Source organism: Clostridioides sp. LIBA-7602, assembly GCF_056688945.1.
The window spans coordinates 1-57,671 of the sequence record NZ_CP196991.1 but is presented as its reverse complement, the minus strand read 5'-3'; the positions used below and the strand labels follow the sequence as shown (position 1 = coordinate 57,671).

Sequence of the window (57,671 nt, the reverse complement as noted above, 5' to 3'; positions counted from 1 at the left end):
ATAAATTTTTATATGTGACTGATTCATCTATTGGATATTTTCCAAGCATACTTATAATTTCTTTCTGCTTTATTACAGGAGGGATACTTTTTTGCTTATTTCTTGTTCGACCACTTTACTTGATAATTTGTTCAATAAGTAATTTATCTAAAGGAGATTATGCAATAGTCAAAAAAGCCTTTACCAATAATGGGAAATTAAAATGGTACTATTTTATGTATAAAGAAGTCATTGTAAATATAAAATCTTTAGGTAATAAGCTTCAAGAAACTGAAATGGAACGAGAAAAACTTGAAGTTGCAAAAACTGATTGGCTTGCTGGTGTATCACATGATTTGAAAACGCCATTATCATACATCACAGGATATTCATCTCTAATGCTTAACAAAAACCACAGTTTTAGTGAAGAAGAGAGAACGATATTTTTAGATAACATATATAAAAAAGGAGTATATATTGAAAAATTAATAGACAATTTAAGTCTGACATTTTTTATAGATTCGTCTGGAAAAATACTGCTTAAACACACACAGGTTGAAATGGTTGCATTTCTTCAAAACCTTATTGCTGATGTAGCTAATAATCCAAAATCTGAAAAACAGATATTTGGATTTTATACAGATTTAGAATGTTTGTATTTAGCCATAGATGAGACATTAATGTATAGAGCTCTTTATAACCTTTTAATGAATTGTGTTGAACATAATCCTGATGGTACAGAAATAGAAATTTGCTTAAAACAGAGTTCTGAACAAATTTACATTAATACTACTGACAATGGTATTGGGATAAATGCGGAAAAATCAGATGATATTTTTGACAAATATTATAGTAGCAAAAATCATAATACACAAAACAAAGGATTAGGATTGTTTATTGTTAAGCAGATTATTGATGCACATGGAGGGAATATTTCTGTTTCAAGCATTTTAGGAAAAAGTACATCCTTTCAAATTATATTGAAACAGGATAAAATTTAAATTATTATATAAAAATCCCAAGTTAAAATAAACTTGGGATTTTTATATAATAACTAATTTTTATAAAATTTCTTCTTTAAATTTATTTTGACAAAATAAATTTAAATTAACATATCAATATTTATATATAGCCTCTATGCAACTTATTCTTTTAATGCTACCAGATTTATACTTAATATAATCATAGGTACAATTACATAAATAAAAGCTGTAGCTGATGACACAATTCCAGAATCATTTACTAAAAGAGTTACAAAACATCCTGCTATTGATGCGATAAAGCCTTTAAATACAATTGGATATTCATCAATCAATTGTTTGAAATACCTAATCTGATTAATCATAAGAACCAAGATTACTCCTATTCCAGTTAATAGTATATTTACCCATGCACTAGTTTGAGCTAGTTTTAAGTTCATCTCTATCTTTCTACTAAATGTTTGTATTATTTCTCCTGGTCCATTAAAGTAAACTTCTTTTACAAACATACCTAGATGTGAGTTACTTCCTGAAATCATATCTATAGCTACAAAAACTCCTAAAACAAGTAATACTGATATACCTAATAAAACAACTTTTTTGAAGTCTATTTTTACATTATATATTAATAGTATAAATAGTAAAAATGCAACACATTCAGAAATAGCAGTTCCAACATTTGCCCCCATAGCTGGAGATGCACTCGTAATTAAGATAACTAAAGAAAATACTATTACAGACCACTTTGGTATCTTTTTATATGTAAGTAAAATTGCAAACGTAAATATTGCACTACCTATTGCTACTCCTTGATATTCATTGCCTACTCCATAGTATCTAGCGCCAATTATACAATCGTAACTCATTACATTGCTTTTCATTAGATATGAACCAAATCCAGAATCAATAACCATAATCAATATAGTTAATCCAGTAAAAAATAACATATTTTTTAAATCATTCTTTATTAAAACTTTGCTTATCAAGTATATAGTAAGTGTTATTATAATTATTCCTAAAGATATTGCTACTGGTGTTTTAAAATTCATTATTGGAGTTATCATAAATGACAAAGGCATGACTATTCCTATTTTTAAAAGTTCTTTTAATATAAAAAATGTTGTTTCTTTATGATTTTTTGATATATGCTTTCTAAATAAAATTAGAATCATAGCAACTATCCATGACAAGAATACTATACTTACAAATCCATTGAGTATTGTAGACCTTATGCTTGAAACAGATACTATCTTTTGGTATTCATCCAGCAGATATTCTTTATTATCATCTCTGTTAATAAGTTCATACTTCTTTCCAACCATATTTTGATTTTTTATATCGAAGTTATTTAATATTTCAGCTCCAACATCTAGATTAGTCACAATCCCTTCTCTTCTCGTGGTTGAAGATGATAATAGCCCTTTTCCATTACCACTTAATTTTATTATTGGAGAAAGCCTTCTTTTGTTTTTATAATCTAAGTCACTTGGAAATGCACTTGATATATAAACAGTGTCATTTTCTCCAACCATAGAAAATACATTTTTTAAGTATACATCTATATTTTTTTCTATGATATTTTTCATGTTACCATATGTTTTTTCGGTTAGGTTTGGTTTATATAAATCTAATCTATATGTATCTCCAAGCTCTACAAAAACTACATCATTATTTTTGTAAGCTTCTTTAGTCTCTTTAATCAATTTATTATAATCAGTTGATATTCCATAAGGCATAGATAAATCTTTCTTATTTATATTATCTACGTTTCCATTAGGAATTCTTCCATACTCATCCATTGCAGCTAGACATAAGTTTCTATTTTTTATAAGCTGACCATTTTCAATTATATCTGCATTTCCCAACACAGATGTTCTTAACCCATTATCAGATAAACTTTGACCTAATGACCCTAATACAGAACCATACTCCCCAAAGTTTAAATTTTCATTTATAGACTTATTTATGGTTAAATTATTTATACCTTTTGCGCTTTTTCCTGTAGCTGATTTAAAAACTATATCCCTATCTTTACTTGAGCTCTCAAAATTAATATCTTCTTCATTAGCTACATTAGCTCTTCCACCAGCACCCATACTAGCATATGACCTTCTGTCATCACTACCTTTATCGCCTCTTATGTTCATTAGACCGATATATCCTCTACTATCTAGTTCTTTTTTCAATGATTTTATTCTTAACATATTGCTCATACTAGTTCTATTCATATCTATAAATATTACTTTTCCATATGTCGGTATATCATCTGCAAAACTATATTGACTAATCGATGTTAATATTATGATAAATGTTGCTAAGAAAGATATAATCTTTTTTCTCATAAATTCTCCCTGCTTTCTGATTTAAATCCTCATCTTTAAGAATACATTAAACATTGTCGTTATAAATAAATAAATTTGGACCATCTATTTAAAATAAACAGCCCAAACTATAGGTTTCTTTGAATATATTAATTTTTAGGTTTTGCGAATATCATTCTACCTGCAGGAGTTTGAAGAACAGAAGTCACAAGTACTTTTATAGTCTCATTCATATGTTTTCTTCCTCCATCAACAACTATCATAGTTCCATCATCTAGATATGCAACACCTTGTTGAGCCTCTTTTCCTTCTTTCACCACTTGAACAACCATATCTTCACCTGGTATTGCAACTGGTTTTATAGCATTAGCTAACTCATTTATATTTAATACTTCAACACCTTGGAATTGAGCAACTTTATTTAAATTATAATCATTAGTAACAACTTTTCCATTTAAAACCTGAGCAAGCTTTAATAATTTACTATCAACTTCAGCTATTTCATCAAAGTCTCTCTCACTTATTTCAACTTCTATATTTAATTCTTTCTGAATTATATTTAATATATCCAGACCTCTTCTACCTCTCACTCTTTTTAAATCATCTGAAGAATCTGCAATATGTCTCAGTTCTTCTAAAACAAAAGCAGGAATAATAAGTTTTCCCTCTATAAATCCTGTTTTACAAATATCTGCTATCCTTCCATCAATTATTACACTCGTATCTAATACTTTTGGAGGAATTGCTTTTATATCTTTTTTGTTCTCTTTGTCCTTATCTTTATCTTTAATAGGATTTGCTAATCTTCCTAATTTTCCAATATTAAATAAATCATTTTTACTTTTAAGCGCAACTTTCATTCCAAGATATCCTAGGAATAAATATAATAGTAAAGATAGTATTCCACCTACTATTGGTATTCTATTTACTAAGCCACTTAATAAATATGCAATCACAAATCCTACTATAAGACCCATAGACCCTAACAATATATCAGTCTGAGGATATTTTGATAACTCTTTATCCACTATTTTAGCAATTTCTTTTACTCTATTTACAACCCATGGCTCTATAAGATATCCTAAAATGGCTATTATTATACCCGCTACTACAGCTGCGATATAACCATATGTTTCTTTCCCAAATGTTAATATTTCAAAATCTTTCATTAATGTTAAATAGGTCGTTATACCTATCGTAAATCCAAGTAAAATAAACAATATCCTTGTTACTTTCCTTATCAATGCTTCACCCCCTAGTTATACTTATCTATTATAGACCAAAGTGTATATTATATTCAAGAAAAAAGTAGTAAAATTCATTTAAAATTCATCATATGTGTCTATCTAATAATACTAATTGTTTCATTTTTATGAGTCCATTTTTTATATATGTTGCTCTTATTTCACCTATTCCTTCAACTTCATCTAATTCTTCAATAGACGCATCTAATATTTGTTGGAAGTTTTCAAAATAATTTACTAAGTTTTCTATTATTGCTGTTGGTAGTCTATGTATTTTACTAAGAATTCTATAGCCTCTTGTTTTTATAGGCATATCCATACTTTCTGAAAAACCACTATACCCTAATAGTTTTGCCATATTAACCAATTCTATTAGTTCTTCTGAATTTAAATTTTTAACTTTTTTCATAAGTTCTTTTATTTCTGTATTTTCTTTATTATAATCTTTGAATATTAATTTCTGATCTATTCTAGTTGTACCCATTAACTCTTCTAATTGCATGCTTACTAAAGTTCCTTCATCACCCAATTCTATTACATATTTTTCAATTATACTGGTAACTCTCATTACCATTTCCATCTTCTGCATGACTAATGCAACATCATAAATAGTTACTAAATCATTAAACTCTAAAGCATTTAAATTTGTTATAGCTTGGTCTAATACTGTCTTATATTTTTCTAGAGTTTGTATTGCCTGATTTGCCTTAGTAAATATCTTAGATATATCTTCGACCACATACTTCTCATTTCCTCTATAAACTGTTATAACATTTCTTCTTTGTGAAATTCCTATGACTATAGCACCCGTCTGTTTTGCCACTCTTTCTGCTGTTCTATGTCTTGTTCCTGTTTCTGATGTTTCTATAAAATAATCTGGTATAAGTTGCGCATTAGCAAATAGTATTTTTTTTATATCGCTACTTAAAACTATAGCTCCGTCCATTTTAGCTAATTCATATAGATATGATGGTGAATATTCTGCATTTATAGCAAATCCACCATCTACTATTTTCATTACATCTTCGTTAGTTGCAATTACAATCAATCCACCTGTCTTAGCTCTTAGTACATTGTTTAGACCTAATCTAAGCGGAGTTCCAGGAGATATCATTTTTAATGCATATAGCATATTTTTATTATCTAGAAAATTCTCCATATTTATTGATTCCTCCCAAGTACTATATTTATAGCTTGTCTTAAGTTATCTACTGGCCATATTTCTATACCTTTGGTGTCTTTTACAACATCATAATTACTTCTAGGAACTACTATCTTTTTAAATCCAAGTTTTTTACATTCAGCTATTCTCTTTTCTATAAAGCTTACTGCCCTAACTTCTCCTGTAAGACCCACTTCTCCTGTAACAGCTATATCTTCATCTATAGGTATATTTCTAAAACTAGATGCTACAGAAATAGCTATGCCTAAATCAATTGAAGGTTCATTTATCTTTATTCCTCCAACTATGTTTATATAGACATCTTGATTTTGTATTTGCAATCCAACACGTTTTTCTAATACTGCTAATAACATACCTACTCTATTATAGTCTACTCCTGTAGAGGTTCTTTTTGGTATACCAAAACTTGTAGGCGAAACTAGTGCCTGTAATTCAAGTAACATTGGTCTCGTACCTTCTACAGTAGATATTATTACTGAACCTGCTACATCTTTTGGTTTTTCAGATATCAAGATTTTAGATGGATTATCAAGCTCTACTAATCCTAAATCTCTCATTTCAAATACTCCAAGTTCATTTGTTGAGCCAAATCTATTTTTAACAGCTCTTACTAATCTATAAGTATTATATCTTTCACCTTCAAAATATAGAACAGTATCAACCATATGCTCTAATAATTTTGGTCCTGCTAGTGAACCTTCTTTTGTCACATGACCAACTATGAATGTTGAAATACCCATTTTCTTAGAAATTTTCATGAATTTTGAAGTACCTTCTTTAATTTGGCTGACAGTTCCTGGTGCCGAGGATATTTCTGGACTAAAGACAGTTTGAATTGAGTCTAGAATTATTAATTCTGGATTTACACTTTCTAAATAAGATTCAATTATACTTAAATTGTTTTCAGCAAATATATATAAATTTTCTGAGTTAATTCCTAATCTTTTAGCTCTCATTTTTATTTGAGATTCTGATTCTTCCCCAGTTATATATAAAACAGTTTTTCCTAAATTCGCAACATTACTAGAAACTTGTATTAAAAGTGTTGACTTACCTATACCAGGGTCTCCACCAACAAGTACTAAAGAGCCTTTAACTATACCGCCTCCTAGTACTCTATCTAATTCATTTATATCTGTTGTAAATCTCTCTTCTTCTTTGCTTTCTATTGAATTTATGCTAACTGGTTTAGATGAAGATTTATCTATTATAAAGACCTCTTTTTTGGTGCTTTTTTGGTCTACTTCTTCTACAAATGTGTTCCACTTTGTACACTCAGGACATTTTCCCAGCCATTTAGCTGTTTCATATCCACAAGATTGACATACATATTTTGTTTTTATTTTTGCCATACTTTTATCATCCTTAATTTATTATTCTATACTATAATTTTAGCATATGTGAAAGACAATATGTAAAGATTAAATAAAATAATTAAGGGCAATGAATTATTATAGATTCATTGCCCTTAAAATTCTGTTTAATCTCTAAAACTTGTATATGCAAGATTTTAAAATGCAACTCTATTAAATTATTTAGTTTCAAAAACTATTTTGTCATCTTTTACCTTTGCTACTACAGTGCTTCCCTTTTTAACATCACCCTTTAAGATTGCTTCAGATAATTCATCTTCTAAATCTTTTTGTAAAGCTCTTTTAAGAGGTCTTGCTCCATATTCTAAATCAAATCCAGATTTAGAAATTAATTTAACAGCTTCGTCACTCATTTCTAATTTTATATCCATTTCTTTTAGTCTTTCTTGTAACTTAGCCACCATTAAAAGTATTATTTTTGATATGTGATTTTCATTTAATGAATGGAAAACAATTATATCATCTATTCTGTTCAAAAACTCGGGTCTGAATCTCTGTTTTAATTCACCCATTATATTTTCTTTCATTTTTTCATATTGAGACTTTTCTTCTTCGTCTCCTTTAGCAATACTAAAACCTAAAGTTTTTTGTCTGCCAATCGTAGATGCTCCGACATTTGATGTCATTATTATGATAGTATTCTTAAAATCTACAGTTCTTCCTTTTGAGTCAGTCAATCTACCATCATCTAAAATTTGTAACAAAATATTAAATACATCTGGGTGAGCTTTTTCTATCTCATCAAATAAAATAACTGAATATGGATTTCTTCTTACTTTCTCAGTTAATTGACCACCTTCATCATGACCAACATAACCTGGAGGCGAACCTATCATTCTTGATACAGCATGTTTTTCCATATATTCAGACATATCTATTCTTATTATTTGATTTTCATCTCCAAACTGTACTTCTGCCAATGCCTTAGATAATTCTGTTTTACCGACTCCTGTAGGACCTAAAAATAAAAATGAACCAATTGGTCTATTAGGGTCTTTAAGACCTGCTCTTGACCTTCTTATTGCCTTTGAGATAGATTTTACTGCTTGTTCTTGCCCTATTACTCTATTGTGTAATATTTCTTCAAGTCTTAGAAGTCTATCAGCTTCTTCTTCAAGAATTTTATTAACAGGTATCCCTGTCCATAAGCCAACTACTTCAGCAATAACTTCTCCATCAACTAAATCAGAATGTTTAGATGATTTATTCCATCTTTCTCTTACGTCTTCTAATTGTTTTTTAAGTAGACCTTGTTCATCTCTTATTTTTGCTGCTTTCTCAAAGTCTTGACATCTCACTGCTTCTTCTTTTTCTTTGTCTATGTTTTCTATTTCTAGTTCTAATTTCTTTATTTCTGAAGGAGGTGTATTTTCCTTTAATCTTACTTTTGATGCAGCTTCATCAATCAAGTCTATCGCTTTATCTGGTAGATATCTGTCTGATATATATCTAGTTGATAATTCTACAGCTGATTTTATAGCATCGTCAGTTATTTTAACTTTGTGATGAGCTTCATATTTATCTCTTAATCCTTCTAATATTTTTATTGAGTCTTCTTTACTTGGTTCATCCACCATAACTGGTTGGAATCTTCTTTCTAATGCAGAATCTTTTTCAACATGCTTTCTATATTCATCAATTGTTGTTGCACCTATAACTTGTATTTCTCCTCTTGCTAAAGCTGGCTTTAATATATTTGATGCATCTATAGAACCTTCTCCTGTAGAGCCAGCTCCTATTATTGTATGCATTTCATCTATAAATAAAATTATATTTCCATTTTTAATAACTTCATCTACAACTTCTTTGATTCTCTCTTCAAATTCTCCTCTATACTTAGCACCAGCTAATAATGAACCCATCTCTAAAGAATATAAAGTTTTATTTTTTAACGTTTCTGGAACATTTCCTAGGGCTATATTTGTTGCTAAACCTTCAGCTATAGCTGTTTTACCTACTCCTGGGTCTCCTATTAATACTGGATTATTTTTTGTTCTTCTACTTAGTATTTGTATTACTCTTTGTATTTCTTTCTCTCTACCTATTACAGGGTCTATTTTATTCTGTTTTGCATATAGTGTAAGATTTCTTCCATACTTATCAAGCACCTTTGACTCTACTTGATTCTGGTTGCCCGTGTAACTATTTTCTGGTTTATATTGATTTTTATCACTAATACCCATCATATCAATTGTTAATTGGGCAAGAGTTCTATCATTTACTCCTGCATAATTTAAAATCTTATTAGCAATTCCTTCTCCTTCTTGAATAATAGATAATAGTATATGTTCAGTCCCAATATAATTTGTTTTTAATTTGTTTGCAAACATACCTGACAGTTCAAGTATCTGTTTACTTCTTGGGCTTAATACTATGTCTTCTGGAATTCCGTCTCCTTTACCTTCCATATCAATTATTTTACCTTCTAAATAAGCCTCTGTAAATCCAACTTTACTTAGAACTTTAGCAGCTATACCTTCTTCTTCTCTTAAAAGACCTAAAAGTATATGTTCACTCCCAACAATATTATGCCCTAAGGCTTTGGCAGATTCAAATGCTAAATCAATTGCCTTCTTAGCTCTTTGTGTAAATCTATTGAAGTTCATAATTCATCCCTCCTCTTAATTTCTCCAAAGTTTCTCTAATGTATGTTGCTCTATTTATATCTCTATTCTCAACATCATCACTCTTATACATTATTGACTGATGTGCTGGTTGTATACCTATCATAAGTTGTTCTATCGCCTTTAAATCTAGTTTATCTATATAGTTCATTTCTATCCCCATTTTTATATTTGATAGATGGCTCATAGCCTCTGAACTACTCATTACTCTTGAGTTTTCAAGTGTTCCTATTGACCTAAATATTTTATCTTCTAATTTTATACCTAATTTTTTTTGCAATATTTCTCTGGCTTTTATTTCTTTTGATATTGCATCTTTTGTAAGACCACTTACATTCTCTATAATATTAGACTCTGTTCTTCCAAGTGTAAGTTGATTGGATATTTGATATATGTTTCCTAATGCTTCTGTTCGTTCTCCATATATACCTCTTATAGCTATGCCTATTTGTGAGGATATTTTATAAAGTTCATCCATATATCCCAATTGACTTAATGCTGGTAAATGCATCATCACAGAAGCTCTCATTCCTGTTCCTGTATTAGTTGGACAAGATGTAAGATAACCTAACTTTGTGCTGAATGCATATTCTAAACTTGATTCTAACAAATCATCTATCTCATTTGCTATGTTATATACATATTCTAAATTTAAATCATCACACATAGTTTGTATTCTTATATGGTCTTCTTCATTTATCATTATGCTTACAGTTTTATCTTTTTTTACTATAACTGCACTTTTATCATTCTCTGCTAAATCTGGGCTTATTATATGTTCTTCAACCATAAGCATTTTCTTAGATTTATCTAAATCTTCAATTTTATAAAAATCAAATTCTTCTTTTTGCTCTAAACTAGAATTCATAAATACATTTTTTACTTTTTCTATTATTTCCATAGCACTTTCTTTATCTAATCTATTTGGAAAAGGATAATTATTTAAGTTTCTAGCTAGCCTAACTCTTGATTTCATGACTATGTTCTCTCTCATAATATCACTCCAATCTTAGTCAATAGAACCTTTTAAATATTTAATTTTATCTCTAAATTGAGCAGCCAATTCATACTCTTCATTTTTTATAGCTCTATCTAAATCTTCTTTTAATTCTTTAATCTCATTTTCTACACTTATCTTGTAAAAAGATTTTTTAGGTGCCTTACCTGTATGCTCTATGTGTCCATGTATATTTTGGAGCATTGGATTTACTTGGCTACTGAATGCATTGTAGCATTCACTGCATCCAAACCTTCCATTATTCTTAAATTCGCTATAAGTCATATTACAATTTGGACAAACTAACTTCTCTTCAAGTTCTTTTTTAGGTTGAAATCCTAAGTTAGAAAATATATCCATCATTGAAAAAGGCATATCTAAATTAAAATTCATTTCTGTGTTCTCTTTTGCACATTCACTACATAGGTACATTTCTGTCTTCTCTCCATTGACTATCTTATTATAATATACGGATGCTTTATTCTTATTACATTTTTGACATAGCATAAATTATCACTCCTCTATACTAAATAATCCTATTATTATATTCTTTAGAATATTAGACCTTACCTTCTCTTTTAATTCATATACTGGCATACATAATGATTTATCATCTATTGCATATAATATTAATTTTAGTTCTCTTTCACTAATTAAGCCTGACTCTCTCAAACTTTCCAATAATTCTTTTGCTTTTTTATATGATATTTGACTTCCTATTTTTTCATTTAATAATTCTCTAATATGTCCATCTTTACTTTTTCGTATTTTTTCTATTTGAACATATCCTCCGCCACCTTTTTTACTTTCAATATAATACCCTTTATCTATTGTAAATCTTGTTGTTAAGACATAATTTATTTGTGATGGTGCACAACTAAACAAGTTTGCTAGTTCATTTCTTTGAATTTGTATGCTATTATCCTCTTCCATCAAATCTTTAATAAATTTTTCAATTATATCTGTCATAGTTGCCATTAATATCACCACACGCCTTTTAATTTTTGACTTTCTTTGACTACTATTTTACACCTATTATTTAAATTTTTAAAGCCCTAAATTACATAATTTTATATTTTTTATAACAATTTAAACATGAATTTACCTCTTTATCAATTATAAAGTTTTATTAATTACATTTATGATAACCAAACATTAAAATTTTGATTTATTATTAAATGTTTTATATTTTAGATATACCTTCTCACCTTTATTATTAAACATTTCTAAAAAATAATAATAATAAAATACAAAAACTAGGTATATGCTTACATAAAATAAACTTATACCTAGTTCAAATCCTAAAAATATTTTTAATAGTATACTATTAATTATTTATTATTCTATTTTACCTATTATTTTGCAGTAGCTAACCCAATTATTTTTTCTGCAAATTGTGATGGTACCTCTCCATATTTTGCTAATTCCATTTCAAAGTATCCTCTACCTTGTGTCATTGCTCTTAAATCTATTGCATATTTAAATGTCTCTGCCTGTGGAGCTTCTGCAAATATTATTTGTTTCCCTTTATTATCTGGCTCCATTCCAAATATTTTTCCTCTTCTCTTATTTATATCACCCATAACATCTCCCATATATTCTTCTGGTACAGTTATCTTCAGCTTCATTATAGGTTCTAGTAGTATTGGATGTGCTTCTTCCATACCTTTTTTAAATGCGGCACTCGCTGCCATCTTAAAAGCCATTTCAGAAGAGTCTACATCATGATATGAACCATCATAAAGTGTAGCCTTTATATTTGTAACAGGATAACCAGCTAATACACCTTTTTGCATAGAGTCTTTTAGACCTTTTTCAACTGCAGGTATATATTGTTTTGGTACAGACCCACCAAATATTTCTTCTGTAAATTCAAAATCAGATTCACATCTTTCAAATCTTATTTTTACATCTCCATATTGACCATGACCACCTGATTGCTTTTTATGTTTTCCTTGTACATCTGCTGTTCCTTTTATAGTTTCTCTATAAGGAACTTTAAGGTCATTTAATTCAACATCAACACCAAATTTATCTTTCATTTTATTTTTAATTGTTTTTATATGAAGTTCTCCTTGTCCTCCTAAAAGGGCTTGTTTTGTCTCTGTATTTCTATAAGAATGTAATGTAGGGTCTTCTTCTACTAGTTTATTTAATACAGATGCTACTTTTTCTTCATCACCTTTATTCTTAGGTGTTACTGCATAGTATATCTGTGGTTTAGGGAAATCTATATTTTCTAAAGCTTCTGCATCTTTATCTGTAGATATAGTGTCTCCTGTTTTTAGAGAATTAATTTTAGTTACAACTACTATATCTCCAGCTTTAGCTTTTTCTACTTCCACTAATTCACTATTTTTTAATGTATATATATTAGCTATCTTTTCCTTTACACTTTTATTTATATTAAAGACATCTTTATCTTTAGAAAGTACACCTTCAGTAATTTTTATATATGACATTTTACCAACAAATGGGTCAACCATAGTCTTAAATACTAATCCTCTAAATGGTTTGCTTTCTTCTGTAAAAATAGGTTCTAGGTAATTTGATATAGTATCTAATATTTCTTTTGTTCCTATATTATTTATAGTTGAACCACATATTACAGGTATAATATCACCTCTTTGTATCCCTATAACAATACCTTTTTGTATTTCTTCTGTAGTTAACTCTTCACCATTAAAATATTTATCTAATATTTGGTCATCTGTTTCTGCTATAAGTTCCATTAATGCTTCTTTAACACTCATAGCTTGTTCCTTGAATTCACCTTCTAAGTCATCTATGTTTTCAAATACATTATGTAACTTTACAAAATTTTTATCTTTATATATAGGACTTATCATAGGAACTATCTTATTGTTGTACTTTTCTCTTAACATTGCTATTGCGTCTTTATATCTTGCTTTTTCATTATCTATTTTATTTATAAACATTATCTTAGGAATACTCTCAGTTAGTTCCAATGATTTCTCTGTACCAACTTGAATAGGTGCTGTTGCATCTATTACTATTATTGCTGCATCACTTGCTCTAAGAGATGATACAACGTCTCCGCTAAAGTCAAAATATCCTGGGGTATCCAATAAGTTAAACTTATAATCATTATACTCTATAGGTATTAATCCCATACTATAAGTCATATTTACCTTGTCTGTTAATTTAGGTATCTTATTAGTGTTTGCTGTGTAAGCTATAGTTTCGATTAGATTTGTTTTTCCACATCCGCTATGTCCTAATACCGCTACATTTCTCAACATTTTACTATCATAAACCTTCATATAAGCACCCACCTTTTAAATTTATGTATTTTCTCTTAGCTGTTATTTCCTAAGAAATAGTCCAGAAAATGTTTATTATTTTTAGAATTTTTAGATAACATTTTCCTTACTAGCTTTATTTCTACATATGGATGTAATTTTCCTCTTTTTTTTAACAAAAATTTAATTTAAATAAATAAAAACACTCTAAAACATTTTTTATTAAATGTTTTAGAGTGTTTTTTTAATTATCTTAATTCAATTATTTCATTATCATTAATAATTGTTTATCTTCAACCATATCATCTTCTTTTACTTTGATTGACTTAATTACTCCATCAGTCTTGGCAACTATTATAGTCTCCATTTTCATAGCTTCTATAACTATTAGTGGTTGATTGGCTTTTACTTCATCTTCTTCTTTAACCATTATTTTTATAACTTTTCCTGGTATACTTGCTCCAATTTGAAGAGGGTCATTCATATCAGCTTTCTCAACATTATTAATTTTTCCAGAGAAATTTCTATCTTTTATTTCTACTTCTCTAACCATTCCATTCAATTCAAATCCTATAGTTCTAAATCCATTTTCCTTAACTTCACCGATTTCAACTAATCTTATTGTTAATACTTTACCTTCTTCTATCTCTACTTCACATTCTTCATTTTTATTTAAACCATAGAAGAATACATCACTTTCAAGTTTAGATATATCATTATAGTGTTGTAAATGTTTGATATAATCCTCATAAACTTTTGGATATAAAGCATAACTTATAACATTTCTTATATTAGCATTTATGTCATATTTTTCATCTAGATATTTAGCTATTTCATCAAAATCTTCTGCTGGTAATAATGAACCAGGTCTTATTGTAATAGCTTCTTCGCCTTTTAAAACTACTTCTTGTAAATCTTTTGGTATTCCACCTTCTGGTTGACCAATCATACCTTTACAGTAGTCCACAACAGAATCTGGGAATGATAAGTTTTTACCTTCTTCAATTATATTGTCTTTATCTAATTTATTTTTAGTCATAAAGATAGCTAAGTCTCCTACAACCTTTGAAGATGGAGTTACTTTTATTATATCCCCTACAACTTCATTAGCTTCTTTATATTTTTCTTTAACTTCGTCAAATCTATTAACTAATCCTAAACTATCAGCTTGAGGTTTTAAGTTTGTATATTGACCACCTGGTATTTCAAAATTATATATTTCTGCACAAGAGTTAGTTAAGTCACTTTCAAATTTGCTATAAACTTTTCTTAAGTCCTTATAATATTTTCCTAACTCATCATATCCAAATAAATCTATACCTGTATCTCTTTCTGTATTTTTAAGAGCCTCTACTATAGCATTAAGTGATGGTTGACTTGTAAGTCCTGCCATAGATTCTAATGCAGCATCAATTATATCTACTCCAGCTTCTGATGCCATTAAACAAGTTGCTACACCATTTCCACTTGTATCATGAGTGTGTAAATGTATTGGTGCTTTTATATTTTTCTTTAACTCTTTAACTAGAGTGTAAGCTGAATATGGTTTAAGAAGTCCTGACATATCTTTTATTGCTATTATATCTGCTCCTAAACTTTCTAATTCTTGTGCCATCTTAATATAATATTCTAGATTATATTTAGTTTTAGTTTTATCTAGTATATCACCTGTATAACACATAGTTGCTTCAACAATTTTTCCAGTTTCTAAAGCTGTATTTATAGATGGCTTCATATTTTCAACCCAGTTTAATGAGTCAAATATTCTAAATACATCTATACCTTGTTTAGCAGATTCTTTTGTAAATTCTTCTATTACATTATCTGGATAATTTTTATATCCAACTCCATTTGATGCTCTAAGCAACATTTGGAACATTATACTTGGTATTTCTTCTCTTAGCTTTTGTAATCTACGCCAAGGTGATTCTTTTAAAAATCTATATGCAACATCATAAGTAGCTCCACCCCACATTTCAAGTGAGAATAAATCTTTTTGATATTTTTCTGTTGGCTGAGCAGCTTTTAATAAATCATATGTTCTTATTCTTGTTGCTAATAATGATTGATGTGCATCTCTCATTGTTGTATCTGTTAGCAATAATTTCTTATCATTTTTTATCTTTTCTATATATGCAGATTTACCTAACTTATCAAAAAGTATTTTACTTCCTTCTGCCTTTGAGCCATCTTTATCCATTCTTGGGTCATGTAATGCATCAAATAATGGTTTTTCTTTACAAGCATTATCATTTACAATTACATCCCCTATGAATTGAAGTAATTTTGTTCCTCTGTCTTTACTTTCTGTTATTTCAAATAAATCTGGATTTTCATCTATAAACTTAGTGCTACATTTACCATTTGAGAATATAGGATTATTTAAAACATTAACTAAGAATCCTACATTAGTTTTAACTCCTCTAACTCTAAGCTCTTTTACTGATCTTATAGTTTTATTTATTGCTCCTTGGAATGTTCTATCCCAAGAAATTGTTTTAACTAGTAAACTATCATAGTGAGGACTTATATTTGCACCTGTAAATCCATTTCCACCATCTAGTCTTATACCAAATCCTGAACCAGTTCTATACACTTGAATTTTCCCTGTATCAGGCATGAATTTATTCTTAGGGTCTTCTGTAGTTATTCTACATTGAATAGAATACCCTCTTATTTCTACATCATCTTGTGATTTTATATTGATTTCTTCACTATCTAAACTATAACCTTGAGCTATTAGTATTTGACTTTGAACTATATCTATTCCTGTAACCATCTCTGTTACAGTATGTTCAACCTGTACTCTTGTGTTCATCTCTATAAAATAATGTCCGCCATTTGCATCTACTAAGAATTCTAATGTTCCTGCATTAGCATAGCCTACATGCTTTGATAATTTGACTGCATCTTCACATATTTCTTGTCTTACTTTATCATCTAATGAAAAAGCTGGTGCATATTCTATTATTTTTTGATGTCTTCTTTGAACTGAACAGTCTCTTTCGTACAAGTGAACTATATTTCCATAGTTATCTCCTAATATTTGAACTTCTATATGTTTTGGATCAGCTATATATTTTTCTATAAATATGATATCCTCTCCAAAAGCTTTTCTTGATTCGCTACAAGCAGTTTCATATTCAATCTCTAAGTCTTCTTCGCGGTGTACAATTCTCATCCCTCTACCGCCACCACCATTAGATGCTTTTATCATAACAGGATAACCTATTTTATTTGCAACTTCTTTTGCTTCTTCAGTACTCTTTATTGCTTTTTCTACACCTGGTATAGTTTGAACATTAACTTCTTTTGCGATTTTCTTAGAGTTTATCTTATCTCCCATCATATTCATTACTTTAGATGATGGCCCTATAAAAGTAATTCCATTCTCTTCACATTTACGAGCAAACTCTGCATTCTCTGCTAGAAAACCATATCCTGGATGTATCGCGTCAACTTTTTTTCTCTTCGCCAAGTCAATTATCCCATCCATGTCTAGATACGCATCTATTGGCCCTTTGCCTTCCCCTATCAAATATGATTCGTCTGCTTTTGTTCTAAATAATCCATATTTATCTTCTTTACTATATATACCAACACTTTTTATCCCCAATTCTGAACAGGCTCTAAATATTCTTATAGCTATTTCGCCTCTATTAGCTACTAGTATTTTATTAAACTTTTTAAGCATACTCTATTCTTCTCCTTTATTGTTTGTGTAATATTAAAGATTATAGACTAAAATACTTTATTTTTGAAGATGTTTAAGCAAGTTCCTTAATTAATAAGATAAATTTATAAATATAAGTAATTTTTAGACTGTGTAAACTCAATTTACCTCACTAAAATTAAGGCATTTTTTATGGAATTTCAGGCAAATTTATGTGAAAATTTCTACAATTGACTTGATTTTATACTGTTTTTTCTTATGTTTACATAATTATTTTCATCTTTACGTAAGATTTTATATATTTTTTTAATATCGTTCATACCCTAATCTATTTGTCTAGATACCCTCTTCACTACATCTGAAAGTTTTAAATGACCTAAATCCGCATAAGCTATAGCCAAGATTATTTTTACGACTCCATCTACCTCATCTAATTTATATGCTCTAGCATTTATTATTGTGTATTTTGGCATAAATTCTTCTAAATCTAGTGCAAGTTCATCAGATAAAGTCATATATTCATCAAATTTTTCTTCATCAGATAAGTTAACAGAATCATATTGTTCGCTTATAATAGTATCTAAGTAATTCAAATCTATACTCAACTGATATGCAATTACATCTTCCCTTTTTGTACTTTTACTTAAATCTTTTTCAACTTTAAATTTGCTATTTTTATCTATAGTTAATTTTAGTTCTTCGCTATCAACTATTTCATTTCCTATTATTATATACAAGTTTCTTACCTCCTAAATATAAAAACTTTTTTAATCAAAAATAAAACCTCTAGTAAAATTACTAGAGGTTTGCACTGGTGGGATTAACAGGGCTCGAACCTGTGACCCCCTGCTTGTAAGGCAGGTGCTCTCCCAGCTGAGCTATAATCCCTCGATGTTTATATGGTGCGCCCAAAGGGACTCGAACCCCTAACCTTCTGATTCGTAGTCAGACACTCTATCCAGTTGAGCTATGAGCGCATGTTTTATTGGAGGCGACACCCAGATTCGAACTGGGGATCAAGGAGTTGCAGTCCACTGCCTTACCACTTGGCTATGTCGCCACCTTTTTGGTGATCTATCCGCGACTCGAACGCGGGACACCCTGATTAAAAGTCAGGTGCTCTACCGACTGAGCTAATAGACCATATTAGTTGGGGTGGATAATGAGAGTCGAACTCACGACCTCCAGAGCCACAATCTGGCGCTCTAACCAACTGAGCTATACCCACCATGTATTCATAATTTAATGTGGTGGGCCATCAGGGACTCGAACCCCAGACCTACCGGTTATGAGCCGGGCGCTCTAACCAACTGAGCTAATGGCCCACATTAAATTTTAGTAGCGGTAATAGGAGTCGAACCTATGACCTTTCGGGTATGAACCGAACGCTCTAGCCAACTAAGCTATACCGCCATACTTTGGTGCCCAGAGGCGGAATCGAACCACCGACACGGGGATTTTCAGTCCCCTGCTCTACCGACTGAGCTATCTGGGCATCTGGCGGAGAGGGTGGGATTCGAACCCACGGCCCCTTTCGAAGTCACTGGTTTTCAAGACCAGCTCCTTAAACCACTCGGACACCTCTCCATTGGTGATCTATCCGCGACTCGAACGCGGGACACCCTGATTAAAAGTCAGGTGCTCTACCGACTGAGCTAATAGACCATGTTATTTGGCTGGGGATGCAGGACTCGAACCTACGCATACATGAGTCAAAGTCATGTGCCTTACCGACTTGGCTAATCCCCAATATATATGTGGTGAGCGCACAGGGATTCGAACCCCGGACACACGCCTTAGAAGGGCGTTGCTCTATCCAGCTGAGCTATGCACCCACATTACAATATAAACACAAAATTTGGAGCGGGAAACGAGATTCGAACTCGCGACTTCAACCTTGGCAAGGTTGCGCTCTACCACTGAACTATTCCCGCTCGTTTATTAAATTGAATAAAAAATGGTGCGGATGAAGGGAGTCGAACCCCCACGCCAATGGCGCTAGATCCTAAGTCTAGTGCGTCTGCCAATTCCGCCACATCCGCGCATTTTTTTGGTGGAGGATGGTGGATTCGAACCACCGAAGTCGATGACAACAGATTTACAGTCTGCCCCCTTTGGCCGCTCGGGAAATCCTCCGTATTAATTTTACATGGAGCTGGTGATAGGAATCGAACCTACAACCTGCTGATTACAAGTCAGCTGCTCTACCGTTGAGCCACACCAGCATTTTTTGTTTTGGCGACCTGGAAGGGGTTCGAACCCTCGACCTCCAGCGTGACAGGCTGGCATTCTAACCAACTGAACTACCAGGCCGCAAATGGTGGGACCAACAGGGCTCGAACCTGTGACCCCCTGCTTGTAAGGCAGGTGCTCTCCCAGCTGAGCTATGGTCCCATTTTTGGAGCGGGTGAAGGGGATCGAACCCTCACAGCTGGCTTGGAAGGCCAGAACTCTACCATTGAGCTACACCCGCATATTTAATTGGTGACTCGTAGGGGAATTGAACCCCTGTTACCGCCGTGAAAGGGCGGTGTCTTAACCTCTTGACCAACGAGCCATTTTAATATTTTAATGGTTGCGGAGGCAGGACTCGAACCTACGACCTTCGGGTTATGAGCCCGACGAGCTGCCAACTGCTCCACTCCGCGATATTGTTTTATAAGTGCCGAAGACCGGAATCGAACCGGTACGAGAGGTAAGTCCCGCAGGATTTTAAGTCCTGTGCGTCTGCCAGTTCCGCCACTTCGGCTTTTTTGGCTCCAAGGGTGGGGCTCGAACCCACAGCCTACCGGTTAACAGCCGGTTGCTCCACCGTTGAGCTACCTTGGAATATATTGGAGGCGACACCCAGATTCGAACTGGGGATCAAGGAGTTGCAGTCCACTGCCTTACCACTTGGCTATGTCGCCGCCTTTTGGTGATCTATCCGCGACTCGAACGCGGGACACCCTGATTAAAAGTCAGGTGCTCTACCGACTGAGCTAATAGACCATATTAGTTGGGGTGGATAATGAGAGTCGAACTCACGACCTCCAGAGCCACAATCTGGCGCTCTAACCAACTGAGCTATACCCACCTTAATTGGTCGAGGTGAAGGGACTCGAACCCCCGGCCCCATGGTCCCAAACCATGTGCGCTACCAAACTGCGCTACACCTCGAAGTTATTTGCTTAATTTAATGTGGTGGGCCATCAGGGACTCGAACCCCAGACCTACCGGTTATGAGCCGGGCGCTCTAACCAACTGAGCTAATGGCCCACATTAAATTTTAGTAGCGGTAATAGGAGTCGAACCTATGACCTTTCGGGTATGAACCGAACGCTCTAGCCAACTAAGCTATACCGCCATATTTTGGTGCCCAGAGGCGGAATCGAACCACCGACACGGGGATTTTCAGTCCCCTGCTCTACCGACTGAGCTATCTGGGCATTTGGCGGAGAGGGTGGGATTCGAACCCACGGCCCCTTTCGAAGTCACTGGTTTTCAAGACCAGCTCCTTAAACCACTCGGACACCTCTCCATATTCTACTTCACAATGATTCATCCGAGGATCGAACTCGGGACACCCTGATTAAGAGTCAGGTGCTCTGCCAGCTGAGCTAATGAACCTAATTTTAATGGCTGGGGATGCAGGACTCGAACCTACGCATACATGAGTCAAAGTCATGTGCCTTACCGACTTGGCTAATCCCCAATATATGTGGTGAGCGCACAGGGATTCGAACCCCGGACACACGCCTTAGAAGGGCGTTGCTCTATCCAGCTGAGCTATGCACCCACAATTATATATGTACAAATTAAATAAAAATGGTGCGGATGAAGGGAGTCGAACCCCCACGCCAATGGCGCTAGATCCTAAGTCTAGTGCGTCTGCCAATTCCGCCACATCCGCGCATTTTTTTTGGTGGAGGATGGTGGATTCGAACCACCGAAGTCGATGACAACAGATTTACAGTCTGCCCCCTTTGGCCGCTCGGGAAATCCTCCGTATTAATTTTACATGGAGCTGGTGATAGGAATCGAACCTACAACCTGCTGATTACAAGTCAGCTGCTCTACCGTTGAGCCACACCAGCATTTTTTGTTTTGGCGACCTGGAAGGGGTTCGAACCCTCGACCTCCAGCGTGACAGGCTGGCATTCTAACCAACTGAACTACCAGGCCGCAAATGGTGGGACCAACAGGGCTCGAACCTGTGACCCCCTGCTTGTAAGGCAGGTGCTCTCCCAGCTGAGCTATGGTCCCATTTTTGGAGCGGGTGAAGGGGATCGAACCCTCACAGCTGGCTTGGAAGGCCAGAACTCTACCATTGAGCTACACCCGCATATTTAATTGGTGACTCGTAGGGGAATTGAACCCCTGTTACCGCCGTGAAAGGGCGGTGTCTTAACCTCTTGACCAACGAGCCATTTTAATATTTTAATGGTTGCGGAGGCAGGACTCGAACCTACGACCTTCGGGTTATGAGCCCGACGAGCTGCCAACTGCTCCACTCCGCGATATTGTTTTATAAGTGCCGAAGACCGGAATCGAACCGGTACGAGAGGTAAGTCCCGCAGGATTTTAAGTCCTGTGCGTCTGCCAGTTCCGCCACTTCGGCTTTTTTGGCTCCAAGGGTGGGGCTCGAACCCACAGCCTACCGGTTAACAGCCGGTTGCTCCACCGTTGAGCTACCTTGGAATATCCACGTGGCTATGTCCTACTCTCCCAGGCAGTTTCCCACCAAGTACCATCAGCGCTAAAGAGCTTAACTTCTGTGTTCGGAATGGGAACAGGTGTATCCTCTTTGCTATTATAACCACATATTGCCTATTTATAAGACAAGTATTATATTAACATCTTTATTTTTAAATGTCAATAGTTTTAAAGTACTAAATAGTAATTGTTTTTTATGATATATACCATATTAATTGAAGTTAGTACTTTACATAGAGTTAACACTCTAAAAACTACACATATATTTTACTGAATGAACATCAAATAATTTGGTCAAGTCCTCGACCTATTAGTATCGATAAGCTAAATACATTGCTGCACTTACACCTTCGACCTATCAACCAGATAGTCTTTCTGGGGTCTTACCCTTGCGGTGGGAAATCTTATCTTGAAGTTGGCTTCGCGCTTAGATGCTTTCAGCGCTTATCCATTCCGTACATAGCTACCCAGCCATGCCCTTGGCAGAACAACTGGTACACCAGAGGTACGTCCATCCCGGTCCTCTCGTACTAAGGACAGGTCTTCTCAAATTTCCTACGCCTGCGACGGATAGGGACCGAACTGTCTCACGACGTTCTGAACCCAGCTCGCGTACCACTTTAATGGGCGAACAGCCCAACCCTTGGGACCTACTACAGCCCCAGGATGTGATGAGCCGACATCGAGGTGCCAAACCTCCCCGTCGATGTGGACTCTTGGGGGAGATAAGCCTGTTATCCCCAGGGTAGCTTTTATCCGTTGAGCGATGGCCCTTCCACGCAGAACCACCGGATCACTAAGTCCGATTTTCATCCTTGCTCGACCTGTATGTCTTGCAATCAAGCTCTCTTTTGCCTTTACACTCTACGTACGATTTCCGACCGTACTGAGAGAACCTTTGAGCGCCTCCGTTACCTTTTGGGAGGCGACCGCCCCAGTCAAACTGCCCACCTGACAGTGTCCCAAGACCAGATTCATGGCCTATGGTTAGAGTCCCAGTACTACAAGGGTGGTATCCCAAGGATGGCTCCGCCAAAACTGGCGTCCTGGTTTCAAAGCCTCCCACCTATCCTGTACATGTAGTACCAAGACCCAATGTCAAGCTACAGTAAAGCTCCATGGGGTCTTTCCGTCCTGTCGCAGGTATCCGGCATCTTCACCGGAATTACAATTTCACCGAGTCTGTTGTTGAGACAGTGCCCAAATCGTTACGCCTTTCGTGCGGGTCGGAACTTACCCGACAAGGAATTTCGCTACCTTAGGACCGTTATAGTTACGGCCGCCGTTTACTGGGGCTTAAGTTCACTGCTTCGATTGCTCTAACAGATCCCCTTAACCTTCCAGCACCGGGCAGGCGTCAGCTCCTATACATCGTCTTGCGACTTAGCAGAAACCTATGTTTTTGGTAAACAGTCGCTTGGGCCTATTCTCTGCGGCCACCGGATGGTGGCACCCCTTATCCCTAAGTTACGGGGTCATTTTGCCGAGTTCCTTAACAACAGTTCTCTCGCGGGCCTTAGGATACTCTCCTCACCCACCTGTGTCGGTTTGCGGTACGGGTACCTTTAACCTCGATAGAGACTTTTCTTGACAGTGTGAAATCAGCTACTTCGCTACTAAATTTCGCTCCCCATCACATCCCAGCATTATCAAAGCGGATTTACCTACTCTGACTGCCTCAATGCTTGGGCACACATAACCAACAGTGTGCTTAGCTTATCCTACTGTGTCATCCCATCTCTCAAACGGTTATCGGTAGTACAGGAATATCAACCTGTTGTCCATCACCTACGCCTTTCGGCCTCAGCTTAGGTCCCGACTAACCCAGGGCGGACGAACCTTCCCCTGGAAACCTTGGGTTTACGGCCTGTGGGATTCTCACCCACATCTCGCTACTCATGCCAACATTCTCACTCCCATACTGTCCACATGTCCTTACGGTCATGCTTCAACCCGTATGGGAAGCTCCCCTACCCATCATAATGATGCCGTAGCTTCGGTAGTAAGTTTTAGCCCCGGAAATCTTCGGCGCAGGATCACTCGACCAGTGAGCTATTACGCACTCTTTGAATGAGTGGCTGCTTCTAAGCCAACATCCTGGTTGTCTGTGCAATCCCACATCCTTTACCACTTAACTTACATTTAGGGACCTTAGCTGACGATCTGGGCTGTTGCCCTTTCGACTATGAATCTTATCACCCACAGTCTGACTCCCAAGTATAAGATGACGGCATTCGGAGTTTGATAGTCTTCGGTAGGTGCAATACCCCCTAGGACATTCAGTGCTCTACCTCCGTATCTCTCACCTTGAGGCTAGCCCTAAAGCTATTTCGGGGAGAACCAGCTATCTCCGGGCTCGATTGGAATTTCACCGCTACCCACAAGTCATCCCCGAGCTTTTCAACGCTCGTGGGTTCGGACCTCCACGAAATTTTACTTTCGCTTCATCCTGCTCATGGGTAGGTCGCCCGGTTTCGGGTCTACGTCAAGTAACTGAACGCTCAGTTAAAACTCGCTTTCGCTACGGCTCCACACCTTAAGTGCTTAACCTTGCTACTTAACGTAACTCGTTGGCCCGTTCTACAAAAAGTACGCGGTCACACAAGAAATGTGCTTCCACAGCTTGTAAGTGCAGGGTTTCAGGTTCTATTTCACTCCCCTCCCGGGGTTCTTTTCACCTTTCCCTCACGGTACTATACGCTATCGGTCACTAGGTAGTATTTAGCCTTGGAGGGTGGTCCCTCCTGCTTCCCACAGGGTTTCACGTGTCCCGTGGTACTCTGGATCATATCTGAAGTCTTCTCGTTTAACATACAGGACTATTACCTTCTGTGGTGGGTCTTTCCAAACCTCTTCAATTACGATACCTCTTCGTTATGATATGTCCGCAACCCCAATAAAGAAAACTTTATTGGTTTGGGCTATTCCGCGTTCGCTCGCCGCTACTTACGGAATCGAATTTCTTTCTCTTCCTTCAGGTACTTAGATGTTTCAGTTCCCTGAGTTCCCCTCATTAAGCTATGTATTCACTTAATGATACTTAGACATTACTCTAAGTGAGTTTCCTCATTCGGAAATCTTCGGATCAAAGTTTACGTGCAACTCCCCGAAGCTTATCGCAGCTTATCACGTCCTTCATCGGCTCCTAGTGCCAAGGCATCCGCCCTGCACCCTTAATAACTTGACCAGTTAAAAAGGTTTGATAGATTAAAGTCTATCAACTTGATAATTTTTAAAAGTTATCAGCTTTATATATTACAAATTAGATGTCATATCACTAAATATATATGCAGTTTTCAAAGTGCTAACGCACATCGCCAACAAACAAACTTCACATTCGTTCAGTTTATTCTGTTGCTTAAAGTGCTAATTTTGAGTATTCGTAAAAACGAACCCTCAAAATTAAACAGTAGGTAATTCTCCTTAGAAAGGAGGTGATCCAGCCGCACCTTCCGATACGGCTACCTTGTTACGACTTCACCCCAGTTATTGATTCCACCTTCGACGACTTCTTCCAAAAGGTTAGATAATCGGCTTCGGGCGTCTCCAACTCCCGTGGTGTGACGGGCGGTGTGTACAAGACCCGGGAACGCATTCACCGCAGCATTCTGATCTGCGATTACTAGTAACTCCAGCTTCATGTAGGCGAGTTTCAGCCTACAATCCGAACTGAGAGTAGCTTTAAGGGATTAGCTCCACCTTACGGCTTGGCAACCCTCTGTACTACCCATTGTAGCACGTGTGTAGCCCTAAGCATAAGGGGCATGATGATTTGACGTCATCCCCACCTTCCTCCAGGTTATCCCTGGCAGTCTCTCTAGAGTGCCCAACTTAATGATGGCAACTAAAGACAAGGGTTGCGCTCGTTGCGGGACTTAACCCAACATCTCACGACACGAGCTGACGACAACCATGCACCACCTGTCACCAATGTCCCCGAAGGGAAGTCTCCGATTAAGGAGATGTCATTGGGATGTCAAGCTTAGGTAAGGTTCTTCGCGTTGCTTCGAATTAAACCACATGCTCCGCTACTTGTGCGGGTCCCCGTCAATTCCTTTGAGTTTCACTCTTGCGAGCGTACTTCCCAGGCGGAGTACTTAATGCGTTAGCTGCGGCACCGAGGGGGGTAACCCCCGACACCTAGTACTCATCGTTTACAGCGTGGACTACCAGGGTATCTAATCCTGTTTGCTCCCCACGCTTTCGTGCCTCAGCGTCAGTTACAGTCCAGAGAGCCGCCTTCGCAACTGGTGTTCCTCCTAATATCTACGCATTTCACCGCTACACTAGGAATTCCACTCTCCTCTCCTGCACTCAAGTCTCCCAGTTTCAAGAGCTTACTACGGTTGAGCCGTAGCCTTTCACTCCTGACTTGAAAGACCGCCTACGCACCCTTTACGCCCAGTAAATCCGGATAACGCTAGCCCCCTACGTATTACCGCGGCTGCTGGCACGTAGTTAGCCGGGGCTTCCTCCTCAAGTACCGTCATTATCTTCCTTGAGGACAGAGTTTTACGACCCGAAGGCCTTCATCACTCACGCGGCGTTGCTGCATCAGGCTTTCGCCCATTGTGCAATATTCCCCACTGCTGCCTCCCGTAGGAGTTTGGACCGTGTCTCAGTTCCAATGTGGCCGATCACCCTCTCAGGTCGGCTACTGATCGTCGCCTTGGTAAGCCGTTACCTTACCAACTAGCTAATCAGACGCGGGTCCATCCTGTACTGGCTCACCTTTGATATTTAAGAGATGCCTCTCAAATATGTTATCCCGTATTAGCATACCTTTCGGTATGTTATCCGTGTGTACAGGGTAGGTTACCCACGCGTTACTCACCCGTCCGCCGCTCTTTACCGAAGTAAATCGCTCAACTTGCATGTGTTAGGCACGCCGCCAGCGTTCATCCTGAGCCAGGATCAAACTCTCAAATAAAAGTTTATCAGGCTCAGATACTATTGTTATCAAAATATCTGGCTTTATGGTTTGTTTCTTAATATAAATTAACCTACTGTTTAATTTTCAATGTTCGTGTTTATTTCTTTTTCCTTTTTTCAAGGACAAGTAATACTATATCACCTTTATTTATCTAAGTCAATATAATTTTTCATTTTTTTTAATTTTTTATTTATCATATATTTTTTATATTCAAATTTTTAAATTTAATACTGTTTAGAAGTGTTTATTTCATAAAACTAATATATATTCTATGCTCAATTTTCCTTTTTATTCTATAATTAAATTTTTTATTTATAATGGATATTTATAATAGCACATATTTTATAAGATTAATTTACATTTCTTTCACTTGTAATTTTTGTAATCTTGTATTAGATTAATATTAAAAAATAATTTATTAATAATTTGATTTACAATGACAATTTATATATATCAAAATATAATATCATACAAATACTATGCTACATTTTAGGAGGATTTTATTATGAGCAAAAAAGTATTAATAATGTCTGCTTCCACTGGTGGTGGACATAATAGAGCTGCTCTAGCTATTAAAGAAGAACTTACTTCCAAAACACTTGATGGAGAGCCAATTGAATGTGAAATAATAGATAGTTTAAAATTAGTTAATAACACAATGGATAAGATAATTTCAAGAGGATATGAAAAGTCTGCTATATATACCCCCAAAGCATATGGAAGTGTATATAGATTATCTGAAACGAATCTTTTATCAAAAAATGAATTTAAAGACAATTTAATAATAACATTTATGGCAAAAAAATTTAAAAAACTTATTAGAAGCACAAAGCCAGATTTGATTATAGGAACGCATCCTTTTCCAATGATTGCACTTAGTACATTGAAAAAAAACTTTAACTTACATAATAATGAATCCAATACTTATACAGAGTATTTTTATAAACATCATACAAATACTATCAATGTACCTCCACTTATTTCTGTATTAACTGATTATACTACGCATTCTACATGGATACAAAACGAAATTGATTATTATATAGTTGGTCATGAATATGTAAAAGAATTATTGGTATTTGATGGGGTTGAACCTAGTAAAATTAGAACTTTTGGAATTCCTGTTGAAAAATCATTTCTTTCTCACAGAGATAAAGAAATTGTTCTTTCTGAGTTGAATTTATCTCCTGATAAATTGACTGTTTTACTTATGGGTGGTAGTTTTGGAGCTGGAAATATAAAAGAAACATTAGATGAACTATTAGATACTGATAGAGATTTTCAGATACTTGTAATAACTGGTAGAAATGAAAGTTTAAAAGAAAAAATCGAAAAAAAACTTATGTCTCGTTCTCATAATAAAAATGTATGTGTTCTTGGATATACTAATAAAATGAATGATATTTTAGCTTCTATAGATGTCTTGGTAAGTAAACCTGGTGGTCTTACTACAACTGAAGCACTCTTAAAAGATGTGCCTATGATAGTTCCATATTATATACCTGGTCAAGAAGAAGAGAATCTAGATTTTTTATCTAATTGTGGTGCAGCACTTAGAACTACAAAAAAGTATAATTTATCAATATTATTAAAAGTTTTAATAGATGACCCAAGTAGGTTAGAAATGTTAAAAAGAAATATTAAATCAATAAGAAAATCAAATTCAGCCCAAAATATAGCTAATTTGATTTTAAGTATAATTTCTAATTAATAAAATAAATAAAATCCCTATAGTATATATTATCTATTAGGGATTTTTTATTTTCTAATTATTTAATATTAAATTGGTTCATAAAAGTCTTCTTCATAATCATACTGATAGTTTTTATAATTATTTCTGAATTCAGTATTTTTGTTTCGTACACTTTTCTTGGTTTTTTTCTTATTAGAAAAGTTTATATCATCAAAATCATCATATTTAGGTTTATCTTTTGATTTCATTTTTTTAACTCTTTTTTCTTTCATTGCATTATGTTCTTCTAAGTTCATAATTGGTTTCATGTTGCACCCCTATCAAAATTTTTAAATGATTTATACAACAAATTATACAATACAGAAGAAATTTATTCAACAAATCTAAATCAAAATTAATTTGAAATTAACACCAAAAAATTACAAAAATCGAGGTATTAACCTCGATTTTTATATCTCTCTTCTACCTTCTAATGCTTTTGATATTGTAACTTCATCTGCATACTCTAAATCTCCTCCAACAGGAAGACCATGAGCTATCCTAGTAACTTTAATTCCCATTGGCTTTACTAATCTAGCAATATACATAGCTGTGGCTTCTCCTTCAATAGTAGGATTTGTTGCCATTATTATTTCTTTAACTTCTTGATTTCCAAGCCTTTGTATAAGTTCCTTTATTTTTAGCATATCTGGCCCAATTCCATCCATTGGAGAAATTACTCCATTTAATACATGATAATGACCCTTAAACTCTCTCGTTCTCTCCATAGCTGCTACATCTCTTGGATCTTCTACAACACATATGACACTAGAGTCCCTATTTTTATTTGAACACATACTACATGGATCTGTATCTGTTATATTACAACAAATTGAACAATATCTTATTTCTCTTTTTGCATCTATAATCGCTTTAGATAAAGCTTCTACATCATTAGTATTCATACTAATAATATGAAATGCCAATCTTTGAGCAGTCTTTCTCCCCACTCCGGGAAGCTTTGAAAATTCTTCTATAAGTCTCGTTATTGGACCTGTATAAACTTGCATAAATATCACCTACTAGAATAACCCTGGTATATTCATACCTCCAGTTACCTTATTCATTTGATTTGCTTGTATATCATCAATATTTCTCAATGCTTGATTTATTGCACTTAAAACTAAATCTTGTAGCATTTCTATGTCATCTGGGTCAACTACTTCTGGTTTAATAGTTATATCCAAAACTTCTTTCTTACCATTAACTTTTACAGTAACTGCTCCTCCGCCAACTGAAGCTTCTACTTCTTTATTTTCTAACTCTTGTTGAGCTTTTTGCATATTTTCTTGCATCTTTTGAGCCTGTTTTAATAAATTGTTCATATTTCCACCACCAGGCATCATTCCGCCTCCAAAACCTTTTTTAGCCATAAATACTATTCCTCCTAAACTTATTTTCATTTTATTATTATATCATAATAATATTTTATTATTTACTTTCATTTTCATCAATACTATCTTTTATTTCTAGTATCTCTTCATTTACTATGTTCTTTAAAATCTCTTCACCAATGTCTTTTTTCTCTTTAACTTCAAGATTTATATCTTTAACTTCTGATGTCAACACTATTTTCACATTAAAACTTCTATTTAAAACATCTCTTATTATTTTTTCTAGATAATTTATTGTATCTTGGGAGCTTAGTCTAGTTTTTGCAAAATCAAATTTATCATCAAATATAACGTATAACATATTAGAATATACATTAAAACTTTTTACCTCACTTAAAAGTGCATATATTGGCATTTTTTTATCTTTTTTAATTTGTTTAAGTATATTCTTCCAAGATGACTCTATAAGTATAACATCCTCATTTTTTACCTCTTCATAAACTACATTTTCTTTTTTTACATTTATGTCTCTATCTACATCATATTCTTTTTCTTTACTATTATCCTGTTTTGAAACTTTAAAGCTACCCAATTCAATCATTTTTTCTAAGTTTTCAACTCTTTTAATAAGAGCTTCTTTACTTTCATCAAACATTGGTTGAGCAATCTTCATCATAGTTATTTCCACCAAGACCCTTGGATTTGAAGATGACTTTATATCATCTTGTGTTGCTGATAACACATTTAAAATTCTTATTAAATCATTTATATCTATATCTTCAGATTGAAATTTAAGTTGTTCTATAGTTTCTTCTGGTAATGAAATTATTTCATCTAATTCTGATGATACTTTACATACCATTAAATTTCTAAAATGATCAATCAAATCATTTATAAGGTTTCTTATATCTTTTCCCCATAAAACAAATTCATTTAATATCTCAAGAGATTTTTTAGTATTTTGTTCTACAATACATTGAGACAATTCAAATAATTGTTCTATATTGACGCTTCCCATCAATTCAACAACATCTTTATAATCTATTTTATTCTCTCCAAATGACATACATTGGTCTAATATACTAAGAGCATCTCTAAGTGCTCCTTGAGAATTCCTAGATATTAAGTTAAGAGCTTTATCATCTATATCAATTCCTTCATCTTCACAAATCCTTTTCATTCTAAGAGTCATGTCCTTAACTGTAACTCTTTTGAAATCGTATCTTTGGCATCTCGATAAAATAGTTGCAGGTATCTTGTGAGGTTCAGTAGTAGCCAATATAAAGATTACATATGAGGGAGGCTCCTCTAATGTTTTTAATAGTGCATTAAAAGCTCCTTGAGACAACATATGAACCTCATCTATTATATATACTTTATATTTAGCATTAGCTGGAGAATATTTCACACTTTCTCTAAGTTCTCTTATATCATCTACACTGTTATTTGATGCTGCATCTATTTCTACAACATCCATTGTATTGTCCTTTAATATAGATTCACATATCTCACACTCATTACAAGGTTCTTCATTTATTTTATTTAAACAGTTAACTGCTCTAGAAAAAATCTTTGCAGTAGATGTCTTACCAGTACCTCTTGTACCGCAAAACAAATAAGCATGTCCTATATTATCATTGTATATTTGATTTTTTAAAGTCTTAATAATATGATCTTGACCAATAACGTCCTCAAACTTTTGTGGTCTATATGCTCTATATAATGCTTTATGCATCTTTTTACCTCTCTTTAGTAAAATTAATAAAAAAATCCCTCATTATCTAAGGGATTAGTCTTTTATATATTAAATGCTGTACACCATCTATCGACTTAATTCCATAGGCGTTACCAAAACAGTTAGCTCAACTTAGGCACCCCCGCGGCACACAAAAGTGATCACTTACCGCTGCTTCCTTCCGGATCTGACGGGGTTCATGAGCTTTCATTGCGCAGGACCTAAGCATCAACACCACTTATTTAGGGCGGCCCTACAGAAAATAAGCCTTTAGATGGAATTCAATCCTGCTATAGCGGATTGCAGGTTACAGGGCACCGCTACCTCCCCATCTAGTACAGCAAAATTACAACCATATTTAATTACTTTTATTGTTTCTGGCGGAGAGAGTGGGATTTGAACCCACGATACAGTTTTACCCATATACTCGCTTTCCAGGCGAGCGCCTTCGACCACTCGACCATCTCTCCTTAATCTCTTTTTCTTAATGCCTTAAAAAATTCTTGCAATATGATCGAGCATTCTTCTTGCAAAACATCAAAAGCCACTTTTACATTATTATTATTAAAATAATCTAATTTAAACTCATGCTGTTTTTCTATATATGAATTTTTTACATGTCTTGTCCCTATTATAAGCTTTTTTATTCTAGAATTAACTATTGCACCACTACACATTATGCAAGGTTCCATTGTAACATATAAATCACAATCAGTCAACCTCCAGCCACCTATTTTTTCTGATGCTTGTTTTATCGCCAACATTTCTGCATGAGCTGTAGAATCTTTTAATGTTTCTGTAAGGTTATGGGCTCTAGCTATTATTTCATTATCTTTAACTATAATAGCACCTATTGGTGTTTCTCTTTTATTATATGCTTTATATGCTTCCTTTAATGCTTCTTTCATATAAAATGAACTTTCCATAATTCCTCCCAAAACTTATAACAAACTTATCTTATCATAATTCATTTTATAATTCAACTTAATTTTATTTTGTTTATTTAATTATTAATAGATATAGCTATATTTTATTTAAATTAGTTCTAAAATAATCTTTATTCATTTACATAAGTGTTGATTTATAAAGATATTTAGTATTTTATGATAAACATTCTGTTATATAAATTGACATAAAAAAGCTATGAAATTTAATAATTATATTAATAATTTCATAGCCTTTTTAATTTATTGTTCATTCATAGTATATCTTTTATATTAAAATATCTTTCTACATATGATATTAAATAGAATTATCTTATAACATCAACACCCATATAAGGTCTTAATTCTTCTGGAACTACTACAGAACCATCTGCTTGCTGATAATTTTCTAATATAGCAGCTAAACATCTTCCTATAGCTAATCCAGAACCATTTAAAGTATGAACATATTCTGCTTTTGATTTTTTATCTCTTTTAAATCTTATTCCAGCTCTTCTAGCTTGGAAGTCTTCAAAGTTTGAACAAGAAGATATTTCTACATATCTATTGTAACTTGGCATCCAAACTTCTAAATCATATTTAAATGCAGCTGTGAATCCTAAATCTCCTGTACATATTTTTACAACTCTATATGGAAGACCTAACATTTGTAGCATAGTTTCAGCATCATGAGTTAATGATTCTAATTCATCATAAGAATCTTCTGGTTTAACAAATTTAACTAACTCAACTTTATTAAATTGATGTTGTCTAACTAAACCTCTTGTATCTCTTCCTGCTGAACCTGCTTCAGATCTAAAACAAGGAGTATATGCACAATATTTAATTGGAAGTTCTGCGACATCTAATATTTCATTAGCATGTATATTAGTAACAGGTACTTCAGCTGTTGGTATTAAGAAATACTCTAGTCCTTCTATCTTAAACATATCTTCTTCAAATTTAGGAAGTTGACCTGTACCTATAAAACTATTTCTATTAGCCATAAATGGAGGTAAAACTTCTGTATATCCATGTTTAGCTGTATGAGTATTTAAAAAGAAATTCATTAAAGATCTTTCTAGTCTAGCACCTAGACCTCTATATAGAGTAAACCTTGAACCAGTTATTTTTCCAGCTCTTTCAAAATCTAATATACCTAGACCAGTACCAATATCCCAATGTGCTTTATGCTCGAAATCAAATTTAATAGGTTCTCCCCAAGTTCTTACTTGAACATTATCTTCATCTGTTTCGCCTTGTGGTACCTCAGGATGAGGAACATTTGGTATTCTCATCAATGTGTATTCCATTTTTGCTTCTACTTCTTTTACTTTTTCATCAATACCTTTTATCTTGTCTGATAACTCTTTTAATCTTGCTTTTTCTTCTGTTACATCTTTTCCTTCTTTTATTAATTGTGGTATATTTTTAGAATTTACATTTAATTCATTTTTCATAACTTCAACTTCTTGAAGTATTTCTCTTCTTTTATTATCTAATTCCACTACAGCATCAAGGTCAAATTCTTTTTCACCTCTTCTATCCATAGCTTTCTTGATATCATCTAAATTTTCTCTTATTCTTTTAATATCTAACATATTAATTCCTCCTAATAATTTTGATAATCTAAATTATAATTCCAATTAATTTACAAGTATTATAGCTATAAACCTTTAGTTTAAACAAATTTGAGAAATAAAAAAAGACCTCCGTTTACCCTATAAAAGGGACGAAAATCTTTTATCCGCGTTGCCACCCTAATTGATTATACTAAAGTGTATAATCCTCTCAGACCTATAACGTAGGTAAACGTCTAGCTTTAACTAGAAGCTCTAGAGTAGATTCAAAAACCATTGTAATGAGTTCTCACCATCCACTCATTCTCTGAATACAATCTGTTTTTTACTATTTTCCTTCACCGCTTTTTAACTAATTGTTTTATTTGATAATCATTATATTATATATATTAACATCTTTCAATACTATTATTCAAATTTTTTTAGAATTTTCTTTAATTTTTTATATTAAATTCATTTTTTTTATTTAATTAAAATTCTATCTTTTATCCATTGTATTTAAATTGCTCATATTATTAAATAACAATGAAGAAGGAACAAATGGAACTTTTATATTATTTTCATCAAATTTATTTTTGACTTTTTCCATTATATCAAAGTATACATCCCAGTAATCATCAGTTTTAACCCATGGTCTAGCAACTATTTGCATGGTATTATTTCCTATAGAGTTTAAACCTATTATAGGTTTTGGGTCATCTAATATTCTTTTTTCATTTGTAAAAATTTCATTCAATATAGACTTAACTACATCTATATCACTATCATAGGAAATATTATAAGAAAAATCTATTCTTCTTTTATTTTGATGTGTGTAATTAATTATATTATTACTTGTCAATTGAAAATTTGGTATAATTATGGTTTTATTATCTGGAGTTTTTAGAACAGTACTAAATATCTGTATATCAGAAACTGTACCTTCTACACCTGAACCTTGAATATAATCACCTATGTTAAATGGCTTAAAAAATAAAATAATCATACCTGAGCCTAGGTTTGATAATATTTCTTTAAATGCTAAACCTATACTAAATCCAGCAGCTCCTAATACAGCTACAACTGAAGTAGTTTGTATCCCTATAATTCCCAAACTTATCAATGATATAATAGATAGCATAGATATATATATTCCATATACAATGAAATTATTTACACCTTTACTCATTCCATATTTGATTAGAAACTTTGAAACCATCTTTCTTACTATCTTAGATATATAGATACCTATTACAAATACAATTATTGCATATATAATATTTGGTATATTATCACTAAAGTTATTAAGCATATTTTCTAAAGTTCTCTTAGTTATATTACTATTTGTTGAAGCAGTCTTAGCCAATGATAAAAAATTCATTTAACTCCTCCTTATGATAATATTCCTCTGTACTCTAATTCTTTTGTTATAGCTTCTATAGTCTCTTCTTTTAGCGCCTCAACTGTATGAATATGACTACATTCTGTCAGAACTGATAACTGCTTAAATTCATTTGTCTCAACCTTCTTCATAAAATTATCTATATCCATCTTAGAATAAATGTTAAGTTCTGCAGTTATCTGACCATATGTTGGATGATTTACAATGACATCTTTTACAATCCCACCTAAATCTACAATAATCTTTAATTCATCGTAAATTTCTTTAGAGTTCTTGTGATTCTTACATTTTATTTGTTTTGTAAAATATGGTTGATTATATATTATATATCCTTGAGGTGTAGCTATTATTTCAAATCCTCTAGCTCTTATAAGGGCTATATCTTGTACTATTACTTGTCTACTTACATTTAATATCTCAGCTAGCATTCCACCTTTTACAGGGCACTTAGATTCTTTTAAAATATCTATTAATTTGCTTCTTCTTTCATCAGAATTCATATTACACCTTCTTTCTAAATCAAAAACTTTACCTATACTATATAATTCTATATTTTATCTTATTATAAATCAATATTGACTTTATATTCTATTTAATCTTAAATTTTATTGCAAATAAAAAAGATTACGTGGCTACGTCCTACTCTCCCAGGCAGTTTCCCACCAAGTACCATCAGCGCTAGAGAGCTTAACTTCTGTGTTCGGAATGGGAACAGGTGTATCCTCTCTGCTATTGTAACCACATAATCTCTATGCTTAATATATCTATTAAGTTATTAGAATCTAGTAATACTAGTTTCTTTAGAGTTAGCACTCTAAAAACTACACATATATTTTACTGAATGAACATCAAATAATTTGGTCAAGTCCTCGACCTATTAGTATCGATAAGCTAAATACATTGCTGCACTTACACCTTCGACCTATCAACCAGATAGTCTTTCTGGGGTCTTACCCTTGCGGTGGGAAATCTTATCTTGAAGTTGGCTTCGCGCTTAGATGCTTTCAGCGCTTATCCATTCCGTACATAGCTACCCAGCCATGCCCTTGGCAGAACAACTGGTACACCAGAGGTACGTCCATCCCGGTCCTCTCGTACTAAGGACAGGTCTTCTCAAATTTCCTACGCCTGCGACGGATAGGGACCGAACTGTCTCACGACGTTCTGAACCCAGCTCGCGTACCACTTTAATGGGCGAACAGCCCAACCCTTGGGACCTACTACAGCCCCAGGATGTGATGAGCCGACATCGAGGTGCCAAACCTCCCCGTCGATGTGGACTCTTGGGGGAGATAAGCCTGTTATCCCCAGGGTAGCTTTTATCCGTTGAGCGATGGCCCTTCCACGCAGAACCACCGGATCACTAAGTCCGATTTTCATCCTTGCTCGACCTGTATGTCTTGCAATCAAGCTCTCTTTTGCCTTTACACTCTACGTACGATTTCCGACCGTACTGAGAGAACCTTTGAGCGCCTCCGTTACCTTTTGGGAGGCGACCGCCCCAGTCAAACTGCCCACCTGACAGTGTCCCAAGACCAGATTCATGGCCTATGGTTAGAGTCCCAGTACTACAAGGGTGGTATCCCAAGGATGGCTCCGCCAAAACTGGCGTCCTGGTTTCAAAGCCTCCCACCTATCCTGTACATGTAGTACCAAGACCCAATGTCAAGCTACAGTAAAGCTCCATGGGGTCTTTCCGTCCTGTCGCAGGTATCCGGCATCTTCACCGGAATTACAATTTCACCGAGTCTGTTGTTGAGACAGTGCCCAAATCGTTACGCCTTTCGTGCGGGTCGGAACTTACCCGACAAGGAATTTCGCTACCTTAGGACCGTTATAGTTACGGCCGCCGTTTACTGGGGCTTAAGTTCACTGCTTCGATTGCTCTAACAGATCCCCTTAACCTTCCAGCACCGGGCAGGCGTCAGCTCCTATACATCGTCTTGCGACTTAGCAGAAACCTATGTTTTTGGTAAACAGTCGCTTGGGCCTATTCTCTGCGGCCACCGGATGGTGGCACCCCTTATCCCTAAGTTACGGGGTCATTTTGCCGAGTTCCTTAACAACAGTTCTCTCGCGGGCCTTAGGATACTCTCCTCACCCACCTGTGTCGGTTTGCGGTACGGGTACCTTTAACCTCGATAGAGACTTTTCTTGACAGTGTGAAATCAGCTACTTCGCTACTAAATTTCGCTCCCCATCACATCCCAGCATTATCAAAGCGGATTTACCTACTCTGACTGCCTCAATGCTTGGGCACACATAACCAACAGTGTGCTTAGCTTATCCTACTGTGTCATCCCATCTCTCAAACGGTTATCGGTAGTACAGGAATATCAACCTGTTGTCCATCACCTACGCCTTTCGGCCTCAGCTTAGGTCCCGACTAACCCAGGGCGGACGAACCTTCCCCTGGAAACCTTGGGTTTACGGCCTGTGGGATTCTCACCCACATCTCGCTACTCATGCCAACATTCTCACTCCCATACTGTCCACATGTCCTTACGGTCATGCTTCAACCCGTATGGGAAGCTCCCCTACCCATCATAATGATGCCGTAGCTTCGGTAGTAAGTTTTAGCCCCGGAAATCTTCGGCGCAGGATCACTCGACCAGTGAGCTATTACGCACTCTTTGAATGAGTGGCTGCTTCTAAGCCAACATCCTGGTTGTCTGTGCAATCCCACATCCTTTACCACTTAACTTACATTTAGGGACCTTAGCTGACGATCTGGGCTGTTGCCCTTTCGACTATGAATCTTATCACCCACAGTCTGACTCCCAAGTATAAGATGACGGCATTCGGAGTTTGATAGTCTTCGGTAGGTGCAATACCCCCTAGGACATTCAGTGCTCTACCTCCGTATCTCTCACCTTGAGGCTAGCCCTAAAGCTATTTCGGGGAGAACCAGCTATCTCCGGGCTCGATTGGAATTTCACCGCTACCCACAAGTCATCCCCGAGCTTTTCAACGCTCGTGGGTTCGGACCTCCACGAAATTTTACTTTCGCTTCATCCTGCTCATGGGTAGGTCGCCCGGTTTCGGGTCTACGTCAAGTAACTGAACGCTCAGTTAAAACTCGCTTTCGCTACGGCTCCACACCTTAAGTGCTTAACCTTGCTACTTAACGTAACTCGTTGGCCCGTTCTACAAAAAGTACGCGGTCACACAAGAAATGTGCTTCCACAGCTTGTAAGTGCAGGGTTTCAGGTTCTATTTCACTCCCCTCCCGGGGTTCTTTTCACCTTTCCCTCACGGTACTATACGCTATCGGTCACTAGGTAGTATTTAGCCTTGGAGGGTGGTCCCTCCTGCTTCCCACAGGGTTTCACGTGTCCCGTGGTACTCTGGATCATATCTGAAGTCTTCTCGTTTAACATACAGGACTATTACCTTCTGTGGTGGGTCTTTCCAAACCTCTTCAATTACGATACCTCTTCGTTATGATATGTCCGCAACCCCAATAAAGAAAACTTTATTGGTTTGGGCTATTCCGCGTTCGCTCGCCGCTACTTACGGAATCGAATTTCTTTCTCTTCCTTCAGGTACTTAGATGTTTCAGTTCCCTGAGTTCCCCTCATTAAGCTATGTATTCACTTAATGATACTTAGACATTACTCTAAGTGAGTTTCCTCATTCGGAAATCTTCGGATCAAAGTTTACGTGCAACTCCCCGAAGCTTATCGCAGCTTATCACGTCCTTCATCGGCTCCTAGTGCCAAGGCATCCGCCCTGCACCCTTAATAACTTGACCAGTTAAAAAGGTTTGATAGATTAAAGTCTATCAACTTGATAATTTTTAAAAGTTATCAGCTTTATATATTACAAATTAGATGTCATATCACTAAATATATATGCAGTTTTCAAAGTGCTAACGCACAGCGCCAACGGATAAGTCCCGTTGCTTAAAGTGCTAACGCACGTCGCCAACAAACAAACTTCACATTCGTTCAGTTTATTCTATTGCTTAAAGTGCAATGTAAGAGTCTACTAGATAAATCAAAGATTCAAGTAATATGCTCTTAAATGGTGGAGATGAGGAGAGTCGAACTCCTGACCCCTTGCTTGCAAGGCAAGTGCTCTCCCAACTGAGCTACACCCCCAAATATGAAGTTCATAAAGAACTTTCAAAATTAAACAGTAGGCAATTCTCCTTAGAAAGGAGGTGATCCAGCCGCACCTTCCGATACGGCTACCTTGTTACGACTTCACCCCAGTTATTGATTCCACCTTCGACGACTTCTTCCAAAAGGTTAGATAATCGGCTTCGGGCGTCTCCAACTCCCGTGGTGTGACGGGCGGTGTGTACAAGACCCGGGAACGCATTCACCGCAGCATTCTGATCTGCGATTACTAGTAACTCCAGCTTCATGTAGGCGAGTTTCAGCCTACAATCCGAACTGAGAGTAGCTTTAAGGGATTAGCTCCACCTTACGGTTTGGCAACCCTCTGTACTACCCATTGTAGCACGTGTGTAGCCCTAAGCATAAGGGGCATGATGATTTGACGTCATCCCCACCTTCCTCCAGGTTATCCCTGGCAGTCTCTCTAGAGTGCCCAACTTAATGATGGCAACTAAAGACAAGGGTTGCGCTCGTTGCGGGACTTAACCCAACATCTCACGACACGAGCTGACGACAACCATGCACCACCTGTCACCAATGTCCCCGAAGGGAAGTCTCCGATTAAGGAGATGTCATTGGGATGTCAAGCTTAGGTAAGGTTCTTCGCGTTGCTTCGAATTAAACCACATGCTCCGCTACTTGTGCGGGTCCCCGTCAATTCCTTTGAGTTTCACTCTTGCGAGCGTACTTCCCAGGCGGAGTACTTAATGCGTTAGCTGCGGCACCGAGGGGGGTAACCCCCGACACCTAGTACTCATCGTTTACAGCGTGGACTACCAGGGTATCTAATCCTGTTTGCTCCCCACGCTTTCGTGCCTCAGCGTCAGTTACAGTCCAGAGAGCCGCCTTCGCAACTGGTGTTCCTCCTAATATCTACGCATTTCACCGCTACACTAGGAATTCCACTCTCCTCTCCTGCACTCAAGTCTCCCAGTTTCAAGAGCTTACTACGGTTGAGCCGTAGCCTTTCACTCCTGACTTGAAAGACCGCCTACGCACCCTTTACGCCCAGTAAATCCGGATAACGCTAGCCCCCTACGTATTACCGCGGCTGCTGGCACGTAGTTAGCCGGGGCTTCCTCCTCAAGTACCGTCATTATCTTCCTTGAGGACAGAGTTTTACGACCCGAAGACCTTCATCACTCACGCGGCGTTGCTGCATCAGGCTTTCGCCCATTGTGCAATATTCCCCACTGCTGCCTCCCGTAGGAGTTTGGACCGTGTCTCAGTTCCAATGTGGCCGATCACCCTCTCAGGTCGGCTACTGATCGTCGCCTTGGTAAGCCGTTACCTTACCAACTAGCTAATCAGACGCGGGTCCATCCTGTACTGGCTCACCTTTGATATTTAAGAGATGCCTCTCAAATATATTATCCCGTATTAGCATACCTTTCGGTATGTTATCCGTGTGTACAGGGTAGGTTACCCACGCGTTACTCACCCGTCCGCCGCTCTTTACCGAAGTAAATCGCTCAACTTGCATGTGTTAGGCACGCCGCCAGCGTTCATCCTGAGCCAGGATCAAACTCTCAAATAAAAGTTTATCAGGCTCAGATACTATTGTTATCAAAATATCTGGCTTTATGGTTTGTTTCTTGTTTTATAAATTAACCTACTGTTTAATTTTCAAAGTTCTTTAAATTATTGTGGTGGGCCATCAGGGACTCGAACCCCAGACCTACCGGTTATGAGCCGGGCGCTCTAACCAACTGAGCTAATGGCCCACAATAATTTGTGGTGCCGAAGACCGGAATCGAACCGGTACGAGAGGTAAGTCCCGCAGGATTTTAAGTCCTGTGCGTCTGCCAGTTCCGCCACTTCGGCACATCACCTGGCTATGTCCTACTCTCCCAGGCAGTTTCCCACCAAGTACCATCAGCGCTAGAGAGCTTAACTTCTGTGTTCGGAATGGGAACAGGTGTATCCTCTCTGCTATTATAACCAGATTATTGTCTAAATTTTCATTTAACTTTTTTCTAAGACAAGTATTATAATAACATCTTTGTCTTATTATGTCAATACTTTTTTTATTCGATTTTTTAGTTTATAAAACTACTAAAAATCTATAATTTTTGACAAGTTTAAACATATAGAGTTAGCACTCTAAAAACTACACATATATTTTACTGAATGAACATCAAATAATTTGGTCAAGTCCTCGACCTATTAGTATCGATAAGCTAAATACATTGCTGCACTTACACCTTCGACCTATCAACCAGATAGTCTTTCTGGGGTCTTACCCTTGCGGTGGGAAATCTTATCTTGAAGTTGGCTTCGCGCTTAGATGCTTTCAGCGCTTATCCATTCCGTACATAGCTACCCAGCCATGCCCTTGGCAGAACAACTGGTACACCAGAGGTACGTCCATCCCGGTCCTCTCGTACTAAGGACAGGTCTTCTCAAATTTCCTACGCCTGCGACGGATAGGGACCGAACTGTCTCACGACGTTCTGAACCCAGCTCGCGTACCACTTTAATGGGCGAACAGCCCAACCCTTGGGACCTACTACAGCCCCAGGATGTGATGAGCCGACATCGAGGTGCCAAACCTCCCCGTCGATGTGGACTCTTGGGGGAGATAAGCCTGTTATCCCCAGGGTAGCTTTTATCCGTTGAGCGATGGCCCTTCCACGCAGAACCACCGGATCACTAAGTCCGATTTTCATCCTTGCTCGACCTGTATGTCTTGCAATCAAGCTCTCTTTTGCCTTTACACTCTACGTACGATTTCCGACCGTACTGAGAGAACCTTTGAGCGCCTCCGTTACCTTTTGGGAGGCGACCGCCCCAGTCAAACTGCCCACCTGACAGTGTCCCAAGACCAGATTCATGGCCTATGGTTAGAGTCCCAGTACTACAAGGGTGGTATCCCAAGGATGGCTCCGCCAAAACTGGCGTCCTGGTTTCAAAGCCTCCCACCTATCCTGTACATGTAGTACCAAGACCCAATGTCAAGCTACAGTAAAGCTCCATGGGGTCTTTCCGTCCTGTCGCAGGTATCCGGCATCTTCACCGGAATTACAATTTCACCGAGTCTGTTGTTGAGACAGTGCCCAAATCGTTACGCCTTTCGTGCGGGTCGGAACTTACCCGACAAGGAATTTCGCTACCTTAGGACCGTTATAGTTACGGCCGCCGTTTACTGGGGCTTAAGTTCACTGCTTCGATTGCTCTAACAGATCCCCTTAACCTTCCAGCACCGGGCAGGCGTCAGCTCCTATACATCGTCTTGCGACTTAGCAGAAACCTATGTTTTTGGTAAACAGTCGCTTGGGCCTATTCTCTGCGGCCACCGGATGGTGGCACCCCTTATCCCTAAGTTACGGGGTCATTTTGCCGAGTTCCTTAACAACAGTTCTCTCGCGGGCCTTAGGATACTCTCCTCACCCACCTGTGTCGGTTTGCGGTACGGGTACCTTTAACCTCGATAGAGACTTTTCTTGACAGTGTGAAATCAGCTACTTCGCTACTAAATTTCGCTCCCCATCACATCCCAGCATTATCAAAGCGGATTTACCTACTCTGACTGCCTCAATGCTTGGGCACACATAACCAACAGTGTGCTTAGCTTATCCTACTGTGTCATCCCATCTCTCAAACGGTTATCGGTAGTACAGGAATATCAACCTGTTGTCCATCACCTACGCCTTTCGGCCTCAGCTTAGGTCCCGACTAACCCAGGGCGGACGAACCTTCCCCTGGAAACCTTGGGTTTACGGCCTGTGGGATTCTCACCCACATCTCGCTACTCATGCCAACATTCTCACTCCCATACTGTCCACATGTCCTTACGGTCATGCTTCAACCCGTATGGGAAGCTCCCCTACCCATCATAATGATGCCGTAGCTTCGGTAGTAAGTTTTAGCCCCGGAAATCTTCGGCGCAGGATCACTCGACCAGTGAGCTATTACGCACTCTTTGAATGAGTGGCTGCTTCTAAGCCAACATCCTGGTTGTCTGTGCAATCCCACATCCTTTACCACTTAACTTACATTTAGGGACCTTAGCTGACGATCTGGGCTGTTGCCCTTTCGACTATGAATCTTATCACCCACAGTCTGACTCCCAAGTATAAGATGACGGCATTCGGAGTTTGATAGTCTTCGGTAGGTGCAATACCCCCTAGGACATTCAGTGCTCTACCTCCGTATCTCTCACCTTGAGGCTAGCCCTAAAGCTATTTCGGGGAGAACCAGCTATCTCCGGGCTCGATTGGAATTTCACCGCTACCCACAAGTCATCCCCGAGCTTTTCAACGCTCGTGGGTTCGGACCTCCACGAAATTTTACTTTCGCTTCATCCTGCTCATGGGTAGGTCGCCCGGTTTCGGGTCTACGTCAAGTAACTGAACGCTCAGTTAAAACTCGCTTTCGCTACGGCTCCACACCTTAAGTGCTTAACCTTGCTACTTAACGTAACTCGTTGGCCCGTTCTACAAAAAGTACGCGGTCACACAAGAAATGTGCTTCCACAGCTTGTAAGTGCAGGGTTTCAGGTTCTATTTCACTCCCCTCCCGGGGTTCTTTTCACCTTTCCCTCACGGTACTATACGCTATCGGTCACTAGGTAGTATTTAGCCTTGGAGGGTGGTCCCTCCTGCTTCCCACAGGGTTTCACGTGTCCCGTGGTACTCTGGATCATATCTGAAGTCTTCTCGTTTAACATACAGGACTATTACCTTCTGTGGTGGGTCTTTCCAAACCTCTTCAATTACGATACCTCTTCGTTATGATATGTCCGCAACCCCAATAAAGAAAACTTTATTGGTTTGGGCTATTCCGCGTTCGCTCGCCGCTACTTACGGAATCGAATTTCTTTCTCTTCCTTCAGGTACTTAGATGTTTCAGTTCCCTGAGTTCCCCTCATTAAGCTATGTATTCACTTAATGATACTTAGACATTACTCTAAGTGAGTTTCCTCATTCGGAAATCTTCGGATCAAAGTTTACGTGCAACTCCCCGAAGCTTATCGCAGCTTATCACGTCCTTCATCGGCTCCTAGTGCCAAGGCATCCGCCCTGCACCCTTAATAACTTGACCAGTTAAAAAGGTTTGATAGATTAAAGTCTATCAACTTGATAATTTTTAAAAGTTATCAGCTTTATATATTACAAATTAGATGTCATATCACTAAATATATATGCAGTTTTCAAAGTGCTAACGCACATCGCCAACAAACAAACTTCACATTCGTTCAGTTTATTCTGTTGCTTAAAGTGCTAATTTTGAGTATTCGTAAAAACGAACCCTCAAAATTAAACAGTAGGTAATTCTCCTTAGAAAGGAGGTGATCCAGCCGCACCTTCCGATACGGCTACCTTGTTACGACTTCACCCCAGTTATTGATTCCACCTTCGACGACTTCTTCCAAAAGGTTAGATAATCGGCTTCGGGCGTCTCCAACTCCCGTGGTGTGACGGGCGGTGTGTACAAGACCCGGGAACGCATTCACCGCAGCATTCTGATCTGCGATTACTAGTAACTCCAGCTTCATGTAGGCGAGTTTCAGCCTACAATCCGAACTGAGAGTAGCTTTAAGGGATTAGCTCCACCTTACGGCTTGGCAACCCTCTGTACTACCCATTGTAGCACGTGTGTAGCCCTAAGCATAAGGGGCATGATGATTTGACGTCATCCCCACCTTCCTCCAGGTTATCCCTGGCAGTCTCTCTAGAGTGCCCAACTTAATGATGGCAACTAAAGACAAGGGTTGCGCTCGTTGCGGGACTTAACCCAACATCTCACGACACGAGCTGACGACAACCATGCACCACCTGTCACCAATGTCCCCGAAGGGAAGTCTCCGATTAAGGAGATGTCATTGGGATGTCAAGCTTAGGTAAGGTTCTTCGCGTTGCTTCGAATTAAACCACATGCTCCGCTACTTGTGCGGGTCCCCGTCAATTCCTTTGAGTTTCACTCTTGCGAGCGTACTTCCCAGGCGGAGTACTTAATGCGTTAGCTGCGGCACCGAGGGGGGTAACCCCCGACACCTAGTACTCATCGTTTACAGCGTGGACTACCAGGGTATCTAATCCTGTTTGCTCCCCACGCTTTCGTGCCTCAGCGTCAGTTACAGTCCAGAGAGCCGCCTTCGCAACTGGTGTTCCTCCTAATATCTACGCATTTCACCGCTACACTAGGAATTCCACTCTCCTCTCCTGCACTCAAGTCTCCCAGTTTCAAGAGCTTACTACGGTTGAGCCGTAGCCTTTCACTCCTGACTTGAAAGACCGCCTACGCACCCTTTACGCCCAGTAAATCCGGATAACGCTAGCCCCCTACGTATTACCGCGGCTGCTGGCACGTAGTTAGCCGGGGCTTCCTCCTCAAGTACCGTCATTATCTTCCTTGAGGACAGAGTTTTACGACCCGAAGGCCTTCATCACTCACGCGGCGTTGCTGCATCAGGCTTTCGCCCATTGTGCAATATTCCCCACTGCTGCCTCCCGTAGGAGTTTGGACCGTGTCTCAGTTCCAATGTGGCCGATCACCCTCTCAGGTCGGCTACTGATCGTCGCCTTGGTAAGCCGTTACCTTACCAACTAGCTAATCAGACGCGGGTCCATCCTGTACTGGCTCACCTTTGATATTTAAGAGATGCCTCTCAAATATATTATCCCGTATTAGCATACCTTTCGGTATGTTATCCGTGTGTACAGGGTAGGTTACCCACGCGTTACTCACCCGTCCGCCGCTCTTTACCGAAGTAAATCGCTCAACTTGCATGTGTTAGGCACGCCGCCAGCGTTCATCCTGAGCCAGGATCAAACTCTCAAATAAAAGTTTATCAGGCTCAGATACTATTGTTATCAAAATATCTGGCTTTATGGTTTGTTTCTTAATATAAATTAACCTACTGTTTAATTTTCAATGTTCGTGTTTATTTCTTTTTCCTTTTTTCAAGGACAAGTAATACTATACCATCTTTAAAACAGTAGGTCAATACTTTTTTTATATTTTTTTATAAATTTTTTTCATATTCTTTTTTTAGCTTTTCTACTACCTTTTTTTCTAGTCGAGAAACAGTCATCTGAGATATCTCTAACTCCTTAGCTATACTAGATTGTGTTTTATCAAAGAAAAATCTGTCTTTAAATATTTTTACTTCTAATTCATTCAAAGTTTTAATAAACTTATTAATAAAATCTTCATACTCTATACTTCCAAAGTTACCTTCTTCTTTTCCTATCTTATCAATAAGAGTTATGTCTTTATCTTCTGAATCATCATTACTTGATGAATCTAAAGACATAGGTTGATATCCATAAGAAGCTTCCATAGCCTCTAGAACATCTTCTTCACTGACTCCAATGTAATCAGCTATATCTTTTACTTTTGGATGCTTTTTATTTTCTTGTTCTAGTTTAATTTTTGCATCACTTATCTTTTTGCTTAGTTCCTGTATTCTTCTTGGTACTCTAAGTGTCCAAACTTTATCTCTAAAATATTTTTTTATTTCTCCTACTATAGTTGGTGTTGCAAAACTGGAGAATTCAAATCCTTTTTCAACATCATATCTATCAATAGCATAAATTAACGCTAATGAAGCAACTTGATATATATCTTCAAAATCAACACCTTTATTTATATACTTCTTAGCTAACAATCTTGCTAAATACAGATGCCTTTCAATAAGAATATTCCTAATATCTACATTTTTATTTTTATTATATAAATTAAATAGCTCTTTTGTATCCATATTTAGGTAATGTGTAGCATTAGCTACATTTTTCATTAAATATCAACTCCTAAATATTTAGTCATTTTTATTTTTGTTCCCTGGTTATGTTCTGATTCAATATCTACATCATCCATTAAAGTTCTAATTATAAATAGTCCAAGACCACTCTCTTTTGGATTCTCTAAATCTGGTGTACTTATTGAGCTAACATCATATCCTTTTCCATTATCCTGAATTTCTATATTAATTGCATTATCTAAAATATTAAATACTATATTGAACACATCATCTTTACTATGCTTTATTGCATTTGTACATGCTTCTGATACTGCTACCTTTATATCTTCTATATCATCTATTGGAAATCCCATCTTATTAGCAATTCCAGACGCTGTTAATCTTATTATACTAACATAATCTGGATTTGTAGTAATTTCCATCTTTATAGTCTCACAAGCCAAAGTCTATCCCTCCACTTTAAATATTTTATCTAGACCTGTTATAGTAAAAATCTTTCTGACATTACTCTTAGGATTTACTATGTATATCTCTTTTTCGTTTATCTTTAATTTTTTCAATACACCTATCATAGCTCCTAAACCTGTTGAATCTATATAATCTAAATCTTTAAGATTAATTTTTACATCTAGCATATTTTTTTCTATCAAGTTATGCAAATGTTCCTTTAGTTTATCTGCTGTAGAAACATCAAGTTCTCCATCAAGACAAACATTCCAAAATTTATTTTGAGAATCTAAATTTGACTCTATATTCATAGACATGTAAAAACCTCCTATTTCCTCTTAATAATTTTAAATATATTTCCTATACTCATTATTTTATTAATTACATAAACTATATCATCTATTCCCTTTGATATTGATGATGCATTTTCAACAATATCCTGTATATGTCTTTCATTATAATCTACAATCTTATAAGCCTTTTCAACAACCTTATTTAGGCTATTTAGAGTTTTAGCTAAATAAATTGCTACTATAAGAGCAGAACTACCTACTAACACTGCTCCAATCTGCCACCCCCATGCATTCATTAGTTAACATCTCCCTCGTCATCAAAGCTTTTACTTATTACTATATCTTCTTCAGAAATCTTTATATCTTCTTCATTATTATCATCATCTACTAAATTTATTATTCTCTCTTTGACATCATTAAATGTTTCATGTAGAACTTCTTTTGGATTTTCTTTCACATCATTAAACTTCTCTTTTGTTTCTTTTCTTAATTCAGAACCTTTTTTTGGTGCAAAAAACAGACCAAATACAAAACCTAAAATAGCTCCTATTAATAAAAATCCACCTTTTTTACAACTTTTTTTATTACACATAACAACTACTCCTTTCAATTTTAAATTTTTATCTAAGTACATTATACAAAAAGAATAGGATATTTATCCTATTCTTCTTCAATATTTATTTTGGCAATCGAAACTACATTGACTTCATCATTAGTTTTCATTAATTTAACACCACTTGTGACCCTTCCAAACAGTGATATCTCATTAACTCTTATTCTAATAAGAACTCCATCAGAATTTATAATCATTATCTCATCATCTTCATTAACCATATCTGCACCTACAATTGTGCCAGTCTTCTCAGAGATATTATAAGTTTTAATTCCTTTACCAGCTCTTATTTGGCTTCTATATTCTTCTATATTTGTTCTTTTTCCAAAACCATTTTTACTTACAACTAATACATCTGTACCTTTACTACAAAGGTTCATAGACACAACAAAATCATCTTTACTTAAAGTTATACCTTTTACACCCATTGCTGTTCTACCCATATATCTTATATCATTTTCATCAAATCTTATAGACATACCATCTTTAGTAACTAAAAGTACTTCTTGTTTTCCATCTGTAAGTTCTACTCCAATAAGTTCATCATCATCTCTTAAACCTATAGCAATAAGACCAGATTTATTTATATTTCTAAACTCTTCTCTCTTAGTCTTTTTAACAATACCTTTTTTTGTTGTAAGTAGTAAGTATTCATTTTCATCATTGCCATCTATAGGTATCAATGTAGCAATTTTTTCATCTGCTGATAATTGAAGTAAATTCACTATAGCAGTACCTTTAGCTTGTCTTTTACCTTCAGGTATTTCATATGCATTTAGTTTAAACACTCTACCTTTATTTGTAAAGAATAACAATCTACTATGAGTAGTTGTAGTTATTAAATGTCTTACAAAATCTTCTTCTCTAGTTGTAAGTGCTGAAATACCTCTTCCACCTCTTTTTTGACTCTTATAAGTATCAGATGGAAGTCTCTTTATATATCCAAAGTGAGTAAGAGTTATTGCTATTTCTTCATCACTTATAAGATCTCTCATATCTATTTCGCCTTCAGCATGTCTTATCTCTGTTCTTCTCTCATCAGAATAATTCTCTTTTATTATTGTAATTTCATCTTTTATTACATTTAAAAGTAATCTTTCATCAGCTAAAATTTCTTTTAATCTATTTATCTTCTTAATTAACTCTTCATATTCAGCATCTATCTTATCTCTTTCTAAACCTGTAAGTCTTTGAAGTCTCATATCTAGTATAGCTTGAGCTTGAATTTCAGTTAACTTGAATTTTTCTATTAAGCCTTGTTTAGCCTCTTGACCTGTTTTTGAAGCTCTTATCAGGCTTATAACTGCATCTATATTATCTAAAGCAATTTTTAATCCTTCTAAAATATGTGCTCTTGCTTCAGCTTTATTTAATTCAAATTTAGTTCTTCTTGTAACAACATCTTCTTGATGTTTAATATAATGAAATAATATTTGCTTAAGATTTAAAACTCTTGGTTGTCCATCTACAAGTGCAAGCATTATTATACTAAAAGTATCTTCCATTTGAGAATGTTTATACAGATTATTTAATACTATATTAGCATTAGCATCTCTCTTTAATTCTATAACAATTCTCATACCATTTCTATTACTTTCGTCTCTTAAATCTGATATACCTTCTATTCTTTTTTCTTTAACTAACTCAGCTATTCTCTCAACTAATTTAGCTTTATTTACTTGATAAGGTATTTCTGTAACTATTATTTGTTGTTTTCCTTTTGGAAGTTCTTCTATAAAAGCCCTAGATCTAACTTTAACTTTTCCTCTTCCAGTTCTGTATGCTTCTGCGATACTCTCTTTCCCCATTATAATTGCAGCTGTAGGGAAATCTGGACCTTGCACAAATTTTATTAAATCATCTACACTACACTCTGGATTATCAATTAAATATATCGTTGCATCAATTACCTCAGCTAAGTTATGTGGAGGTATTGAAGTTGCCATACCAACAGCTATCCCATTAGAGCCATTTACTAATAAATTAGGATATCTTGCTGGTAGTACTGAAGGCTCTTTTAATGACTCATCAAAGTTTGGTTTAAAGTCTACAGTTTCTTTTTCTATATCTCTTAATAACTCTAATGATAATTTACTCATTTTGGCTTCTGTATAACGCATAGCTGCTGGTGAATCTCCATCAACAGAACCAAAGTTACCATGACCATCTACTAAAAGTGCTCTAGTTGAAAAGTCTTGAGCCATTCTTACCATTGCATAATAAACAGCAGTATCTCCATGAGGGTGGTACTTACCTAAAACGTCCCCAACAATACGAGCTGATTTTCTGTAAGGTTTATCTGGAGTTAAATTTAATTCACTCATTGAGTATAATATTCTTCTATGAACTGGCTTTAAACCATCTCTAACATCAGGAAGAGCACGTCCAGCTATAACACTCATCGAATAATCAATATATGACTTTTTCATTTCTTCCGCTATTTCAATAGGGAGTATTTTGTTATTTTCTTCCATGTATACTAATCCCCTCTCTCTATATATCTAAGTTTCTAACAAATCTTGCATTTTCTTCTATAAATTCTTTTCTTGGAGCTACTTTATCACCCATAAGCATTGAAAATACTTCATCTGCAATTGCTGCATCTTCTACAGTTACTTGTAATAAAGTTCTTGTATCAGGATTCATAGTTGTATCCCATAATTGCTCTGCATTCATCTCTCCAAGACCTTTGTATCTTTGAAGCTCTGCACCATTTCTTCCAATTTCATCTAATAATATATTTAATTCTTTATCTGAATAAACATAATGTTCCTTTTTTTGCTTTGTAACTTTATATAAAGGTGGTTGTGCTGCATAAACATATCCCTCATCTATAAGAGGTCTCATATATCTAAAGAAGAATGTTAATAATAAAGTTCTTATATGAGCTCCATCTACATCGGCATCGGTCATAATTATAATTTTATGGTATCTAGCCTTATCTATATCAAAATCTTCTCCAATACCACAACCATAAGCTGTTATCATATTTTTTATTTCATCTGAAGATAATATTCTATCTAGTCTCGATTTTTCAACATTAAGTATCTTCCCTCTTAATGGAAGTATAGCTTGACTATTTCTATCTCTACCTTGTTTAGCTGAACCTCCCGCTGAATCCCCTTCGACTAAGAATATTTCACTTTTCGCAGGGTCTTTTTCTGCACAATCTGCAAGTTTTCCAGGTAAAGATGTGCTTTCTAATACACTTTTTCTTCTTGTTAACTCTCTTGCTTTTTTTGCGGCTTCTCTAGCTCTTTGTGCTCTTAAAGCTTTATCAACTATGATTCTTGCTGTTGCTGGATTTTCTTCTAGGAAGGAACCAAGTTCATCAACTGTTACACTATCAACTAGACCTCTCATAAAACTATTACCTAGTTTTGTTTTAGTTTGACCTTCAAATTGAGGTTCTGGTAATTTAACTGATACTACTGCTGTAAGACCTTCTCTTATATCTTCACCAAGTAAGTTAACATCATTTTCTTTTAAAAATTTATTTCTTTTAGCATAATCATTTACAGTTTTGGTAAGAGCCGCTTTAAATCCACTTAAATGAGAACCACCTTCATGTGTATTTATATTATTTGCAAAAGAATATATGTTCTCTGTGTAACCATCTGTATATTGCATAGCTAGTTCGACAAAACAATCGTCAACCTTTTTATCTATATAAACTATGTCGTCATGTATACCAGTTCTAGATTTATTTAAATACTTAATATATTCTACCAAACCACCTGTATAGTGGAATTCTTTTCTTTTTTGTTGACCTTCCCTTTTGTCTTCAAATACTATTTTTATCCCTTTATTCAAAAAAGAAAGTTCTCTAAGTCTATACTCCAATGTTTCATATTTGAATTCTATTTCATCAAATATTGTCTCATCTGGCATGAACTGAATCATGGTTCCTTTGTCTTGTGATTCTCCAACTACTTCAAGTTTAGATGTTGGTAATCCTTTCTCATATGTCTGCTTGTATACTTTTCCATTTAAATAAACCTCTGCTAGCATCCATTTTGACAGTGCATTAACTACAGAAACACCAACTCCATGAAGACCTCCAGATACTTTGTATCCTCCGCCTCCAAACTTTCCTCCTGCATGAAGATTAGTTAGTACTGTTTCTAAAGTCGATTTACCAGTCTTAGGATGTATTTCAACAGGTATCCCTCTTCCATTGTCCTTTACTAAAACACTGCCATCTTCATTAATAGATACATATATGTCTGAACAATATCCTTGTAAAGCCTCATCTATACTATTATCTACAACTTCATAAACTAAGTGATGTAAACCTCTAGGGCTTGTACTACCAATATACATACCTGGTCTTTTTCTAACGGCTTCTAATCCCTCTAATACTTGTATCTGACTTGCACCGTATTCTTGTTTCATTTAATTTCCTCCATTCTCTATGCTAATAACATCGCCATTTTCAATATTAAATATTGTAACATCCTTTTCATCAAATATTTTTTTATGTGAAACCTCAGCACTTGTTATAAACATTTGAACATTGCTTAAATTGTTTACTAAAAGTTTTTGTCGTGCTTCATCTAACTCACTAAAAACATCATCTAAAATTAATATTGGATATTCTTCAACTTCATTTTTTATTAATTCTATTTCTGATAGCTTTAGTGATATTGAAGCTGTTCTTTGTTGACCTTGTGAACCAAAAAGTCTTGCATCTAAATCATTTATGAATATATTTAAGTCATCTTTGTGTATACCATATCTGGTAGTCTTAGATTCTATATCATTAGGTCTATTCGATGACAACTTGGCTAAAAATTTATTATATACTGTCTCTATAGTATCTTCATCAGTTATATTTATTTGATTCTTATATCTAATTGACAATTTTTCAATTCCATTAGTCAAATTCATATGCATATTCTCAGATATATTGGCTATCTTTTTTATAAAATCTCTACGCAAAATATAAATATAACTTCCATACTTTGCTAATGTATCATCATATACATCTAATAAAGCCTCATCAACATGCATGCTTTTAAGCACTCTGCTTCTTTGAGAAAGTGTTTTATTATAATTGGTAAGATATTTATAATATTTAGGCATAATCTGACTAATCTCTTTATCTATAAATGTCCTTCTCTCTTTAGGTCCTTCTTTAACCAGTCTCAAATCTTCAGGAGAGAATATGACAACATTTAAGTTGCCAAGTAATTCCTGTATTTTTTGTAAAGGGACTTTATTTATTCGTATCCCCTTTTTATCTTTTCCAATAATTAGCTCTATTAGACTATATTTATTATATTTTGAAAAACTTCCTCCAATATATAAATTTTCACTATTAAATCTAACCATTTCTTTATCTTTGTTGGTTCTGAATGATTTCCCAAAAGAGAGCATATAAATAGATTCTACTATATTTGTCTTTCCTTGACCATTTTTCCCAACAAGAAGATTTACTTTTCCATTAAATTCCAGATGCAACTTTTCATAATTTCTAAAATTAACAAGTTGCAAACTTTTAAGTTTCACAAAAAGTTCTCCTTTTTTACAATACTTTTATTTTAGTTCCTTCTATTTCAACTATATCTCCTGATTTTATCTTTTTTCCTCTTCTTAGTTCTATTTCATCATTTACTGTCACTAAACCTTCTTGAATTAAAAATTTTGCATGACCTCCAGTTGATGCAATGTCTGCTAATTTAAGAAATTGGTCCAACTTTATATATTCTGATTCTATAGTTATTTCAGTCATAATAGTTCCTCCTTGTCACTATTTTAGGCAAATTCCTATTGATACACTAAAAGTATATTATACCATAAATGTACTTATAAAAGGAGTTGTCTAATATTAGAAAAATTTTTCTACAAAAGACAACTCCTTCATGTCTGCTATATATTTGATGATATTCTTACTGGAAGTAGTAAATAAATATAATTAACATCATCTATTGGTTTAATTATACAAGGATTTACATTTGTAGTAAATTCTATAAATATTTCCTCATTATCTATATTTTTCAAACCTTCAATAAAGTATCTAGAATTGAAAGCTATATCTAGATAATCTCCATCTAAATCTATTTCAACTTCTTCATATACATTTCCTTTTTCTGTATTAGAAGTAATTGCCATTACTTTATCTCTTATAGATAATTTTATAAGATTATTTTTTTCTGATTGAGACAATAAAGATGCTCTTTCTATACTATTTAAAAGTTCTTTAGTGTTTAATTTAACTCTGCTATTATGTTCTCTTGGTAATAATTTTTTATAATCAATAAAATCTCCTTCAAGTAACCTTGTAATAATCTTTGTATCATTGATTATAAAAATAGCATTTTTTTCATTAAATCCAACTTTAACATTATCTTCTCCAGAAAGTAAGCTATTTACATCTATAAGCGTCTTTCCAGGAATTATGACTTTTATATTTTCAGTTAAACTATCCACTGAACAACTTTTTACAGCCAATCTATATCCATCAATAGCCACTAAATTTAAATTTCTATCCACAATTTCTAAAAGTTCTCCCATCAAAATAGGTTTTGTTTGGTCCTGGGAAATAGCAAATACGGTTTGTTTAATCATATTTTTTAGAATTTCTTGAGGTATGCTATATAAATCTTCTTCGTTTAATTCTGGTAGTTTAGGAAATTCTTTAGCTGCATATCCTTTAATTTTGAATCTAGAATTTACACAATTTATGTAAATATTATTTTCTGAATCTGTTTCTATTTCAACAAAAGAATCTGGTAATTTTCTAATTATATCTCCAAATAATCTTGCATCTACAACAACATCACCTTTTTCTATAATCTCTGCTTGTACATAAGTTTCTATTCCTATCTCAGCATCATACCCTGTAAGTTTTAATTGACCTTCTTCTGTAGATATAAGTATACCTTTTAATAGTTCTATAGTTGTTTTTCCATTAATAGCTTTTTGAGCAATCCCAATTCTATTTGCTAGGATTTTTTGATTACAAATTATTTTCAATGTGGATAACCTCCTTTGGCCTTTTATATAAAAAAATAAGTTAAAATCATAGTAGTAATAGTAGTAGGTGTTGTTGATAATGTTAATAAGTACGTATAACGTTATAAATACAAAGATATCAACATGTGTATAAGATGTTAATATCTTTGTTATTAGAGACTTAATTATTTGTTAATAATTTTTATTCAAAAAAGATATAAACAAGTTATCCAATAGATATAAACAGACAATTGTGTATAAATTATCCCTTTAAATCTGATATGATTTTGTCTATTTTAGTCTTAATTTCTTCGCTTTCTGCTATATCTTTAGATACCTTATCATGAGCATGAATTACTGTTGTATGGTCTCTACCCCCAAACTCTTCTCCTATTTTAGGAAGGGATAAATCAGTAAGTTCGCGCGTTAAATACATAGCTATTTGTCTAGGATAAGCTATTGAGCGTGTCCTTTTTTTAGAATTGAAGTCTTCCATTTTTATATTAAATACAGAAGATACTTTTTCTTTTATTCTAAGAACATTTATTTCTTCATTTTTAGACGTTGTTATAATATCTTTCAAAGCTTCTGTAGCAAGATCAAAAGATATCACTCTATTACTAAGAGAAGAATAAGCAACTACTCTAGTTAAGGCACCTTCTAGTTCTCTTATATTTGACTTGATATTTTTTGCTATATATGACATAACTTCATTTGGTACTTCGATGCGTTCTAATTGAGCTTTTTTTCTAAGTATAGCAATTCTTGTTTCAAAGTCTGGTGCTTGAATATCAGTTATAAGTCCCATTTCAAATCTCGATCTTAGTCTATCTTCTAGTGTAGGTATGTCTTTTGGTGGTCTATCACTAGATATAATTATTTGTTTATTTGCCTCATGAAGAGTGTTAAACGTATGGAAGAACTCCTCTTGAGTTCTTTCTTTTCCTGCTATAAATTGAATATCATCAATTAATAATACATCTACATTTCTATACTTATTTCTAAATTCTTCGTTTTTATCATCTTTTATAGAGTTTATAAGTTCATTAGTAAATTTTTCTGAAGAAACATAAACAACTTTTGAGTCTTTTTTTTGACTAACAATGTGATGTCCTATAGCATGCATCAAGTGAGTTTTACCTAGCCCAACTCCTCCATACAAAAAAAGCGGGTTGTAAGCTTTAGCTGGAGATTCAGCAACTGCAACACATGCAGCGTGAGCAAATCTATTGCTATTACCAATAACGAACGTATCAAATGTGTATTTTGGATTTAGGTTAGGGTAAAGTACTCTATAATTTAAATCTGTACTATCAGAATTTAGGTCAGCAACCTCTTTTTCGCTCAATACAAATTTAATATTATATTTTTTTAGTGACAGCTGACTGATGGCATCTTCAATTAAATGCAAATATCTATTTTCTAAGATATCTTTATTAAAATCACTAGGAGCCAAGAGTATTAAGTCATTAAGATGTATTTTTAATGGTACGATGTTTTTAAAAAAGGTATTAAAACTTACTGAAGTTAAGTCACCTTTTATTAATTGTAGGGTTTTGTCCCATAAAGAAACTATATCCAT

32 protein-coding genes, 48 tRNA genes, 9 rRNA genes, 1 other RNA gene and 1 other annotated feature (1 of these 91 running past the window's edge) are annotated in these 57,671 nt (G+C 35.3%); of the genes, 2 read left to right on the top strand and 88 right to left on the bottom strand.

Going from position 1 to position 57,671, the window contains the following annotated elements; genetic code table 11:
• On the top strand, positions 1–980 hold the 3' portion of the coding sequence (locus ACTG45_RS00450) for a sensor histidine kinase (RefSeq protein ID WP_479919637.1). The gene continues 118 nt to the left of window position 1, outside the view; the window shows 980 of its 1,098 coding nt (coding positions 119–1,098); its start codon lies beyond the left edge, outside the window; the stop codon is at positions 978–980.
• Between the two features lie 143 nt (positions 981–1,123).
• On the opposite strand, the gene ACTG45_RS00445 is transcribed toward ACTG45_RS00450, so the two are convergent.
• The 58 genes from ACTG45_RS00445 to ACTG45_RS00160 form a co-directional block, all read right to left on the bottom strand.
• Complete coding sequence (locus ACTG45_RS00445; RefSeq protein WP_479919636.1) at positions 1,124–3,301, bottom strand: hypothetical protein; 2,178 nt, start codon at positions 3,299–3,301, stop codon at positions 1,124–1,126.
• Between the two features lie 128 nt (positions 3,302–3,429).
• On the bottom strand, positions 3,430–4,524 hold the full coding sequence (locus ACTG45_RS00440; RefSeq protein ID WP_021382466.1) for a PIN/TRAM domain-containing protein: 1,095 nt from the start codon (positions 4,522–4,524) through the stop codon (positions 3,430–3,432).
• An 88-nt stretch (positions 4,525–4,612) separates the two neighbouring features.
• A complete protein-coding gene (disA, locus tag ACTG45_RS00435) occupies positions 4,613–5,683 on the bottom strand; it encodes a DNA integrity scanning diadenylate cyclase DisA (RefSeq protein WP_021382461.1) in 1,071 nt (356 codons plus the stop codon).
• Positions 5,684–5,685: 2 nt separating this feature from the next.
• Positions 5,686–7,059, bottom strand: a complete 1,374-nt coding sequence (radA, locus tag ACTG45_RS00430) for a DNA repair protein RadA (RefSeq protein WP_021382493.1) — start codon at positions 7,057–7,059, stop codon at positions 5,686–5,688.
• A 179-nt stretch (positions 7,060–7,238) separates the two neighbouring features.
• Positions 7,239–9,686, bottom strand: a complete 2,448-nt coding sequence (locus ACTG45_RS00425) for an ATP-dependent Clp protease ATP-binding subunit (RefSeq protein WP_021382474.1) — start codon at positions 9,684–9,686, stop codon at positions 7,239–7,241.
• On the bottom strand, positions 9,673–10,698 hold the full coding sequence (locus ACTG45_RS00420) for a protein arginine kinase (RefSeq protein WP_479919635.1): 1,026 nt from the start codon (positions 10,696–10,698) through the stop codon (positions 9,673–9,675). Before ACTG45_RS00420 ends, ACTG45_RS00425 begins: the two co-directional genes overlap by 14 nt.
• Before the next feature lie 15 nt (positions 10,699–10,713).
• On the bottom strand, positions 10,714–11,208 hold the full coding sequence (locus ACTG45_RS00415; RefSeq protein WP_044211945.1) for a UvrB/UvrC motif-containing protein: 495 nt from the start codon (positions 11,206–11,208) through the stop codon (positions 10,714–10,716).
• Between the two features lie 6 nt (positions 11,209–11,214).
• Complete coding sequence (locus tag ACTG45_RS00410) at positions 11,215–11,679, bottom strand: CtsR family transcriptional regulator (RefSeq protein WP_479917856.1); 465 nt, start codon at positions 11,677–11,679, stop codon at positions 11,215–11,217.
• A 377-nt stretch (positions 11,680–12,056) separates the two neighbouring features.
• Positions 12,057–13,985 carry an elongation factor G gene (locus tag ACTG45_RS00405; protein ID WP_021382497.1) on the bottom strand — a complete coding sequence of 643 codons (1,929 nt, stop codon included), beginning with the start codon at positions 13,983–13,985 and terminating at the stop codon, positions 12,057–12,059.
• Positions 13,986–14,226: 241 nt separating this feature from the next.
• Entirely contained in the window at positions 14,227–17,658 is a 3,432-nt protein-coding gene (locus ACTG45_RS00400) for a pyruvate carboxylase (RefSeq protein WP_479919634.1), read from the bottom strand.
• Positions 17,659–17,960: 302 nt separating this feature from the next.
• A complete protein-coding gene (locus ACTG45_RS00395; RefSeq protein ID WP_021382496.1) occupies positions 17,961–18,374 on the bottom strand; it encodes a hypothetical protein in 414 nt (137 codons plus the stop codon).
• Positions 18,375–18,449: 75 nt separating this feature from the next.
• Positions 18,450–18,525 (bottom strand) — tRNA-Val (locus tag ACTG45_RS00390).
• Between the two features lie 12 nt (positions 18,526–18,537).
• Positions 18,538–18,614 (bottom strand) — tRNA-Arg (locus ACTG45_RS00385).
• A 9-nt stretch (positions 18,615–18,623) separates the two neighbouring features.
• Positions 18,624–18,697: transfer RNA gene (locus ACTG45_RS00380), tRNA-Cys, on the bottom strand.
• Between the two features lie 7 nt (positions 18,698–18,704).
• A tRNA-Lys gene (locus ACTG45_RS00375) sits at positions 18,705–18,780 on the bottom strand.
• Positions 18,781–18,788: 8 nt separating this feature from the next.
• A tRNA-His gene (locus ACTG45_RS00370) sits at positions 18,789–18,865 on the bottom strand.
• Positions 18,866–18,885: 20 nt separating this feature from the next.
• A tRNA-Ile gene (locus ACTG45_RS00365) sits at positions 18,886–18,962 on the bottom strand.
• Between the two features lie 14 nt (positions 18,963–18,976).
• A tRNA-Met gene (locus ACTG45_RS00360) sits at positions 18,977–19,050 on the bottom strand.
• Positions 19,051–19,056: 6 nt separating this feature from the next.
• Positions 19,057–19,132 (bottom strand) — tRNA-Phe (locus ACTG45_RS00355).
• A gap of 3 nt (positions 19,133–19,135) precedes the next feature.
• Positions 19,136–19,224: transfer RNA gene (locus ACTG45_RS00350), tRNA-Ser, on the bottom strand.
• 2 nt (positions 19,225–19,226) lie between these two features.
• Positions 19,227–19,302 (bottom strand) — tRNA-Lys (locus ACTG45_RS00345).
• Positions 19,303–19,310: 8 nt separating this feature from the next.
• Positions 19,311–19,386: transfer RNA gene (locus tag ACTG45_RS00340), tRNA-Gln, on the bottom strand.
• A 9-nt stretch (positions 19,387–19,395) separates the two neighbouring features.
• Positions 19,396–19,472, bottom strand: a tRNA-Arg gene (locus tag ACTG45_RS00335).
• Between the two features lie 24 nt (positions 19,473–19,496).
• Positions 19,497–19,571: transfer RNA gene (locus ACTG45_RS00330), tRNA-Gly, on the bottom strand.
• 24 nt (positions 19,572–19,595) lie between these two features.
• Positions 19,596–19,679, bottom strand: a tRNA-Leu gene (locus ACTG45_RS00325).
• 9 nt (positions 19,680–19,688) lie between these two features.
• Positions 19,689–19,773: transfer RNA gene (locus ACTG45_RS00320), tRNA-Tyr, on the bottom strand.
• A gap of 14 nt (positions 19,774–19,787) precedes the next feature.
• Positions 19,788–19,862, bottom strand: a tRNA-Thr gene (locus ACTG45_RS00315).
• A gap of 11 nt (positions 19,863–19,873) precedes the next feature.
• Positions 19,874–19,950: transfer RNA gene (locus ACTG45_RS00310), tRNA-Asp, on the bottom strand.
• 5 nt (positions 19,951–19,955) lie between these two features.
• Positions 19,956–20,031, bottom strand: a tRNA-Val gene (locus ACTG45_RS00305).
• Positions 20,032–20,036: 5 nt separating this feature from the next.
• Positions 20,037–20,110, bottom strand: a tRNA-Gly gene (locus ACTG45_RS00300).
• 9 nt (positions 20,111–20,119) lie between these two features.
• A tRNA-Glu gene (locus tag ACTG45_RS00295) sits at positions 20,120–20,194 on the bottom strand.
• Between the two features lie 15 nt (positions 20,195–20,209).
• Positions 20,210–20,285: transfer RNA gene (locus tag ACTG45_RS00290), tRNA-Met, on the bottom strand.
• Between the two features lie 15 nt (positions 20,286–20,300).
• Positions 20,301–20,386, bottom strand: a tRNA-Leu gene (locus ACTG45_RS00285).
• A 5-nt stretch (positions 20,387–20,391) separates the two neighbouring features.
• Positions 20,392–20,466: transfer RNA gene (locus ACTG45_RS00280), tRNA-Asn, on the bottom strand.
• A 6-nt stretch (positions 20,467–20,472) separates the two neighbouring features.
• A tRNA-Cys gene (locus ACTG45_RS00275) sits at positions 20,473–20,546 on the bottom strand.
• 6 nt (positions 20,547–20,552) lie between these two features.
• Positions 20,553–20,628 (bottom strand) — tRNA-Lys (locus ACTG45_RS00270).
• 8 nt (positions 20,629–20,636) lie between these two features.
• Positions 20,637–20,713, bottom strand: a tRNA-His gene (locus tag ACTG45_RS00265).
• Between the two features lie 6 nt (positions 20,714–20,719).
• A tRNA-Pro gene (locus tag ACTG45_RS00260) sits at positions 20,720–20,796 on the bottom strand.
• 22 nt (positions 20,797–20,818) lie between these two features.
• Positions 20,819–20,895, bottom strand: a tRNA-Ile gene (locus ACTG45_RS00255).
• Between the two features lie 14 nt (positions 20,896–20,909).
• A tRNA-Met gene (locus tag ACTG45_RS00250) sits at positions 20,910–20,983 on the bottom strand.
• Positions 20,984–20,989: 6 nt separating this feature from the next.
• Positions 20,990–21,065: transfer RNA gene (locus tag ACTG45_RS00245), tRNA-Phe, on the bottom strand.
• 3 nt (positions 21,066–21,068) lie between these two features.
• Positions 21,069–21,157, bottom strand: a tRNA-Ser gene (locus ACTG45_RS00240).
• A 16-nt stretch (positions 21,158–21,173) separates the two neighbouring features.
• Positions 21,174–21,246: transfer RNA gene (locus tag ACTG45_RS00235), tRNA-Lys, on the bottom strand.
• 9 nt (positions 21,247–21,255) lie between these two features.
• Positions 21,256–21,331, bottom strand: a tRNA-Gln gene (locus ACTG45_RS00230).
• A gap of 7 nt (positions 21,332–21,338) precedes the next feature.
• A tRNA-Arg gene (locus ACTG45_RS00225) sits at positions 21,339–21,415 on the bottom strand.
• A gap of 30 nt (positions 21,416–21,445) precedes the next feature.
• Positions 21,446–21,529, bottom strand: a tRNA-Leu gene (locus ACTG45_RS00220).
• 10 nt (positions 21,530–21,539) lie between these two features.
• Positions 21,540–21,624 (bottom strand) — tRNA-Tyr (locus tag ACTG45_RS00215).
• Between the two features lie 14 nt (positions 21,625–21,638).
• Positions 21,639–21,713: transfer RNA gene (locus ACTG45_RS00210), tRNA-Thr, on the bottom strand.
• An 11-nt stretch (positions 21,714–21,724) separates the two neighbouring features.
• A tRNA-Asp gene (locus ACTG45_RS00205) sits at positions 21,725–21,801 on the bottom strand.
• 5 nt (positions 21,802–21,806) lie between these two features.
• Positions 21,807–21,882: transfer RNA gene (locus ACTG45_RS00200), tRNA-Val, on the bottom strand.
• 5 nt (positions 21,883–21,887) lie between these two features.
• Positions 21,888–21,961 (bottom strand) — tRNA-Gly (locus ACTG45_RS00195).
• A 9-nt stretch (positions 21,962–21,970) separates the two neighbouring features.
• Positions 21,971–22,045, bottom strand: a tRNA-Glu gene (locus ACTG45_RS00190).
• 15 nt (positions 22,046–22,060) lie between these two features.
• Positions 22,061–22,136, bottom strand: a tRNA-Met gene (locus ACTG45_RS00185).
• Between the two features lie 15 nt (positions 22,137–22,151).
• Positions 22,152–22,237 (bottom strand) — tRNA-Leu (locus ACTG45_RS00180).
• A gap of 5 nt (positions 22,238–22,242) precedes the next feature.
• Positions 22,243–22,317: transfer RNA gene (locus ACTG45_RS00175), tRNA-Asn, on the bottom strand.
• Between the two features lie 6 nt (positions 22,318–22,323).
• Positions 22,324–22,440 (bottom strand): 5S ribosomal RNA (rrf, locus tag ACTG45_RS00170).
• 182 nt (positions 22,441–22,622) lie between these two features.
• Positions 22,623–25,519, bottom strand: a 23S ribosomal RNA gene (locus tag ACTG45_RS00165).
• A gap of 240 nt (positions 25,520–25,759) precedes the next feature.
• Positions 25,760–27,262, bottom strand: a 16S ribosomal RNA gene (locus ACTG45_RS00160).
• Together the 16S, 23S and 5S rRNA genes with 44 tRNA genes alongside form the textbook arrangement of a ribosomal RNA operon.
• A gap of 508 nt (positions 27,263–27,770) precedes the next feature.
• Here ACTG45_RS00160 and ugtA point away from each other — a divergent pair.
• A complete protein-coding gene (ugtA, locus tag ACTG45_RS00155) occupies positions 27,771–28,976 on the top strand; it encodes a glycolipid MHDRG biosynthesis glycosyltransferase UgtA (protein ID WP_021382451.1) in 1,206 nt (401 codons plus the stop codon).
• Positions 28,977–29,044: 68 nt separating this feature from the next.
• On the opposite strand, the gene ACTG45_RS00150 is transcribed toward ugtA, so the two are convergent.
• The 30 genes from ACTG45_RS00150 to dnaA form a co-directional block, all read right to left on the bottom strand.
• The gene (locus tag ACTG45_RS00150; RefSeq protein ID WP_021382448.1) at positions 29,045–29,266 is read right to left on the bottom strand and encodes a hypothetical protein; all 222 of its coding nucleotides are present in this window, start codon (positions 29,264–29,266) and stop codon (positions 29,045–29,047) included.
• 141 nt (positions 29,267–29,407) lie between these two features.
• On the bottom strand, positions 29,408–30,007 hold the full coding sequence (gene recR, locus ACTG45_RS00145; RefSeq protein WP_479917853.1) for a recombination mediator RecR: 600 nt from the start codon (positions 30,005–30,007) through the stop codon (positions 29,408–29,410).
• A 12-nt stretch (positions 30,008–30,019) separates the two neighbouring features.
• The gene (locus tag ACTG45_RS00140) at positions 30,020–30,370 is read right to left on the bottom strand and encodes a YbaB/EbfC family nucleoid-associated protein (protein WP_021382454.1); all 351 of its coding nucleotides are present in this window, start codon (positions 30,368–30,370) and stop codon (positions 30,020–30,022) included.
• A gap of 58 nt (positions 30,371–30,428) precedes the next feature.
• Positions 30,429–32,066 (bottom strand): DNA polymerase III subunit gamma/tau, encoded by a 1,638-nt coding sequence (gene dnaX, locus ACTG45_RS00135; protein ID WP_479917852.1) that lies wholly within the window; start codon positions 32,064–32,066, stop codon positions 30,429–30,431.
• Between the two features lie 76 nt (positions 32,067–32,142).
• Positions 32,143–32,407: signal recognition particle sRNA large type (gene ffs, locus ACTG45_RS00130), an RNA gene on the bottom strand.
• A 37-nt stretch (positions 32,408–32,444) separates the two neighbouring features.
• Positions 32,445–32,536: transfer RNA gene (locus ACTG45_RS00125), tRNA-Ser, on the bottom strand.
• Positions 32,537–32,992, bottom strand: coding sequence for a nucleoside deaminase (locus tag ACTG45_RS00120; protein WP_479917851.1), 456 nt, complete (start codon positions 32,990–32,992; stop codon positions 32,537–32,539). It lies immediately after the preceding tRNA gene.
• A gap of 326 nt (positions 32,993–33,318) precedes the next feature.
• On the bottom strand, positions 33,319–34,590 hold the full coding sequence (serS, locus tag ACTG45_RS00115; protein ID WP_479919633.1) for a serine--tRNA ligase: 1,272 nt from the start codon (positions 34,588–34,590) through the stop codon (positions 33,319–33,321).
• 124 nt (positions 34,591–34,714) lie between these two features.
• Positions 34,715–34,920, bottom strand: a binding site (T-box leader).
• A 127-nt stretch (positions 34,921–35,047) separates the two neighbouring features.
• Positions 35,048–35,929, bottom strand: a complete 882-nt coding sequence (locus ACTG45_RS00110) for a mechanosensitive ion channel family protein (protein WP_021382456.1) — start codon at positions 35,927–35,929, stop codon at positions 35,048–35,050.
• 11 nt (positions 35,930–35,940) lie between these two features.
• A complete protein-coding gene (locus ACTG45_RS00105) occupies positions 35,941–36,450 on the bottom strand; it encodes a transcription repressor NadR (RefSeq protein ID WP_021382455.1) in 510 nt (169 codons plus the stop codon).
• A 126-nt stretch (positions 36,451–36,576) separates the two neighbouring features.
• A 5S ribosomal RNA gene (rrf, locus tag ACTG45_RS00100) occupies positions 36,577–36,693 on the bottom strand.
• A gap of 114 nt (positions 36,694–36,807) precedes the next feature.
• Positions 36,808–39,704 (bottom strand): 23S ribosomal RNA (locus tag ACTG45_RS00095).
• A 273-nt stretch (positions 39,705–39,977) separates the two neighbouring features.
• Positions 39,978–40,053 (bottom strand) — tRNA-Ala (locus ACTG45_RS00090).
• Positions 40,054–40,108: 55 nt separating this feature from the next.
• A 16S ribosomal RNA gene (locus ACTG45_RS00085) occupies positions 40,109–41,611 on the bottom strand.
• Positions 41,612–41,721: 110 nt separating this feature from the next.
• Positions 41,722–41,798 (bottom strand) — tRNA-Ile (locus ACTG45_RS00080).
• Positions 41,799–41,809: 11 nt separating this feature from the next.
• A tRNA-Leu gene (locus ACTG45_RS00075) sits at positions 41,810–41,898 on the bottom strand.
• A gap of 5 nt (positions 41,899–41,903) precedes the next feature.
• A 5S ribosomal RNA gene (gene rrf, locus ACTG45_RS00070) occupies positions 41,904–42,020 on the bottom strand.
• Positions 42,021–42,220: 200 nt separating this feature from the next.
• Positions 42,221–45,117 (bottom strand): 23S ribosomal RNA (locus tag ACTG45_RS00065).
• A gap of 240 nt (positions 45,118–45,357) precedes the next feature.
• A 16S ribosomal RNA gene (locus ACTG45_RS00060) occupies positions 45,358–46,860 on the bottom strand.
• A 181-nt stretch (positions 46,861–47,041) separates the two neighbouring features.
• Positions 47,042–47,815 carry a SigB/SigF/SigG family RNA polymerase sigma factor gene (locus tag ACTG45_RS00055; protein WP_021386626.1) on the bottom strand — a complete coding sequence of 258 codons (774 nt, stop codon included), beginning with the start codon at positions 47,813–47,815 and terminating at the stop codon, positions 47,042–47,044.
• The gene (locus ACTG45_RS00050) at positions 47,815–48,222 is read right to left on the bottom strand and encodes an ATP-binding protein (protein ID WP_021386612.1); all 408 of its coding nucleotides are present in this window, start codon (positions 48,220–48,222) and stop codon (positions 47,815–47,817) included. The genes ACTG45_RS00055 and ACTG45_RS00050 overlap by 1 nt, the downstream gene beginning before the upstream one ends.
• A 3-nt stretch (positions 48,223–48,225) precedes the next feature.
• On the bottom strand, positions 48,226–48,543 hold the full coding sequence (locus ACTG45_RS00045) for an STAS domain-containing protein (RefSeq protein ID WP_021386566.1): 318 nt from the start codon (positions 48,541–48,543) through the stop codon (positions 48,226–48,228).
• An 11-nt stretch (positions 48,544–48,554) separates the two neighbouring features.
• Positions 48,555–48,815 (bottom strand): hypothetical protein, encoded by a 261-nt coding sequence (locus ACTG45_RS00040; protein WP_021386594.1) that lies wholly within the window; start codon positions 48,813–48,815, stop codon positions 48,555–48,557.
• Entirely contained in the window at positions 48,815–49,111 is a 297-nt protein-coding gene (locus tag ACTG45_RS00035; protein WP_021386570.1) for a YtxH domain-containing protein, read from the bottom strand. The genes ACTG45_RS00040 and ACTG45_RS00035 overlap by 1 nt, the downstream gene beginning before the upstream one ends.
• 68 nt (positions 49,112–49,179) lie before the next feature.
• Entirely contained in the window at positions 49,180–51,606 is a 2,427-nt protein-coding gene (gene gyrA, locus ACTG45_RS00030) for a DNA gyrase subunit A (protein ID WP_021386572.1), read from the bottom strand.
• 19 nt (positions 51,607–51,625) lie between these two features.
• Entirely contained in the window at positions 51,626–53,527 is a 1,902-nt protein-coding gene (gyrB, locus tag ACTG45_RS00025) for a DNA topoisomerase (ATP-hydrolyzing) subunit B (RefSeq protein ID WP_479917847.1), read from the bottom strand.
• A complete protein-coding gene (gene recF, locus ACTG45_RS00020) occupies positions 53,528–54,643 on the bottom strand; it encodes a DNA replication/repair protein RecF (RefSeq protein WP_021386574.1) in 1,116 nt (371 codons plus the stop codon). It lies immediately after the preceding gene.
• Between the two features lie 16 nt (positions 54,644–54,659).
• Positions 54,660–54,866 (bottom strand): S4 domain-containing protein YaaA, encoded by a 207-nt coding sequence (gene yaaA, locus ACTG45_RS00015; RefSeq protein WP_021386627.1) that lies wholly within the window; start codon positions 54,864–54,866, stop codon positions 54,660–54,662.
• Between the two features lie 137 nt (positions 54,867–55,003).
• The gene (gene dnaN / locus ACTG45_RS00010) at positions 55,004–56,110 is read right to left on the bottom strand and encodes a DNA polymerase III subunit beta (RefSeq protein ID WP_021386621.1); all 1,107 of its coding nucleotides are present in this window, start codon (positions 56,108–56,110) and stop codon (positions 55,004–55,006) included.
• A 241-nt stretch (positions 56,111–56,351) separates the two neighbouring features.
• On the bottom strand, positions 56,352–57,671 hold the full coding sequence (gene dnaA / locus ACTG45_RS00005) for a chromosomal replication initiator protein DnaA (protein ID WP_021386592.1): 1,320 nt from the start codon (positions 57,669–57,671) through the stop codon (positions 56,352–56,354).

Excerpts from the sequence above, each read along its gene's own strand:
- ACTG45_RS00055 (WP_021386626.1), bottom strand. The coding sequence starts at position 47,815 with ATGAAAAATGTAGCTAATGCTACACATTACCTAAATATGGATACAAAA.
- ACTG45_RS00415 (WP_044211945.1), bottom strand. The coding sequence starts at position 11,208 with ATGCTATGTCAAAAATGTAATAAGAATAAAGCATCCGTATATTATAAT.
- ugtA (WP_021382451.1), top strand. The coding sequence starts at position 27,771 with ATGAGCAAAAAAGTATTAATAATGTCTGCTTCCACTGGTGGTGGACAT.
- ACTG45_RS00035 (WP_021386570.1), bottom strand. The coding sequence starts at position 49,111 with ATGTGTAATAAAAAAAGTTGTAAAAAAGGTGGATTTTTATTAATAGGA.
- ACTG45_RS00110 (WP_021382456.1), bottom strand. The coding sequence starts at position 35,929 with ATGAATTTTTTATCATTGGCTAAGACTGCTTCAACAAATAGTAATATA.
- ACTG45_RS00105 (WP_021382455.1), bottom strand. The coding sequence starts at position 36,450 with ATGAATTCTGATGAAAGAAGAAGCAAATTAATAGATATTTTAAAAGAA.
- ACTG45_RS00045 (WP_021386566.1), bottom strand. The coding sequence starts at position 48,543 with ATGTCTATGAATATAGAGTCAAATTTAGATTCTCAAAATAAATTTTGG.
- yaaA (WP_021386627.1), bottom strand. The coding sequence starts at position 54,866 with ATGACTGAAATAACTATAGAATCAGAATATATAAAGTTGGACCAATTT.
- gyrA (WP_021386572.1), bottom strand. The coding sequence starts at position 51,606 with ATGGAAGAAAATAACAAAATACTCCCTATTGAAATAGCGGAAGAAATG.
- serS (WP_479919633.1), bottom strand. The coding sequence starts at position 34,590 with ATGTTAGATATTAAAAGAATAAGAGAAAATTTAGATGATATCAAGAAA.
- dnaX (WP_479917852.1), bottom strand. The coding sequence starts at position 32,066 with ATGCATAAAGCATTATATAGAGCATATAGACCACAAAAGTTTGAGGAC.
- ACTG45_RS00040 (WP_021386594.1), bottom strand. The coding sequence starts at position 48,815 with ATGAATGCATGGGGGTGGCAGATTGGAGCAGTGTTAGTAGGTAGTTCT.
- ACTG45_RS00425 (WP_021382474.1), bottom strand. The coding sequence starts at position 9,686 with ATGAACTTCAATAGATTTACACAAAGAGCTAAGAAGGCAATTGATTTA.
- gyrB (WP_479917847.1), bottom strand. The coding sequence starts at position 53,527 with ATGAAACAAGAATACGGTGCAAGTCAGATACAAGTATTAGAGGGATTA.
- ACTG45_RS00400 (WP_479919634.1), bottom strand. The coding sequence starts at position 17,658 with ATGCTTAAAAAGTTTAATAAAATACTAGTAGCTAATAGAGGCGAAATA.
- recR (WP_479917853.1), bottom strand. The coding sequence starts at position 30,007 with ATGCAAGTTTATACAGGTCCAATAACGAGACTTATAGAAGAATTTTCA.
- ACTG45_RS00140 (WP_021382454.1), bottom strand. The coding sequence starts at position 30,370 with ATGGCTAAAAAAGGTTTTGGAGGCGGAATGATGCCTGGTGGTGGAAAT.
- ACTG45_RS00420 (WP_479919635.1), bottom strand. The coding sequence starts at position 10,698 with ATGAGAGAGAACATAGTCATGAAATCAAGAGTTAGGCTAGCTAGAAAC.
- ACTG45_RS00410 (WP_479917856.1), bottom strand. The coding sequence starts at position 11,679 with ATGGCAACTATGACAGATATAATTGAAAAATTTATTAAAGATTTGATG.
- disA (WP_021382461.1), bottom strand. The coding sequence starts at position 5,683 with ATGGAGAATTTTCTAGATAATAAAAATATGCTATATGCATTAAAAATG.
- ACTG45_RS00120 (WP_479917851.1), bottom strand. The coding sequence starts at position 32,992 with ATGGAAAGTTCATTTTATATGAAAGAAGCATTAAAGGAAGCATATAAA.
- ACTG45_RS00405 (WP_021382497.1), bottom strand. The coding sequence starts at position 13,985 with ATGAAGGTTTATGATAGTAAAATGTTGAGAAATGTAGCGGTATTAGGA.
- ACTG45_RS00445 (WP_479919636.1), bottom strand. The coding sequence starts at position 3,301 with ATGAGAAAAAAGATTATATCTTTCTTAGCAACATTTATCATAATATTA.
- dnaA (WP_021386592.1), bottom strand. The coding sequence starts at position 57,671 with ATGGATATAGTTTCTTTATGGGACAAAACCCTACAATTAATAAAAGGT.
- ACTG45_RS00150 (WP_021382448.1), bottom strand. The coding sequence starts at position 29,266 with ATGAAACCAATTATGAACTTAGAAGAACATAATGCAATGAAAGAAAAA.
- radA (WP_021382493.1), bottom strand. The coding sequence starts at position 7,059 with ATGGCAAAAATAAAAACAAAATATGTATGTCAATCTTGTGGATATGAA.